The following is a 57,671-nucleotide window of genomic DNA, read 5'->3' on the forward strand; positions in this document are numbered from 1 at the left end:
TGCAAACAGCGCCAAAAATTAACTCTTGACGCCATAGTCTCTTGTTAAAGTGCGCGGTTTAATTTTTCTTCGGGGAAGTCATGAAGTTACTGTATTGGCTCAATGAAGCTTTATCGCTTTCTCGCCCAGCGTTACAAGCTAGATTACCGTTAACAGGCTCGAACCTGATTGATGATGTATTTATACGTTACCAGCTGGTGGATCTTGACCAGCCGTTGCTATTTCTATTTTCACCTTCGGGCAGTAATGTACGTCAGCAAGAGTTGCATGCTGATTATGTCCCTTGGGGTTATGATTTCGCTCAGCAGCAACAGGTTAATGTGATTGCTTTTCAGCACCTAGGAATGACGAACTGGTTTCGTAGTCCGAGTTTAATTGATTTCCTTGAGCAACTTGCGCCATTGCTGACCCCGTTTCCTCTGCGCTTAGGTTATGGCTTAAGCCGGGGTGGGTTTGCGATTGGGGCGTTTGCAAATTTATTGCAGCTTAATCATGTGCTGCTGTTTTACCCAGTAAGTACCAAAAATAAGCATCGGGTGCCCTGGGATACTCGTTCCAGTACCGAGGCGGCCCAAAAATTTGATTGGCAGGGGAAATTCCATGATAAAGACCTAGGTGATGCCCAAGGCTATATTATTTACGACCCCACCGACTCTATTGATGCCCTGCATGCCCAACGTTACCCAGAGTTAGTTCATGTGCCAATTTCAGGAATGGGACATGGTATTCGTTCAGATGATACTGAAAAGTTACGTTTTTATAACTCTATTGCTGAGCAATTCATCAACGAACAAAAGATAGATGTTGATGATTGCCATAAACAATCTCAGCAATGGTTTTTAGAGAGGAAAGAGCCCGAATAAGCGGGGAAATACACGGTATTTTTAAACACAATTGCGTAATGCAATTTAGATGGAGGATAAATGAAGTTACTGTATTGGCTGGATGAATGGGCGTCTCTTTCCAAAGACGAACAACAGGCCAAGTTACCGATGTCTGGTGAGGATTTACTTGACGACATTTTTGTGAAATATCAATTTGTTGATTTAAATAAACCCTTGTTATTTACCTTCTCACCAGCAGGGACGAATTTACAGGAACAGGACTTAGATTCGAATTTTTCGCCTTGGGGCTATCGTCTTGCGCAAAAGCAAGAGGTTAACATTATTGCTTTTCAGCATTTAGGGAAAAGTAATTGGTTTCGTAGTCGCAACTTAATTTTCTTTTTAGAGCAATTGTCCACGTTGTTGAGTCCATTTCAGTCTCGACTAGGCTATGGATTGAGTCGTGGTGGATTTGCGGTGGGCGCGTTCGCCAATTTATTAAGGCTAAATCAAGTTTTGCTTTTTTATCCGGTGAGCACTAAAAACCAACAGATTGTCCCTTGGGATAACCGATCGAGCACCCAACTGGCACAGCAATATGATTGGCAAGGTGATTATCACGATCTTGATTTAGGGGATGCGAAGGGGTACATCATTTACGACCCGACGAATCACATCGACCGATTGCATGCGAAACGCTACGCCCAATTAACTCACTTAAGAGTGTTTGGTATGGGGCACGGAACTCATGCTAATTATCTGAATCAATTTGGCTTTTACAAGCAAGTGGCGGTGGACTTTATTCAGAATCAACATATTGATATTGCTCAGTTTCGACATCAAACCAGGGCTTTGCGCTTTAAAGAGGATTACTATCAGTGCCTGAATAAAGCTAATGCAAATTCTAGGCATCGTTTAGGGTTGCTGAGTACCGCTCATCATGCCTTAATGGCTGAGAAGAAAGCGCATATTAAGGAACATCAAACGAGTATTGATATTCAGCCTTTGCTGGATATTGCCGTCAAGCATCAGGATGAAAACCCACAAGATGCAGTACAGCTATTGGAGCTTGCGCAACAAATCGTGCCCGGCGATCCTATGGTTGAATATAAATTGCAGCAACTGCTTTGCTAAATGCTGGTTTAGTTGACAGAAAAAAGCGCCAACGGCGCTTTTTATGATCTGGATGTCACGAAAGTTAATTTCAGGCTTAAACCGCCATTAAGCCATTCGTTTTTTGAGCGTCAATATTTGCAGCGATTTGGTCGCCCATGGTGATTAATTTATCTAAAATTCGCTCGCCATCGGCGCGAAGTCCGTTGTGCTCATACTCATTGGTGATCCACTCGGTTGAGTTTGCTATTTGCTTCAGGGTCGCGCGGCTAATATCCATATCAACAAACATGTCATCAGCGTAAACCGCGCAAGTGATCGGCACCTTATTTTGCGCTAGCACTTGCGGATGATACAGTGCAGGCCAATCATTTTTGGCGGCCAGTTGCTGTGCTGCCGCTTGCAGTGGTTTTAAGCAAGCGTATTGTTCGAACATCCAAGGGAAAACCATTTCACCGGTAAATAAGAAAGTCTGATTCGGCTGGTAATCAAAGACTTGATACTCTTGGCGAATGCGTTGCGCGGACCAATTTGAAGCGCTGTGCTGACAGTAAATCGACTCATGCAAAATGGCGTAAATAGGGTTAGTTTGAAATGCTTGTTGCATAAGCATCTGATGAAGAAACTCATAGCTCAAGACTTCTTGTCCATCGACCGTGATCAACGCGTTTTCCAGTAGGTAATAAGTGGGCAGAAAACTGTCACTCATACCAAAGTTGATGCCGATCTGCTGAAACTGTTCAACAGTAAATAGTTGGCCATTGGGTAAGTGAACCTGATGGTTAAGCAGATGATTAGCAATACGCTGACATAAGGTTTGCGCTTGGGGGAACTGAGCAAAAAAGGCGTGGTTTTTCTCCAAAGTACGAGCAAACGTCGCGCGGTACACTTCATCAGCATGAGCGGTGAGCGAGGGTACGCCACCGGTAATGTAGGCGCGTTTTAAACTCTCTGGATAGAGAGATAAATAAGTAAGCGAGCAAAAACCACCGAAGCTTTGCCCTAAAATCACCCATTGCTTCACTCCGAGCGCTTCACGAATGGCTTCTGCGTCGCGCACGATATTATCAGCACGGAAATGACATAAATATTCGGCTTGTTGAGCTGCGTTCATGGTGGATAAGGTTTGGTGGGAGATCACCGAGCTATTACCCGTGCCACGCTGGTCAAGAAGCAGTACTTGATAATCTTGCAGCGCCCGTTTTAACCAGCCAGATAAACCATTAGGGCGCGGCGCAGGGAAGCCAGGCCCACCTTGGAAATACACCAACCAAGGTTTTTGTTGCTCGCTATCAGAGACTAAACGAATCGCCCGCGCAAAAACCGAAATCGTGCTTGAATCCGGGTCGCTGTAGTTTAAGGGCAGGGTAAAGGAGTGTGGAGTGTACTGCACGCCATTGTCAATAAAAGCAGTCAGATCTTGCTGCATCACGATTCCTTGTTGATTATGGTTATTTTAAATGACAGGGTCACTTTTAGCGAATGATTCAATTCATCAGCAAGGGTATAGCAGTTTTCTGCTCGGTTCAAAGCCTCTGCGTCCGTCAACCTGATCTTAATCACGTAGAAAATAAAAAAGCCAGTCGCAAGAGGCGGCTGGCTAAAAATGTGAACAAAATCTATTCACTAACAACGTCAGTTGGCTAGGTGATCCTCGGCTTAAAAGGATCATTCTATATAAAGCATTTAGCGTGCCAACTTTTTATGTGGGGTAATGCTCATAAAATCGGTGTTTATTTGAGTTTAATATCGTTTTGTTTCATAGTTTGCTTTGCAAAATGCAATTGATTTTTTGTTTTGCGATTTTTATCTGATGATCAATCGAGTCAGAGTTTAGTCATCAATCTGTAGAGTGTGGGTGACTTCCTTGAATTGATTTTATGATCCGTTTATACCGAGATAGTTGATTTGATAAAGAGAATTCTTGCCTTATGAATGAATTTGAAAAAATGACCTTAGGTTTAGAGCATGATTCAGATAGTCCGGAATTTGCGATACTAAGAAACCAAGCTTTTGATCTACTTAAAGAGATAAATTCTCGTCAGTTTGCTGCGGCTCGGCCCTATCTTGAGAAATTATTCAAGCAGATCGGTGATAATACGGTGGTTTGCCCGCCGTTCTTTTGTGAGTACGGGAAAACCATTTCCATTGGCAGCGAGACTTACATCAATATGGGAGTGACGATGTTGGATAATGCACCGATCACGATTGGTAATAACGTTTTAATTGGTCCTAATAGCCAATTTTATACGCCGACCCATTCGCTCGATTACCAGCAGCGGCGTGGTTGGACTTTTCAGTGCGCGCCAATTGTCATTGAAGATGATGTTTGGATTGGAGGAAATGTTGTTATTTGCCAAGGCGTGACGATTGGCGCTCGTTCAGTGGTAGCAGCGGGAGCTGTTGTCACCAAGGATGTTGCTCCTGACACTTTGGTTGGTGGTGTCCCAGCTAAATGGATCAAGACATTAAAGCAAGTTGAACAATAAAAATAGGGAGACGAAAAGTCTCCCGTTTGGATCTGTCTTTTTCCTGTCGTAAGCGACAGCGGTGTTAGCTACGTTGATTGATTAACCCAAATAACGCGACACTAAATGCGCCTTGAAGTGTATTGGGTTAAGTACCTCGCCTGTGGCTTGTGTCACCAATTCGTCAGTTGTCAGTAGGCTTCCTTTGCTCCAAATATTGTCACTCAACCAGGTAAAGATAGGCCTGAGATCTTTACGAGCAATCGCTGCTTCTACATCAACACCTTGTTTCATCGTCGCCATAAATTGCGCGGCATACATAGCGCCAAGCGTATAAGAAGGGAAGTAGCCAAAGCTGCCGTCTGTCCAGTGAATATCTTGCATACACCCATTTTGATAGTTGCCAACGGTGGAAAGGCCAAGATAGTCGCCCATTTTTTCATTCCATAACTCTGGTACATCCGTGTGCTTGATGTGGCCGTTCATTAGATCACGTTCAATCTCATAACGTAAGATAACGTGAGCTGGGTAAGTCAGCTCATCAGCATCAACGCGAATGAAGCCTTTTTCCACACGGGTGTAGAGTTTTTGGAAGTTATCAGCGGCGAACACGGCACTTTCATTCGCTGAGAAATGTTGCTGAGCTAGAGTGGCTAAATGCTCAATAAATGGCGCGCTACGGCCCAACTGCATTTCAAAAAATAGCGATTGAGATTCGTGAATGCCCATTGAACGAGCGTGACCAACCGGATTGCCCGCAAAGGCTTTGGGTAAGCCTTGCTCATAACGCGCATGGCCGGTTTCATGGACAATGCCCATTAACGATTGAGTAAACTCAGCTTCATTATAGCGGGTGGTGATCCGTACATCACTCGGTACGCCGCCGCAGAATGGATGTGTGCTTTGATCTAATCGGCCATGGTTAAAATCAAATTGCAGCAGTTTCATGACCTCTAAGCCAAGTTTTTTTTGTTCACTGGCTGGGTAATGGGCTTTAGGGAGAATGACTTGCTCACTGCGCTGTTTTTCTAAGACTTGCTCAATTAAGCTTGGTAACCAGCTTTTTACATCGGTAAAGACCTTATCCAGCGCTTGGCTATTGGTTCCCGGTTCATAGAGATCAAGCATGGCATCGTAGCGGCTTAAGTCGGTGATATCTGCTCGAATTTGCGCTTCTTCTTGAGACAGTTTGACTACTTCGGCCCAATTTTTTTCAAAACCAGTCCAGTCGTTATTTTTACGTTGACTGCGCCAAGCGTGCTCACACTGCGAGCCTGCTAGGGATTGCGCTTTAACCAAAGATTCTGGTAGTGCATTGGCCAGTTGCCATTGACGATGCATTTCTCGCCAAGTGGCTTTTTGCTCTGCGGTTTGGAGTTGTTCTTGGCTGCGAGCGAACCACTCGGCCAGTTGCGGCTCGGTCAGTAACTGATGAATATGAACGGATAATTGTGCCATCGCTTCGGAGCGAGCTTGAGCTCCGCCCGCGGGCATAACCGCAGCTTGATCCCAGCCACAAATCGAGCTGAGATGTTGAAAATGGGCAATTTTTTTAAAATGTTCAATCAGAGCGGTAAAAGCCATGTTGATTTCCTTATTCGATGATGCTTTGGCTCACGACGGAGAATACGTGGAGCCTTGATTTGCAGTGCTAGAAAACAGAGTCTATAGAATAGGGGATTCTGACTGTGCTGGCTAATCGTTGTTGTTTAAGCTCAATTAATGAGTCTGATACGCGCTAAATTTCTATCCCTAGTTGATGATCCGTCACTGTCTTCTGTCTGAAGTCTTGATTTACATACGTTATCTATTATTTTCCTTAGCCAGTTCTGTGTAGGTTATATGGAAGAGCTTAATGTCAACGAGAAAAAATTAACTGAGAAGTGGCTCACTAATAGTACAAATAGGTTGCGAAGATGTTCAAATTTGTTGTGTTTTTATTTCTGAGGTGAATGTAAAGGTATTACTATCTTTTCGTGCATAACAATAATGAACGCTACAGTGGAGGTAGACATGAATGCAATATTCCTGATGCTGATGGGCTTAGGTGCCATGGCGCTGGGTTACATTTTTTATTCGAAATTTATTTGTGAAAAAATTTTTAAAGTCGACCCGCATTTTCGAACCCCCGCCCATGAAATGAATGATGGTATCGATTATGTACCAACCAATAAATACGTCTTATGGGGGCATCATTTTACATCGGTTGCTGGGGCTGCACCGATTATTGGTCCTGCCATTGCCGTGATTTGGGGCTGGGTTCCAGCCTTTATCTGGGTCGTTTTTGGCACGATTTTCTTTGCTGGGGTACACGATGCGGGAGCGATTTGGGCCAGTAACCGTAATAAAGCAAAATCGGTCGGTGCGTTAACTGGCGATATTATCGGTCCTCGTGCACGCAGTCTGTTTATGATCGTTATCTTCCTTGTACTACTGATGGTCAATGCGGTATTCGCAGTGGTCATTGCCCGTCAGTTAATCAGCTTTCCCAGTGCGACTATCCCTGTGTGGGGAGCCATTTTGGTTGCGTTGGTGATTGGTCAGTTGATTTATCGTCGTTATATCGGGCTTGCGATGGTCTCACTACTAGGAGTCATTGCTCTATATGCAATGATTTATGTTGGCCCTATGATGCCACTTTCTTTACCTGATACTTTGATGGGTTTGAATCCTACACAGAGCTGGATCATCATTCTGTTTGCCTATGCAGCTATCGCTTCTTTATTACCAGTTTGGATGTTACTGCAGCCAAGGGATTATATTAACGGTATTCAATTATTCATCGGTTTGTTTTTAGTTTACGGGGCGGTTTTATTCGCCGGTCCTGATGTGGTGGCTCCAGCGTTCAACACCAATTTACCAGAGGGGACGCCATCACTGATCCCATTGCTGTTTGTGACCATTGCTTGTGGCGCGATTTCTGGTTTCCACGGTCTAGTGGCAAGTGGCACCACGTCGAAACAGTTAGATAAAGAACCGGATGTCCGTTTTGTTGGTTACTTTGGCGCGATTGGTGAAGGTTCTTTAGCGTTAGCGGCGATCATTGCGGCCACCGCAGGTTTTGCGACTTTAGCTGATTGGCAAGCGGTTTATCATGGCTTTGGTCAAGGTGGCGTGGGCGCGTTTATTAATGGCGGAGCTAATATCTTACAGCAAGGTTTGGGATTAGATACCACGCTGTCACAAACATTATTAACTGTGATGGTGGTTTTGTTTGCTGGCACGACCATGGATACTGGCCTACGTCTGCAGCGCTATATTTTCCAAGAATGGGGCAACATTTATAACATAAGTTGGATGCAAAAAGCCCTGCCAGCAACCTTGCTCGCGGTCGGTTCATGTGTGTTACTCGCCTTTGGTGCTGGTGGTGACGGCTCTGGTGGTCTACTGATTTGGCCGTTATTTGGTACCACTAACCAGTTGTTAGCAGGCTTAACACTATTGGTGATTACCGTGATGTTGGTGCGTTTAGGGCGTCCGATGTACTACACCTTAGTTCCTTTGGTCTTTTTACTGATCATGACCACCTTAGGTTTATTGATCCAATTAAAAAGTTTTTACGATAAGCAAGATTGGTTCTTGTTCACACTCGATATTATCGTACTTATTGCCGCAATCTTGATTACCTTAGAGTGCGCTTCTGCTTTGAACAAATTGATTAAAAGTAAGAAAGAGGCAACGATAAATGAAACTGAGTAAGATCCGTGCTTGTTTTAAGCTCGCTAATCATTACGCAGAAGAAATTTATAATGCGCCGTATCGTTCGGCTATTGCTCGCGCTAAGCGCGAGCAAGACGATTTGTTTATGTTGTTGATTTTCTCGGAAATGATGGGCGTGCCTAATCCCGCCAGTTATTACACACTTGAATTACAACCGTTATTAATGGAGCGTTTTCATGATTGGCATCTGCGCATGGGCATGCCTCATTCGCCCTTAGATCAGTTTCGTTGTTGCTGAGTTCTGGGCCATCATGCAATCACAGATATTTAATCGAGAGGAAAGAGTTGTGTCGTTATTACTCAACACTCAACGGGTGATCTTAGTGGGTGGTAAAGGTGGAGTAGGAAAAACCACTACCTCTGCGACCTTAGCGTTACTTGCGGCAGAAAGAGGGCGCAAAGTCTTAGTCGTCTCAACTGATCCTGCGCACAGCTTAGCCGATGCTTTTGATCGCCCCATTGGCGATAAAATCACTCGTATAGCTCCCAATGTCGATGGGTTAGAAATTGATCCCGATGAAGAGGTGGTTCGTCACCTTGAGCAGGTGATCAGTCAGTTAAAGCGTTTTACCCGCCCCGAGTTGTATGGGGCTGTTGAACGGCAAATTCGTTTAACGGGTCAATCGCCTGGAGCGCAAGAAGCGGCGTTATTGGAATGCATAGCTCGTACATTAGAGCATGGCTTGCAGCACTATGATTTGGTGATTTTTGATACCGCGCCCACTGGCCACACTTTGCGTTTACTGGCTTTACCGGAAGCGATGGCGGCTTGGACACAAGGGCTGCTCAAGAGTAATCAACAATCGGATAAATTTGGCAAGGTGCTTGATCACTTAACACCGAGAGCAGGCAAAGATATTGCTAACCCTTTGGTCAGCCCAGAAGAGCATGCCACCAATGGTCTTGATGAGCGACATAAGGCGATTGCGGAAATTTTACTCAATCGCCAACGTTTATTACAGCGTACACGTGAGACATTTCTCGATAGCAGCATGACTTCGATTCTATTTGTGCTGACGCCAGAAAAACTGCCAATATTAGAAACCGTGCGTGCCGTACAAGCACTCAGTGAGGAAAAACTACCGGTGGCAGGTATCGTTATTAATCGTATTTTACCCATCGAAGCCGATGGCACTTTCTTAGCTCAGCGCCGAGAGCAAGAAAAACAGCATTTACAAGAGATTAATCGCCAGTTTGCTCATCTCAATCGTTATCCGATTCCTTTACAAGCTACTGATATACAAGGGGTTGAGCAGTTACTTGCCTTGAGTGAGCGTTTTAGTGAAGCCGGTTTTTAAATCCCTAAAGTGCGTAAAAAGTAAAAAAATATTACAGACAAGTGATTCACTCTCAGGTATAACGATTTTGTGATCTGAATCGTTCAGCTATTCAGCATCACAATGATGGCTAGGGAAGGCAGAGTATCGGTGATGTTCATCACTGGCTCACTGTCTCTACGCATTTGTTATTGATGACTGGTGTGAGAGATTATGTATATTCAGAATTTTGAAGCGTTTTTAATTGCGATAACCATTTTAACCTTAACGCCGGGTTTAGATACCGCGTTAGTGATCCGTAATACCTCGCGAGCGGGGATGGCGGATGGTTGCGTGACCAGTTTGGGGATCTGCGTCGGTTTATTCGTTCACGCTACGTTTTCCGCGATAGGCATTTCGGCGATTCTGACTCAATCTGCCGAGTTATTTCAATTGATGAAAATGGTTGGTGCGGCTTATTTGATCTGGCTGGGGTTGTCGAGTTTGCGTGCTTTAGCAAAATCACCGAGTGGTGTTGACATTGTGACTTTGCAACATGCACAGTTAAATGTTCGTCGTTCACTACGTGAAGGTTTTCTCTCTAACGTATTAAACCCGAAAACGGCGGTGTTTTACTTGGCTTTTTTGCCGCAGTTTATTAATCCCGAACATTCGCCGCTTTTACAGTCGTTATTAATGGCTGCGATTCATTTTGTGATTGCAATGCTTTGGCAGTGTGGGTTGGCTGGAACGTTGAGTTCGGCAAAAAATTTACTGAAAAATAGTGCATTTATGCGTTGGATGGAAGGGACAACCGGGGTGGTTTTGGTCGGATTAGGCTTTAAATTAATGACGGATGACATTGAGTAGCCATTAATTTTTGAACAACAAAGGGCTTGAGAATATCTCAAGCCCTTTGTTGTTTTATTGTTAAAGTTAATCGTAGCAGTAAAAAGAGTAAACTAGGCTTTGACTTTAATGGTGGTTAACGCTGGTAATTGCGCTTCAAAATAGAGTTTAGTTTCAGCAATCACGACATGACGTAAAGCGATTAAGCCAATCAGGTTAGGGATCGCCATCAAGCCATTAACGATATCGGCAATAATCCAGATTAAATCAAGATGTAAAAAGGCGCCGGAAGCAATTAATCCGATAAAAATCACTTTATAAGGCAGCACAGCCTTGGTTCCCCATAAGAAGACTACGCAGCGCTCACCATAATAATTCCAACCTAAAATCGTTGTAAAAGCGAAAAAGATCAATCCAACAGAAACCAGTAATGGTCCAAGCGTCTGGGCATTAAGCCCCGTGGCAAAGGCATGCGTTGTCATCGCTGCGCCCGAAAAATCGCTTTGCCATGCACCAGTTAAAATCAAGGCTAGACCCGTCATGGTACAAATGATGATCGTATCAAAGAAGGTGCCTGTCATCGAAATCAGACCCTGTTTAACACAAGAGTCTGTTTTTGCTGCCGCTGCCGCCATTGGCGCACTGCCTAAGCCGGATTCGTTGGAAAATACACCACGTGCAATCCCCGACTGAATTGCCAACATAATACTGGCGCCTAAAAATCCGCCGCTCGCTGCGGTTGGCGTAAAGGCGGAAACCAGCACCAGTTGAATCGCTTCTAGTAGTTTGTCACCATTACTGATGATGACACTTAAACACGCAACAACATAAAAAAGCGCCATGATAGGTACGACTTTACCTGCGACCTTAGCGATGGATTGGATACCACCGACAGTGACGAAAGCAACAAGGATGGTCAGTACGACAGCGGGCATCTCTCGTGGCACGCCAAAAGAAATTTGAGTCGCGTCTAAAATGGCATTAACTTGTGGAAAAGTACCGATCCCAAAACAGGCGACACCAAGTGCAAAAACCGCAAATAAAATCGCTAACGTGTTTGACCCAACTCCATCACGCAGATAATACATCGGTCCGCCAACCATCTGTCCTTTGTCATCGACTTTACGGTATTTAACGGCGAGTAGACATTCTGCGTATTTGGTCGCCATACCAAACAAAGCCGCTAACCACATCCAAAAGAGTGCACCAGGCCCCCCTAATTTGATTGCGGTTGCGACGCCAACAATATTACCAGTACCTATGGTGGCAGAAAGTGCTGTACATAGTGCAGCAAAGCTGGATACATCACCTTGTTTATCATCGGGCTCTTTACTGAACACCATTTTGATAGCAGAGGGTAAGTAGCGAAACTGAAGTAAGCCTAGGCGAAACGTAAAATAGATTCCGGTTCCCACTAGGAGGATAAGCAGTGGTGGACCCCAAATAAAGTGGTCAATAGTTTGTAGCAGTGTTTGTAGATTGGTCATTATTTCCCCTTAATAGTGTCAACATAAGGAGAAGAGGAAAGGGGGCTGAATAAATATATTCAGTCAAACTCACAGCGAAAAAGCAACGCACAAGAAAACCATGTCACGATACCCGTGGTAACCGCCATGTTCAGCATTGTATTAAGCAAAATGAGCAAAGCCATAAGGCTTAGAATCATAAAACCTTTCACTCCTCTGTCCTTTTGCCTGAGAGTTTCACTGTACTGATGTATCCAGCACAGCTTGCTCCTTCGGCGACCGATTGAACGGTTCTCTCCAGAGGTTCCTCCAACAACAGTCCTCGCTTTTATCTTCAAAAAAGAATAAAGCACCTGAAAGATTTACTTCTTCGGCGGGTATAGTTAACTAAGTGTTGTAGTTTAGTTAATAACCACTCTCCTGCTGTCTTCAACGGAACAATTATCTAGTGTTACAATAATTTGCTTGGCGATACTAACCAAAATAAAGTGTGATGTCATCTACAAATTTAATGGTAAATGATTTGGGATTGATAAGGTGATTAAGAGCAAAAAGGTCGCGTTGTTCGAAAAAGCGCCGTCGTCAATGTGGATCGAATTAAATTATTGACATAACAGCAGGTTAATTCATTTTTCTTTGACCCATTTAGGCTGATAAATGGTATAAAATAGCAAGCAGCAACTGGCTTGAGAGCTACACTTGTCTTACCGCATATTATTGAAGTAGGCAAAATAAAACCGGAGCATACTATGACCAGATTAATTTTTATTGGGGTATTGATTGTTCTTGCTTTTCTTTTAATCCGCTATGGAACTAATGAGAAGCTTCAAAAGTGGGTGGTGATTGTTTTATTATCGGCTTTTGCTCTTTATACCGCTTCGCTTGTGGTTACTGAATTAATTCGCTGATGCTAAATTGGGAGTCAATGTGAATCAAAAAAAAGCAGATGAGGATCAAGATGTTGTCGTCATCGAACAGCGTGACAAACGCAGTTATCTTTATATCGGGTTAGCGGCAGCACTAGGGTTAGCATTAGGGGGATTAGTCGGTTCGTCAGTGACGGAGACTAAATGGCAGTCGGCTTATGCTGGTTTGCAGGTCAATGTACAAGCATTACAAGACAATGCTAACGCATTAAAAGAACAAAGCGCTCAACAAACAGAGCAACAAGAGCAAGAGTGGCAAGCTAAATTACAAGAGCATCTTGATCAGCAAAAAAGCCAATATCAAGAGCAGCTAGATCAATTAGAAAAACAAATAGCAGAGTTAGAAAAAGTTAACTTATCGTTGGATCAGCAATTAGCAAAGCAAAACCATGCATTGCAAAGTGCTGATGAGCAAAATGCACGTTTACATCGTCAGGCTGATATGCAATCGATACTTTTTGAGCGTTCACGAGAGTTATTTCAAAAAGAGCTAAAGATTAAGCAAGAAGTTGAACAACTACAAAAAGAGCAAAAGCAGTTGCAGGAAGCCTTGCCCATCTTGAAAAAAGAGTGTGATGTTTATTTAAAAGGCCAATCTTGGGATGCAAAATCCGATGCTTGTGATAGGCAAGATGCAGCGAGTTCAAGATTAAGTCAAGTGGAACAAATGCTGCGAGTTCATCAACTGGATTTACAAGAAATCAAATCATTATCGGCTGAAATAGGTTTGTAGCATCATACGGTCAAAGACCGAAAAATCCAGCCTCTATATTGATAGAGGCTGGATTTTTAGTTATTCACGAAAGTTATTATACTGGAAAGGTTGTTCTAGGTTGCTGTCTTTTAAAAAGGCGATCACCGTTTGTAAATCATCGCGTTTTTTACCGCTGACTCGAATTTTATCGCCTTGAATAGAGGCTTGTACCTTGAGCTTGGCGTCTTTGATCATCTTGACCACTTTCTTGGCCAGTAATGATTCGATTCCTTGTTTAAATACAACATCCTTGTACCAGTTTTTACCTGAATGAACTGAGTCTTTTAGCTCCATAGATCGTGCATCAACACCGCGTTTGGCTAAATTGCCGCGCAGGATATCCAACATTTGATTAAGTTGAAAATCATCTTCAGCGGCCAATTTCACTGTTTCGTCTTTAAGTTCGAAACTGGCGTCGACATTACGAAAATCAAAACGCGTGGCGAGTTCACGATTAGAGTTATCTACCGCATTACGTAGTTCTACAGTATCAACTTCTGAAACAATATCAAAAGAAGGCATAATGAAAATTCCTTATCTTATTGAGCACGTCGAGTGGTTATTGCTTGAGCCAGGCGAGTAATCATGGTTGCCGTATCATCCCAGCTTAAACAAGGATCAGTAATCGACTGACCATAAGTTAAATTAGTTAAATCACACATGGACTGATTGCCTTCGATGAGAAAACTTTCAGCCATAATACCCGCTACCTTATGGCTACCGGATTCAATTTGACGACAAATTTCTTCAGCAACCTCAAGCTGCTTACGATGCTGTTTTTGACAATTAGCATGGCTAAAATCAACCACTAATCGTTCAGGTAAATTAAATTCAGCCAACTGAGCACAGGCGCTATTAATTGAATCGATGTCAAAGTTAGGACCACTTTCACCACCACGTAAAATGACGTGTCCATATGGATTACCGCTGGTGCGATAGACGGTCATGCGCCCATTTTTATCGGGCGAATAGAAATAGTGTAAGGCGTGAGCTGCGCGAATCGCATCAATAGCAATTTTGACGTTACCATTAGTGCCATTTTTAAAACCGACAGGGCAGGAAAGAGCGGAGGCCATTTCTCGGTGAATTTGCGATTCTGTTGTGCGCGCTCCAATTGCTCCCCAACTAATAAGGTCGGCGATATATTGCCCCGTGATCATATCGAGAAATTCGGTCGCGGTTGCCAATCCGAGTTTATTGATATCGAGTAATAATTGGCGTGCTTTGTTTAAGCCCGCTTCCAACGCGTAGGAGCCATCTAAATTAGGATCGGTGATCAAACCTTTCCAGCCAACCACGGTGCGTGGTTTTTCAAAATAGGTACGCATGACAATGAACAGTTGTTCACTATACTGTTGTTGTATTGCGCTTAATCGACGTGCGTATTCTAGTGCTGCATGGGTATCATGCACAGAGCAGGGGCCGACTATCACCAATAAACGATCATCTTGACCTGATAGGATTTGTTCAATTTGTTGACGTGAGTGAGCGATGCGCTCGGCAACCTCATCGGTAACCGGATGTGCAAGGCTTAATTCAGCCGGCGTTGGCATTGGGCCAAGGGCTTGAGTTCTTAATTCATCAGTTTTTAATGGCATCATATTGCCTATTTTTTTATTGCGAAGCGCTAAAGATAACGAATTTAACCCAGAGAATAAACCACTTAGCAGAAATGTGGATGATGAAAACTGTAAAGGTGATTTTTTATTCTCTTTTTATGAATTAATATTGATTTTTGCCCTTGTGTTTGGTCAATGAACTCGGTATTTTCGTCCTACAGTAATCAACAACAGATGGAGCCGTTATGAGTGTTGTATCACCTTCTTCAGTAAATAAGCCGTTTGAGCAAGGTAATACCTTACCTCAATGGTCTCAACAAACCTTGAGTTCAACCTTGTTTGTTGCCATTTCGGAGCTGATCGCAGATAGCATTTTTTATTATCCTGGTTTGGTCACGGATCAAGATCAGTTATCCGAGCTAGAGAAAAGTTCTTTACAGGCATTATTAAATGATCAAACGATTGCTGAGCATTTTGTTGATACGTTAGTGGAGCGAATTGAACAAGGTATTCAGCCACATCACCAAAGCATTCGTATTTGTTTAAGTAGTGCTGATAGTGCACAAAGCCGTACTTTACTGGGCGGAGAAAAAGTCGCGGTTGAATCAAATCCGGCGCTTGGAGTTCGAGGTGTCGCTCGATTAACGGCCATTGAATACGCTGATGCATTTGAGTTGGAGTGCAACGTGATCAAAAGGTTGATCAGTAAAGGGCATCCTATTGAAATCGTCGTGCCTTTTGTTCGCTCGTTGAGTGACGCCGCCGCAATTATTGATAGCCTCGCCGAACAAGGTTTACCGCGTGGTTTACATGGGTTAAAGGTATCATTTGTTTGCCAAGTGCCTTCCGCTGCACTATTGGCAGAACGTTTACTGGCTTATTTTGATGGGATGCTATTGGATTGGGACTCCCTTGCCCAATTTACCTTAGCGGTTGATAATAGTGCCGATACTCTTGTTGAACGCTATCAACCCAGCGACAATGACGCCGTGTTTCAGTTAGCCGAAATGGCCGTTAAAATAGCCCATCAAACGCAGAAACCGCTGAGTATATTAGTGAGCGAACAGAATGTATCGAAGAAGATCCAGCGTTTTTTATCTGAAGTCGCTCAGCCAGATTCGGTTTATTATTACTGAGTTTTTTCTTTAAAACATTAAGCTAATCAGAAGCCAAGTAAAAATGACTTGGCTTCTGATTTTTTATAACATTTCGTTGACATTTCCTTGGCTATCGAGTGAACTGGTCTGATGAGATTACAGGGAAGTCTAATTATGTTTTCTGCTTTAACCAAAGCCAATTTCTATCTTAATTATTTCGGTATTTTTAAGGTACCCCTTATTTGGTATTGTCGACCTAAAATCCTGCTGTTAAATGATCAAGCGGTTGAAGTCCGTATTCCGCTGAAAAGAAGGAATAAAAATCATCTAAATAGCATGTATTTTGGCGTACTTGCCGTAGGTGCGGATGTAGCTGGTGGCTTTATGGCCATGCACAAAGCTCAGCAGCGTGGAGAAGTTATTTCTTTAGCATTTAAAGCCGTCAAAGCAGAATTTTTAAAAAGACCGGAAGGGGATGTCCACTTTCATTGCGTCGATGGCGCTGCGATTGATGCCATGTTGGATGAAACCATCGCTACCGGCCAACGCGTAAACCGAGAGGTCAAAATCGTCGCCACTTGCCCATCACAGCATGGTAATGAGCCAATGGCAGAGTTTTGGTTAACGTTGTCTGTTAAAGCGGTGAAATCAAAATAATCAGCGTAAAGAGAGTGACTTAATCTAACTCAATTGCTTCAATGTCGACAATTTTGCTCCGGTTAATCACGATTTTCCAACGATAATAACGGGCGGCTTGCCGATGGTCTTTTTCTTTTACAATTAAGTTAATCAAGTGGCGTTTCTCGACCGCTTCCCGACTGACTTGACCATTGCTGAGTTGATAAATACGAGTCGAGCTTTTATCAATTAAGCGTGTTAACGGACGTAAATCGATCATCATCGCTTCACGGGTTTCTTCATAACCGCTCATAAAGCGTGATGTTGACATATCGACTTCCGAGCGATAGTGAAGAATTTGTTCTTCACGATGGACAATCCGTTTCTTACGAATGGCTTGAATTTTTTCCGGTAACTCAGATAACGATTGGTAATCTAGCCATTCATCTTTTTGCCCAACCTGAGTCCCTGTCGTTGGATCAAAATAACGTCGCCGCCATTTGGGCTTGCCTTTACGGATCCAGCGCCACAGTATATTGCGTAAATCATCTTTAAATATCTCACGCAAGGCATAAATAAACGACATCGCAATGATAAAGGAGGCGGTAATCTCTCCTAGATAATCACGAGCGACGATGGCAGTAAGTGTTACCACGACCATGATTAAGCCTGTGACGACCCCTTTAACCACCCGTTTGACGTTATTGCCCAGAGAGGTCACTTTTTCATTAAGAATGATCGGATGTTCAATAAGACGCCGTAATAAACGCATCTTATTACTCAGGCGGGTTACATCCGTGCCAGCTTTTTCGGAGTTGTAATGATTTAAGGCCCGATGAGCCTGCTCTTTTTCAACTAAGGTGATGAGGCGTTCTTTAATGGTTTTATAGTCATTATCACGAGTAAGGTGAGCGACTATCGACAGAAATTTTTGCTCGGTATACCAAGAAAGATAGTTATCAATATTGGCGTAGTAACGTTTAAGGTTCTCATCGTAAGGAATGGTTCTACGTAATCGTTTTAGAATATCGAGCGATAACTCGATAACCGTATCAACCTCATCTGCGGTGACGGTGTCACTGGTTGCATTAAGCTGATTAACGGCTCTATCTAAGGCGATAACATATTGATAAGCAAATAAACTCAAACTTACCCGATATTGAGTTGATGAGAGTCGGCCGCGTTGTGCTAATCGGCTATGGACAAGTGGCAGCAGAATTTTATCACTGTAATAGGAGCGCTTTTGATGAATGGAGCTATAAAAGAACTCCGACTCTGAAATGATTTCTGGGCTAAGCCCTAATTCCCCAGGAATAAAAAGATAAACATCCAAATCGAGTTTTTTACTGCCTGACATTTGAGTGGCAATCCTCAACGTGACAGCGTCGTATTTATCTACCGTGATCAACGAAAGCTCCTGAAAAATTGCTGAATTTTATCGATACAATTGCGAGAAAGGATAGCAGAGATCACGTATAATCTCTGCAAATTTGCTGTGAGACAATTCTACATGATTAACATTGGCCAAATTAATAGCTTAGAAGTCGTAAAAATCACTGATTTTGGTGTTTTTTTAGATGCGGGAGAGTTCGGTACCACTCTATTACCTAAACGTTATGCACCACAAGGCGTAGAGCTAGGGCAATTTATTGATGTGTTTCTGTTCTTTGATTCAGAGAATCAATTAGCCGCGACAACAGAGACACCTATCGCTCAAGTCGGAGAGTGGGGATTAATGAAAGTCGTCGGTGTGAATAATACCGGAGCATTTGTTGATTGGGGCATTAAAGATAAAGACTTACTGATCCCCTACAGTGAGCAACGTGCGCGCTTTAACGAAGGACAGACGATTTTAGTTTATGTTTATACCGATAAAGCGTCTGGCCGTATTGTGGGTACCACTAAATTTAATAAATGGTTAGATAAAATACCAGCGCATTATAAGGTTAACCAGCCTGTTGATTTGATTATTGCTGAGCGTTCAGAGCTGGGCTTTAAAGCAATCATTAATGGAGCGCATTGGGGGATGATTTTCCCATCGGATGTGTTTGGAAAACTGTTTATCGGTAAAAAAATCAAAGGTTATATCAAAAGTATTCGTCCTGATGGCAAAATCGATCTGGCTCTTCAAAAAGTCGGTGTGGAAAAAATGGATGAGTTAAGTAGCAAAATTTTATCCATGTTAGAGAAAAAACAAGGCTTTTTACCGCTTAGCGATAAATCGACTCCAGAAGAGATTTTTGCCACTTTCCGGACCAGCAAGGGTACGTTTAAAAAAACCATCGGTGGTTTATTTAAGCAAGGAAAGATTGTGATTGAAAAAGACGGTATTCGTCTCGTTTAAGCTAGATTGAGTATTGTTGACCAAAAAAATGGCCCAAAACAGCGTTAGGTTTTGGGCCTTGGGAAACGCGCCAGAAGGGGAGTTAAGCGCGATTTACGGCTATCCCCTTGGTTTGGCTATTATGTGGGGATATTGATAAAGTATAGACCAGTGCCCACTGTTTGATACTTATCATTCCTTAACGCGCAGCAATGCTTTTAAATCCGTCTATTAATATCATCAGTGTGGAATGTTCATTGGCTTTAAAACAGATTTTTATCGCGCACTAAATCTCGTGGTAAGCCATTTTTGATCCGATTACCGACCCATTTCCCTAGACCAATCACATCGCCTTGATAACAAACGATCACTTCACCTTGACCTGTCGTCTCTTCTGGTCGAACATCACGCCCCATAAACCAATCACGAGCTTGATCTTTATCTAATTCAACGGATTGCGATTCTTGTCCGGTTGCCAGTGTTGTAGCGACTTGATGTTGCCAGCGATAGCCCCGTTTATGTTGCTCCGCAATTTTTATCCCCATTCGAGAAAAACGCAGCTCGCCGAGTAGCGATTCTAAAGCCGAGGGAAAGAGCCAGATGTCACCATCACGTGACCACACGTGGCTGTCTTCTGGTAAACGAATGTTCAGTGCATGATATAATTGTTGCTCAATCTCAAGGCGTTGTGCAGGGCTAACTTTAACAAATGGGAATTTACCCAAGCGTTTTTTTACAGCAGGCGTTTCCACTGACGCTAATTTAGTGATTTTAGCGACGAAAAATCCTTCACAGTCATAAACTTGTGGGAAAATATGCAAAAAACCTTCTTCAGTAATGGCCTGTTCAGCACTCGAGAAAAGTTGATCGAGACGAGTGAATGTGACCGCGTCACCATAAGTCTGTTTCAAATGCCAGCAGACGTCTTGGTTCTCTTCACGGCTTAATGTGCAGGTTGAATAGACCAACACGCCGCCAACTTTGAGCGCTTGAAAAGCACTTTCAATTAACGACTTCTGGGTTTGCGCGATACTCATTACCGAAGCTTTGCTCCAGTTTTTCATCGCATCAGGATCTTTGCGTACAGTGCCTTCACCAGAACAGGGAGCATCAAGCAAGATTGCATCAAATTGCTCAGGTAACCAACCACCAAAGATTTGGCCATCGAAATTAGTCAGAGCGCTATTACGAATACCACAACGTTCAATATTGGCGTGTAAAATTTTCACTCGACTGGCCGAATATTCATTTGCTACCAATACGCCTTGATTATCCATTAACGCTGCGATTTGTGTTGTCTTGGATCCCGGCGCTGCTGCCATGTCTAATACATACTCAAAAGGCGTGCCAGATTGCATAAATAGGGCAGAGACGGGCATCATTGAACTGGCTTCTTGGATGTAAAATAGGCCCGCCATATGTTCTGCGGTATTGCCAAGTGGAACCTGTTCTTCATCTGCAGTAATCCAAAATCCACTCTCGCACCAAGGGATAGGTTCTAGGTGCCATCCCTTTCCTGCCGCTCGGGTTTGAAAATCAACCACAGATATTTTTAACGTATTAACACGAATACTTTTTCTGAGTGGCCGTTGGCAGGCGGCGATAAAATCGTTCAGGTTGAGTGTTGAGGGCAATATTTCAGCAATGGTAGAGAGGAACTCTTCGGGTAGCGTAACGGTGGAATGCAAAACAGTGTCTCGATAAGCGGATTCTGGCCGCGATTATATACACATCGCGACCAGACTTGAAGTTTATCTCAAGGTCTAGGTATCGCTGTTCGCCAGCGTTTCCATTCTTCTTGTGGTTTGGCGTGAAGATAAAAAGATTGGCCAGCTTGAGCAGGAGGAGCAAGCTGCTTTTGTTCTGGCGTTGCAAAAGTAATTCCACCGCGAACCATACTTTCTAGGGTGCCTGATTTGATGTTTGCTCCCGTCAGTCCTATCGAAACATCAACGCCTGAGGTATTCCAAAATAGACTATTGCGACGGACTAAGTAAGCATAGTTGGGATCAATATCGATGGTCGAGATAACTCGATCTGCAAACGCACCCAATTGGATGTCAATCACTCGCCCTACTTCTATATCACGGTAAAAAATCGGGGTACCAATATTAATCGATCCGCGATATTCCGTTTGTAGAGTGAACCTAACACCACTTGGCGAGTAAGGTTGGGTAGCAAGGTGAAAAGTATGCTGCGCAGCGCCTTGCCCTGGATAGACTTCGATACTCGGTGAGACTAGATTTTCTAAATTAGTAATACCTTGTAAGCTCACATTAGCTTTAGCCACCCAAAATACGCTCGTTGCGCGAGTAATAAAAGGAGCGTATTCGGGCTGAATGCGAGCAGAAAAGGTGACTTGTGCTTGGCTAAAACTTGGTACAACAGCGATCACTTCACCGACTTGTACTCCCTGATATTTGATTGGAGTACCTTTGACGATACCGTCGCTATTTTCTGCCAGTAATGTGATGGCTTCCCCAAATTGTTGTGCTTTTTGGTAACTCGAATAAAGCTTCCAATGTCCGTCGAGCTTGTTTTCTACTCCTGGCAAGGTATCAAAAGCAATGCCACCTTGAAGTAGCGTTTGTAGCGGAGCTGCTTGAATACGAAGCCCATCGCTTAAAGAGGCATTCACTTCAATACCTGAATGGTTCCAAAATACGGTTTGATCATTAATTAAATGTTGGTACTGGTTATCAATATTAACTTCAACCTCGACGCCTTCTTTTTGTAACTTAAATTGAGTGACATGACCAACGGGGAGATGACGAAATAACAGTGGGCTGCCAATTTGTACCGGAGGCAGGGTTTCTGCATGGAGGCGCAAGGCGCGAGAGCCGGATTGCTGATACGCCGCCAGTTCTGCTAATGATGGGTTAGCATACAGAGAATAGCGTTCAAGTACGGTGTTTTCACCTTCACTAATAAAACTGATAGTACCGCTCAGGAGTTGTTTGACGGGGGGGAGTGAGAGATTAATGCCGGCGCGGCCAAGCTCGGCACGCATTGATCCATCAACATAAAAACGGTTTTTGGAACGAATTAATGATTGGTATTGTTGTTCAATAACGGCATGAAATTCGACTTGATCCGCGCTGAGTTGAACATCCTTGATGATGCCAATTCGTACTCCGCGATACAAAATCTCAGCCCCTGACGTCAAACCATAAGCATGTTCAGCGGTAAGGGTAATGGAGAAAGTATGTGATTGAGATTGTTGATACTCAATTTTTCTTAGCGCTGTAAATTGTCGAGTACGTTCACCTTCACCCGGTTGTAAAGTAAGGTAATTACCTTTGATTAAGTTCGATAAATTTTCTAAGCCAGATAGTGAAACTTTTGCTTCTTGTAAAATGAACTGGCTGCCTGTTGTGAGTAGTTCATTTAATGATGGTTGAATCGCGGCATGAGCAATAATTTGTGTCTTATCCTCATTCAGTTGTAGATGGGTGATCTGTCCTATCTCCAATCCACGGTACATAATGGGCGCTCCCGAAGCGTTAATCCCACTGTCATCAGGCAGTGTAATCGTGATCGGAATGCCGCGTCCGGCTGTTTTGAGATCTCTGTAGAGACGAAATTCGCTGAATTGAGCTGCGGGTTCACCGCCATCGGGGGAATCAACAGCAATCGCTCCGCCAATTAGGGCACTCAAACTTTCTAAACGAACATCGATACCATCAAAGCCTAATGAGGTGCCAATGCCACTCACATTCCAAAAGCGACTTTCTTTGGTGATCAAATGGCGATATTCAGATTCAATTGAGACTTGTAACACGACGGATTGTGCATCTTTGGCAAGTTGATAACTAAATACTTCACCAATCGGAATTTTTTTATAAACAATGGGCGAGCCAATAGAAATTCCGCCAAGATCGTTGGCCCGCAAAGTGATCTGTAGTCCACCATTGGAGACTAAATCGGATGGTGCACGCTCTAGAGCGTGGTATATCTGAGGATGATTTTCTTGCCCAGGACCACCTGGATGTAAGGCGATATAATTACCAGAGACCAAAGCATCCAATCCTGAAACACCAGACAAACTTGCGGTGGGTTTCACTAACCAAAATCGAGTAGTATCAGAAAGCAATTGAGTTGCTTCGGGATAGATATCTGCTTCGACATAGATACTGTCTAATTCGGGAGCAAGTTTTATTTCCCGCACCATACCGACTTCTAAACCCTGATAACGAATGGTGGTTCTGCCTGCGACGAGCCCCTGTGCATCAGAAAAATGAATTTGGATACGTTCACCAGCATCATGTATCGCTTTACCGACCAGCCAACCCGCGAGCAATAAAGTGAGGATCGGTAATATCCACAATGGGGAAATCCCTTTATTGGATTTGATTTGCGGGGAATAAGACGCTTGGGTCATTGGTGGTTTATTCATTACAAGACTCGCTGTGTTTTGTCTCTTGCTGATAATTATCCCACAATAAACGGGGATCAAGGCTTTCGGCTGCTAACATGGTTAAGACGACCACAAAGCCAAAGGCTAGAGCGCCATCACCAGGGATAAAATTAAGTAACTGCCCTCGATCGACCAAGGTCAACATAATGGCAATCACAAATAAGTCGAGAACAGACCATTTTCCTACCCATTTTATCGCATAGAAAATGCTCATTCGCTGACGATGATAACGGCTGCGTCGATATTGAATCGCCAACAATAAATAGATAAGGCCTAAAATTTTAATCACAGGAACGACAATGCTGGCTACAAAGATGATCGCGGCAATGCCATACATTCCTGAATTCATCAGCGAAGCAACACCCGATAAGATAGTATCTTCAAGACGTTGCCCATTGGTGATTAATATGGAGATCGGTAGCAGATTGGCGGGAATGATGGCGATACTCGCGGCGATAACATAGGCCCAAGTCCGTTCGATAGAACGTGGTTTTCGATGATGAAGTGGGTGATGGCAGCGAATACAACGGGCGTTTTCGTGTTGCGATAAGTGGCAATGATGGCAATGAACTTGTTTATCCGTTTGAGCAGGGTAATCTTGCTCGGGTTTCCACGCTTCCCAATAGCGGCGAATGCTAATTCGGCTGAGTAATAAAACAGTGAAAATTTGCAAGAGCACCAAACTAAACAGCGCAGGACCCATAAAAATATCCGCGTAATCGCTTAATTTAAAGCTTGAAACCGCAACGCTGACCAAAAAGACATCAATCATTGCCCATGCTTTTAATTGCTGCATGATCCAGACCGAATAGCGTAAACCAAGAAACCAGTGATAATGTAGCGCAATATGGGCGGTAACGATGGAGGCAAAGACCAGAAATGGGGCTAGGGAGCTGCAAAAAAACACCAGTAGAGCCAGAATCACGTATCCTTCATTCGCTAGAGCGATGATCCCCCCAGATAACGATGCTGGGATCATTACGCCGATCAAACGGATAGTTAAAAAGTCAAAGGCGTGAGCAGGAAAAAACAACAGTAAGCAGGTGACGGCAATCGCTAAATTACCCGATAATGAAGGGCTGCCACCTCGATAAAGTTGGGTTCCACAGCGAGGGCAGTAGGCGCTTTTACCACGAGGCACATCAACAATATCCACCGGTAGCTCACACCCCTGACACAGACGAAGGTTACTGGTGCTCGACGAATGTTGAGAGAGCGGCGTACTAGTCATCAGTCATTACTCGACACTCGGTGACGTTGTCACCGAGTAAGTGGCGGGGAGTATCATAAGCCAAATAGAGTTATGACTGAATAGCGCCATATAATGTTTGATAAAGTCCTTGCTGTTCAAGTAACTCTCCATGTGTACCAATTTGACTCACTCGCCCATCTTCTAATACATAAATCAAATCGGCTTGTTTCACGGCCGACAGACGATGGGCAACAATCAGCGTGGTTCGTCCTTTTAAAAATCCACTTAATGCAAGATGCAGTGCAGCTTCGGTCGCGGTATCGAGTGCTGATGTTGCTTCATCCAAAATCACCAATTTCGGATCACTTAATACCATTCTAGCAATAGCTAAGCGTTGGCGCTGGCCACCAGACAAGCGGATACCGTTACGACCAATAGGAGTATCCAATCCTTGACTGAGTTGATGAGTGATATCTTGCAGTTGCGCTACTTCTAATGCACGCCAAAGCGAGTCGTCGTCATAATCACCACCAAGGGTTAAATTATGCCTTAAAGTGTCGTTGAAAAGTATAGGTTGTTGTAATACCACCGCAATTTGACTGCGGATAATCTCAAAACCAATATCATCACACCGTTCGCCATTAAAATAAATCTCACCTGAATCTGCCCGATATGCTCCAAGCAGTAATTGAATTAAGGTTGATTTGCCACCACCACTTGCTCCGACTAAAGCGACTTTTTTGCCCGCGGGGATGGTTAAAGACAGTTCATCAAGCACCTTTTTCTCGCCATCATAAGAAAAGTTCACTTGTGAGAGTGTGACCGCTACTGGTTGATGCTGAGTAAATGGGTTGACTTTACTGATTGGACGATACTCTTCCTCAAGCTGTAATAACGTATTGATTCTGGCCAGTGCCGCTTTCGCGCTATACCACGAAAATTGGATACCCAGCAGTTCTTGTACGGGTCCTAACATAAACCATAAGTAGCCAAAAACCGCAAAAATTTGTCCGATAGTCAGGTCGCTAAATAGCACCATTAACATCGCGACCGCACGAAACAGTTCAAATCCCAGTAGAAAAAGTAAAAAGGATAGGCGTCCCGCGGCTTCAGCTTGCCAAGCGTATTTATCGGCGTTGGCTCGTACTTCGTCGGCATTGTTTTTAAGTTGAGTTAAAAACTCCCGTTCCTTGTTGGCTGCTCTAAGCTGATAGATACCATCTAAGGTTTCGACTAAACGGTTTTGAAATTTCTCAAATGCTTGGTTCTCGCGTTTTTTGAGATGTTTGACTTGGCTGCCTAGTAGACGGGAAAAATAGATAACAATTGGGTTAACCAATAGGATAAATAATCCTAATCGCCAATCAAGCCATAAGAGTACTAAGGCTGTACCAAATACCGTCAGCAAACTGATTAAAAATTTACTCAATGTTGAGCCAATAAATTGATCGATTGTTTCTATATCGGTTACCAGATGGGCATTAATTCCACCGCTGCCTCGTGTTTCATACTGACGAATACTGATTCGACCTAGTTTATCAATCATTTTACAGCGCATTTGGTAGGTAACCGTTTTTGATACCCGTGTAAACTGCCGACTTTGTATAATATTCAGCAGTTGGCTACCGGTGCGCATGAGCACCACCAGTAATAAAGTGAATAGGATATATCCAGTGGGTGTTTGCCAATCAGAGGGCAAGAGTGTATTCATTAACGCCAAACCACCAGCAGGTTGATTAAGCAAAACTTCATCGACCATCAATGGCATTAACAAGGGGATAGGCACACTGATTAATGTTGCAGCGATAGCAATAAAATTGGCAAAAAGCAGTGGGCGTTGATGTTTTTTTACTTGAGTTATCAACCAAGAACGGCTAATAGTGTCATGATTATTGATCATTATAATGAGAATGCATCCTATTTAGTTTGATAGGCATTGTACGAAGAACAGTAAGTGAAGTCTTTAATTTTATTGGGAATGAATATGAACTTAGCAGATTACCAGCGTTTAACGAAACAAGCGGTGGCTTTACTCGAATCTGAAACTGACTTAGTGGCTAACTTAGCGAACTTAAGTGCTTTATTAAATATGGAACTGAGCGATTTAAACTGGGTTGGTTTTTATCTCTTACAGAATGATGAATTAGTGTTAGGCCCTTTTCAAGGTAAGCCCGCTTGTGTTCGAATTCCAGTAGGGCGTGGAGTTTGTGGGACGGCTGTTGCAACTAATACGGTACAGCGCGTAGATGATGTGCATGCCTTTGTTGGTCATATCGCTTGTGATGCAGCCAGTAACTCAGAATTGGTGATCCCGTTCACTATCTGCGAGCAATTGGCTGGTGTGTTAGATATTGATAGCCCAACTATTGCTCGCTTTTCAGAAATTGACCAGCAAGGACTGGTATTTTTAATGACGGAAGTAGAAAAGGTGCTTAATTCACACGCGAACAAGGCATAAATTCGCCTTTGCCAGTGGTTTTTCGTACTCAGGTCACTATAATACCGAACATATTTTATTATTTATGCCCCGCGGACCAGCCGCATCAACCAGGAATCCTCATGGAAAACACTGAAAAGTTAAAAAACAGCAAAGAAGTGATTGCGTATATTGCTGAATGTTTCCCTAACTGCTTTACTTTAGAAGGTGAGGCTAAGCCTCTTAAAATTGGTATTTTTCAAGATCTTGCTCAGCGTCTTAATGAAGATCCTAAAGTAAGCAAAACTCAACTTCGTGCAGCGCTAAGACAGTACACTTCGTCATGGCGTTATCTGCACGGTGTTAAAGCTGGTGCGGTTCGTGTTGATCTTGATGGTAATGCTTGTGGTGAACTTGAACAGCAACATGTCGATCATGCTCAAGCTGCGTTAGCAGAAAGCAAAGCTCGCGTTGATGCGCGCCGTAAAGAGCAAGCGAAGAAAGTGCGTGAAGAGGCCAATAAAGCCAAGCCAAAAGCGAAAAAACCTCAACCACGTCGTGCACAAACACAAGATGTGACGGCAAAGACAGAGAAAAAACCAGTTGAAACACGCGTGTTACAAGCCGATGAAATGAAAGTTGGCAAAGAAGTAAACGTGAACATGGGCAAAGGCAACATGGCTGCGACCATCGTTGAAATTAATAAGGAAGATGTGCGTGTTCAACTCGGTAACGGCCTACAAATGGTTGTGAAGACGGAGCACTTGCGCGCTTAAAGGAGACATTCCTAAGCATGAAATGCCGTTCAAAATTAACATCAATTGCTGCTGGCCTATGGCTGGCAGCTTTTTCTGTTCAGGCGATAGAAGCCAATCTCAAGATTGAGGATTTACCTCTTCTTACTCCACAAGCTCAACATGAAACCGCCAGTAAGCGGGTAACGTCTCGTTTTACTCGTTCTCACTATAAACACTTCTCTTTAGATGATGCGTTTTCTCAAGCTATTTTCGACCGTTATATTGGCATGTTGGATTACAATCGTAATCTCTTTACTCAGGCCGATATTGACGCTTTTAAGCCTTGGTCAACCCAGTTAGATGATCAGCTAAAAGCAGGTAATAACCAGATAGCATTTGAATTGTATAATCTTTCAATGCGTAAACGTTTTGAGCGTTTCCAATACGCATTGTCGCTTCTTGATCATGAAATGACTTTCGATAGTGATGAGTTTATCGAACGTGATCGCTCTAAAGCGGCATGGCCGAAAGATCAAGCGGAAGTCGATGAGTTATGGCGTCAGCGCGTTAAATTTGACGCATTGAACTTGAAATTAACCGGGAAAACCTGGCCAGAAATTCAAGAAACGCTGGCTAAACGTTATAACAATGCGATCAAGCGGTTAACTCAGACCAACAGCGAAGATGTTTTTCAAGTCTATATGAATGCCTTTGCTCGGCAGATTGATCCTCACACTAGCTATTTATCTCCTCGCAATGCTGCTCAGTTTCAATCAGAGATGAATTTATCTCTTGAAGGGATTGGCGCGGTACTACAGATGACGGACGATTATACAGTGATTCGCTCGTTAGTCGTTGGTGGCCCTGCGGCGACCAGTCGACAGTTGAGTGAAGGAGATCGCATTATCGGTGTTGGTCAAGACAAAGGTGATATTGTTGATGTGATTGGCTGGCGTCTCGATGATGTCGTGCAGTTAATTAAAGGGCCGAAAGGCACTAAAGTGCAACTGCAGGTCTTGCCGGAAGGTAATGACGCAAAAAGTCACATTGTCACTATTGTCCGAGATAAAATTCGTCTTGAAGACCGAGCGGTTAAGTCTAAAGTTATCGAACAAGATGGCAAAAAGATTGGTGTCCTTGAAGTACCTAGCTTTTACGTTGGCTTAGCACAAGATACCGATAAGTTATTGACTGAGCTAAAAGCCAGCGGAATCGATGGTATTATCATCGATTTACGGAATAATGGTGGTGGCGCATTAACGGAAGCTACCGCACTTTCTGGTTTATTTATTACCAGTGGTCCTATTGTGCAGGTACGCGATAGTTATGGTCGAGTAAATGTTAATAGTGATACTGACGGCAAAATTAGTTATCAAGGTCCAATGACGGTTTTGATTAATCGATTTAGTGCCTCCGCATCTGAGATTTTTGCCGCAGCCATGCAAGACTATGGTCGAGCGATTATTCTTGGTGAAAATTCATTTGGTAAGGGTACGGTTCAGCAACATCGCTCTTTAAATCATATCTATGATTTATTTGAACAAGAGCTTGGTTATGTTCAGTATACTATTCAGAAGTTTTATCGAATTGATGGTGGCAGTACTCAAAATCGCGGTGTGATCCCTGATATTGTGTTCCCGAGTGCTATCGATGCTAGCGAAACAGGGGAAAGTGTTGAAGAGAACGCGCTACCTTGGGACCGAATTGATCCTGTCAAATATCAAGTGTTGCATGACTTTAGTGCGACGATCGCTAAACTCGATCAACGCCATCAAGCTCGAATCTTAGCGGATCAAGAGTTTGGCTTTATCTTGCAGGATATTGAAAAATATCAAGCAGAAAAAGACGATAACTTACTGTCTTTAAATGAAAAGCAACGCAAGCAAGAGATGGAACAAGCCGATAAACAGCGATTGGATAGAATTAATCTTCGTCAAGCGTCGCTTGGTAAAGAACCTTTTGCGACCTTGAGTGATGTTCCAAAAGATTATGAAACTCCTGATGCTTATTTGAATGAATCAGTATCGATCATGGTGGATATGCTCAAGATTTGAACTTTTCTATCTTGATGGGTTAAAGCGAGCCAACTGGCTCGCTTTTTTATAACCGTTTGTTTTATCGTTGTTAATTTGAAATAAGTGTGCAGATAAGAAGAATTTATAATGTGATTTTCATCGAAATTTCGCATTATAAATTGAAACCGCCTAAGCTTAAAATAAAAGCATTAGGGGGCACGATGAAATGGATTGCACTATTTATTGCTTGCTTCAGCTTAACGGCAACGAGCCCACAGTTAGAAGCGCGTTATCACTCAAGACAAGATCTGACTCAGTTTGACGTGCCTTTTTTGCTTGGCGATTGGTTTTTGTTTAACTCTGCACCAGAGAAATCTAAAGAAAACTTTCTCGTCGTTCGCTTAACTCTCAAGTCGGATTATTCATTTTTAATCGATATACAAAAGAAAGACTACAGTGTTGATCACTGGCAAGGGCAATATTCGCTCAATCAAGATAGCTTGATTCTTGGTATCGATAGCAGCACACCACAGCACTATTTTTATCAAGCGAATCATAATCAACTAATGCTGAATGGCGTTATTTTTACCAAGATGTTAACTAGCCCGTTAGCGGGAACTTGGTCAGGAGACTCATTGGCTGGCAGTGATCAATCGCTTCTCAATTTACAAAGCCTCGATTTAATTTTACAACCTGATTTCATCTTCTTTTTTCGTGCAACAGGACAAAATGGTAATCAAACCGTGCAACAAGGGGTGTTTTATACCGAAGATGAACAATTGGTCCTGTTGTATCCCCATGGTGAACATAATACGCGCTTTCAACTTAACCAAAATCGCTTAACGTTAGACATTGAACAGGGCATGCTCTACGCCGAATTAAATCGAATTCGTTAGTCGATCTTTTCTCTACAATGTTGCACCAATTGAAGATTTTCTTTTTTAGCAGAGCTATCAACTTGGCGTTTTATCGATTTATTACCTTTATTTTTGACCTTATTGCTAAAACCCAATATCGCGTATTGGTTATACAGCGGATTAAAATCTCTCATTTTTTCGGTCTAGGGGTTGTTATTGGTGAAAACAAGATTAAGATCAGTTGATTAACATCAAGGTTTCTCAACCTTACTCTTCATCTGTTTATGTCAAAAAGGATTCCGACCATGGCGACAAGCCCATTAGCCAAGTATCGTAAAGATTATCTGGCTCCCTCTCATTATATTGATCGTATTGATCTAACCTTTGATTTGCATGATCACGCGACTGTCGTTACGGCGGTTTCTCACGTTGAGCAAAAGGCTGAAAGCTCAACACTATTGCTAGATGGTGAAGGGCTAGTATTAACATCATTAAAAATTAATGGTGAAGAGTGGCAACACTTTACCAAGTCAGAGGCTCATTTAGAAATAACTCAACTACCTCAGCAGTTTGAGTTAACCATTGTGACGGAAATCGATCCTCAAAGTAACACTGCATTAGAGGGGCTCTATAAGTCCGGTGGGGCTTTCTGTACTCAGTGTGAAGCAGAAGGATTTCGTCGCATCACTTATTTCCTTGACCGCCCAGATGTGTTAGCCAAATACACCAGTACAGTGATTGCCGACAAAGCCTTATACCCATATTTGCTAAGTAATGGTAATAAAGTTGCCCAAGGTGAGACCGATAATGGTCGTCACTGGGTAAAATGGCACGATCCTCATCCTAAACCTGCGTATTTATTTGCTTTGGTCGCGGGGGATTTTGATGTCTTGCGTGACCAGTTTGTCACTCGTTCTGGTCGTCATGTTGATTTAGAAATTTTTGTCGATAAAGGCAATTTAGATCGCGCAGGTCATGCGATGACTTCACTAAAAAATTCCATGAAATGGGATGAGCAGCGGTTTGGCTTAGAATACGATCTGGATATTTATATGATCGTAGCTGTCGATTTTTTCAATATGGGGGCGATGGAAAACAAAGGGTTAAATATTTTTAACTCAAAATTTGTTTTAGCCAATGAGAAAACGGCGACGGATACTGATTATCTTGGTATTGAAGCGGTGATTGGCCATGAATATTTCCATAACTGGACGGGCAACCGAGTTACTTGTCGTGACTGGTTTCAATTAAGCTTAAAAGAAGGCTTAACGGTATTCCGCGATCAAGAATTCTCTTCTGATCTTGGTTCGCGAGCGGTGAATCGCATTCATAATGTTCGGATTATTCGTGGCCCGCAATTTGCAGAAGATGCAAGCCCAATGTCGCATCCTATCCGTCCGGATAAAGTGATAGAAATGAATAACTTCTACACCCTGACCGTTTATGAAAAGGGCAGTGAAGTGATTCGGATGATGCATACCTTATTAGGTGAAGAAGCGTTCCAGCAAGGAATGAAGCTCTATTTTGAACGTCATGATGGTACCGCAGCAACCTGTGAAGATTTTGTTTTAGCAATGGAAAAGGCAAGCGGTATTGATTTAACTCAATTCCGTTTATGGTATAGCCAATCGGGTACACCACTACTTAAAGTGACGAGTCATTATGATGAGCAAGCTCAAACATATGCGTTAACGGTTGAACAAAGCACAGAGCCAACACATGATCAGCCAGAAAAATTGCCACTGCATATTCCATTTGATATTGAGCTGTATCATGAAAATGGTGAAATTATTCCGTTACAGTGTAATGGAAAGCCCGTTTCTAATGTCCTCAGTGTGACTCAAGCGAAGCAGACGTTTGTCTTTGAGAAAGTCACCAATCAACCGATCCCATCTTTATTACGTGAGTTTTCTGCTCCGGTAAAACTTGAATATCAATATACCGACCAAGAATTAATCTTTTTAATGATGCATGCGACTAACGCTTTTGCACAATGGGATGCTGGGCAGATGTTGTTGGCAAAATACATTCGAGCGAATGTTGAAGCTGCTCAGCAACAACAAAAAGTCACCTTACCTGAAGCGGTTGTCGATGCTTTTCGTGGTGTGCTGCTCAGTGATAAACTTGAGCCAGCTTTTATCGCTGAAATGCTGGCTTTGCCGAATCATAATGAAGTATCGGGTTGGTATAAGCAGGTGGATGTCGATGCGATTGCCAAAGTACTGCATGAACTGAAAGTGATGTTAGCCACTGAGCTAGAAGATGAACTCAGTGCCACTTATCATTCATTAACTCAGACTGAATATTCTATTGAGCATGCGGCGATTGGCCAGCGAACTTTACGTAATACCTGTTTAGGTTTATTGGCTTTCACTGAGCAAGGCAACCGTTTGGTCCAACGTCAGTATCAGCAAGCCAATAATATGACCGATACGATTGCCACAATGAGCGCAGCAAATAGTGCTCAGCTGGCTTGTCGAGAAACACTGATGGCTGATTATAGTGCGAAATGGCAACACGATGGATTGGTGATGGACAAATGGTTTGCTTTGCAAGGATCGAATCCTGCTGAAGATGCTTTGGATGTTATTCAAGCCACGATGCAACACTCCGCTTTTAGCTTAAAGAATCCTAACCGCATTCGTAGCTTAATTGGTTCATTTTTTACCATGAACCCGGTTAATTTCCATGCGCCTAGTGGTGATGGTTATCGCTTTGCGGGGCAGATATTGCGTGAGTTAAACAGCAGTAATCCTCAAGTGGCCTCTCGTTTAATTGATCCGTTACTCAAGTTTCGACGTTATGACGAGCAGCGACAAGCATTAATGAAACAGGAGTTAGAAGCGTTACAGTCACTGGATGATCTTGCACGTGACTTATTTGAAAAAGTCAGCAAAGCGCTTGAACAAGCCTAACTTGTTCGCTACTTATTGATTGATCGGGTGCTGGAAGGGGAAGTCGCTTCCAGCACTCTATACAGTACAATTATGAACTATTATTTTTTCTCTCTTAATATCTCTTATCAAACTTTCCTAGCTCATTATTCTGGGCTAGCTAGTCACATCCTAGTTACCACCGAACATGGCTTACGTTTACAATTACCAGCTGCAAAATTTCGCCCATTTCTTAGCCAAATTGGAGTAAAAGGTCGATTTCGTCTAACAACTGACCAAAACAATAAGTTTATAAAGTTAGATATGCTGTCCTGAGGTAAATTTGTGGTGATTTGAATCGCTACGCCTGTCACATTATTAAACATTTCACTATCAATTGCGTCCAAATGCGTTAACGAACGGTTAGCAAAGCACTACAATAGGCCTCGCATTACCGTAAGTTACAACTATGCTTAGCGCATACCCTACCAGCCTATAATTCTAATATTTGGAGTCGCATATGACCGCGCGTGAAAGTTTGATGCCGGTTCTACTTGAAAAAGTATACCAGCTAATTCAAGACAAACTTGAGCTTGCTCACCAACCTCTTGTTACTCAACTTGGTCAACACCTATTTAGTAATGTTGCGCAAGACGATCTTAGTAAACGTAATGAATCCGATTTATACGGTGCCGTGGTCAGTCTTTGGCATCATATTAATGAGAAGAAAGCCGACCAACGTTCAGTACGTGTATTTAATCCAACCGTTAGTAAACATGGTTGGCAATCGACTCATACGATCGTTGAAATTGTCGTACCCGATACTCCTTTCCTTGTTGATTCAATCAAAATGACTTTAAGTCGTCTCGATTTAACATCGCACTTAATGCTAAACGGCCCAACGCACATCGAACGAGACAATAACGGTGCGGTGCTGAGCATTGGTCAAGGCGCTGGCGCATTGCAATCACTTTTTCACATTGAAGTGGATAGACTAAGCAGCAAAGAAGAGATGACGGCGCTAAAAGAAGAGCTGTTAGAAATCCTCAGTGATACGGCTTTGGTCGTTCAAGACTGGAAGCCAATGGCGAGTAAGCTTGAGCAAGTGATTGAACAATTGGAAGCGGATAAAAATCATATCCCTGTCGATTCTGAACATTACCAAGAAACCCTTGTTTTCTTACGTTGGCTAGGGGCACATAATTTCACTTTCATGGGCTACAAAGAATTTGATCTGGTCAATCATGATGATGACACCGAGCTTCGCCCTACGCCAGAAGCGGGACTAGGCCTATTCTCGGATCCCAAACGGGTTCGTGGTGTAAAATTATCACAATTTTCCGATTCTGCTCGTTTAGAAGCGAAGAAGCCTTTCTTACTGATCCTGACTAAAGGCAACAAACAGTCGCGCATTCATCGTCCAGCGTATACCGATTACATTGGTATTAAAAAATTTGATGCCAATGGTAAAGTCATCGGTGAGCATCGTTTTACGGGTTTATACACCTCAGCCGTTTATAACCAAACGGTCGAAAGCATTCCACTGGTTCGCGAGAAGGTACAACGGATTCTTAAAGCAAGTGGCTATCGTGCAGGGTCTTATGCTTATAAGGCCCTACATAATATTTTAGAGAACTATCCTCGCGACGAGCTTTTACAAGCGAAAGAAGAAGAGCTACTGGAAGTCGGGATGGGGGTTGTGCAGATGCAAGACCGCGACCTGATCCGTTTATTTGTTCGCAAAGACCCCTTTGGCCGTTTCTTTAGCTGCATGGTTTATGTTACTAAAGAGCGTTACAACACCGAACTACGCCGTCAAACACAGCGCTTATTAAAGCAGTATTTTGGTTGTGAACAAGAAGTAGAATTCACTACCTATTTTTCTGAAAGCCCGCTAGCAAGAACGCACTACATTGTGCGGGTAGAAAATAACAGTGCCAATATTGATGTTAAGAAGATAGAGCAAAATTTAATGGAAGCATCAACCAGCTGGGATGACCGTTTATCCGAAGCAATTATTGCCAATTTTGGCGAAAGTTCAGGTTTATCATTAGCCAAAGAGTATCAACGCGCTTTTCCTCGCTCTTATAAAGAAGATGTCATGCCAGGCTCAGCGGTGTCTGATATTGAACGATTAGAAGCCCTGAACGAAGAAAATAAACTCGGTATGCTATTTTATCGTCCTCAAGAAGAGGCGAAAGATTCTAAAGCAGTCCGCTTAAAACTGTATCATCGCGATGAGCCGATTCATCTGTCCGATGTGATGCCGATGCTTGAAAATCTTGGCTTGCGTGTCATCGGTGAATCACCATACGAAGTGACGAAGACTAATGGACAAGTCTATTGGATTTTAGATTTCTCTATGCTGCATAAGAGCGAGAAGCAAGTTGATTTGCGTGAAGCACGCGATCGTTTCCAACAAGCATTTTCAGCCATTTGGCATGGTGAATTAGAGAGTGATGGCTTTAACCGCTTAGTGCTTGGCGCTTCTTTAACCGGACGCGAGATCTCTATTTTACGCGCTTATGCACGTTACATGCGTCAAGTTGGTTTCCCGTTCAGTCAACACTATATTGAAGATACCTTAAATCATTACCCCGACTTAGCGAAAGGGTTGGTTGATCTGTTTGTGCGTCGTTTTGATCCTAAATTTAAAGGTTCACAGAAAGGTCAAGCGGAGTTGATTGCGCAATTAACCGAGCAATTGGATCATGTTGAAAGTCTCGATGATGATCGTATTCTTCGCCGCTATATGGAAATGATCTGTGCAACGTTACGTACCAACTATTTCCAAGTGGATGAAGAGCAACAACCGAAACCTTGGCTAGCTCTGAAGTTGAAACCACGGGAAATTCCTGATATTCCAGCCCCTGTTCCGGCCTTTGAAATTTTTGTCTATGCGCCGGATATGGAAGGGGTTCATCTACGTGGTGGTAAAGTTGCCCGTGGTGGTTTGCGTTGGTCTGATCGTCAAGAAGATTTCCGGACCGAGATTTTAGGCTTAGTAAAAGCCCAACAAGTCAAAAATACCGTGATTGTTCCTGTTGGAGCGAAAGGCGGTTTTGTTTGTAAGAAACAGCACTTACTAACGGGACGAGATGAAATCTTTGCCGAAGGACAACGTTGTTACAAGCGCTTTATCCAAGCATTATTAGATGTCACCGATAATATTGTTGAAGGTGAAATAGTTCCACCACGTAATGTGATTCGTCATGATGAAGATGATCCTTATTTGGTTGTCGCTGCCGACAAAGGGACAGCGACCTTCTCTGACTTAGCAAACTCAGTATCGGCGGATTACCAATTCTGGTTAGGAGATGCCTTTGCTTCTGGTGGCTCTAATGGTTATGACCATAAAGCCATGGGCATTACCGCTCGTGGTGGTTGGGAATCGGTTAAACGTCATTTCCGTGAACTCGGTATTAACTGTCAAACGACGGATTTTACCGCGGTCGGTATCGGTGATATGGCGGGCGATGTGTTTGGTAATGGTATGTTGTTATCGCAACATATTCGTTTACAAGCCGCTTTTAACCATCTGCATATCTTTATTGATCCAAGTCCAGATGCTCAAAAGAGCTGGCAAGAGCGGCAACGTCTGTTCCAATTACCTCGCTCTAGCTGGGAAGATTATGACCCAAGCTTGATCTCGCAAGGTGGCGGCGTTTTCTCACGCAAAGCGAAATCAATCACGCTCAGCCCTGAAATACAAAAGATGCTTGGTACTAAGAAAGCGTCAGCTGCTCCTAATGAACTGATCAAGATGATCCTGAAAATGCAGGTTGATCTTCTGTGGAATGGTGGGATCGGCACTTATATTAAGTCCTCGAAAGAATCGCATGCCGATGTTGGCGATAGAGCGAATGATGCACTGCGTATTGACGGTCGTGAAGTCAAAGCGAAAATTATTGGTGAAGGCGGCAACTTAGGTATGACTCAGCAAGGGCGGGTAGAATACGCGCTCACTGGTGGGCGAGTGAATACCGATTTCGTTGACAACGTAGGTGGGGTTGATTGCTCGGATAATGAAGTCAATATTAAGATCTTCTTGAATGGTTTAGTTGCCAATGGCGATCTAACCGTAAAACAGCGCAACCAAATCCTAGAATCCATGGAAGAGGAAGTCGGTGAAATTGTTATTGAAGATGCTTACACTCAATCAGAGTCTATTTCGGTGACCGAGCAATTGGGCGTTGAGGTGGTTAAAGAGCAAATTCGTTTTATTCACCACATGGAGAAAACGGGCTATCTTGACCGAGCCTTAGAGCATATTCCTGATGACGAAACGTTGTTAGAAAGAGAGAAACAAGGTTTTGCATTAACTCGACCAGAGCTTGCCGTGCTGGTGGCCTATGGAAAAATGGCCTTAAAAGAGGAGTTGGCTTGTGATGAGATAGCTAATGATCAGTTCCATGCGCAGCAATTGATTCAGTACTTCCCATCAAAGTTACGTGGTGACTATTCGCAGCAGATGCACAACCATCCACTGCGCAAAGAAATCATTGCCACCGCGTTAGCTAACCAAATGGTTAATGAAATGGGCTGCAATTTTGTGACGCGTTTGCAAGAAGAGACTGGAGCTAGCGTCACGGATATAGCTCATTCTTATGCCGCTGCACGTGAAATCTTCGAACTTGGCAACGTATTGCAGCAAGTTCGCTCGTTGGATAATCAAGCCACTGCGAGTGCTCAATATCAAGTGATGTTCCAAGTTCGTCGAACGTTACGTCGACTCTCTCGCTGGTTGCTGCGTAATCGCACTGGAAAACAGTCCGTACAAGCGCTCATTGATCAGTACCAATCGGATGTACGCAGTATTACTCGTCAGTTAGATACTTTGCTGGTGGCTGATGAAGTTGCTGAACATGATCTGCTGGCGAATAGCTGGATAGAGCAAGGCATCAATTCGGATTTAGCGCATTATGTTGCTCGTCTATCCAGTCTTTACTCTGTACTGGATATATCCACAGTCTCTCATGAGAAGGCGATTCCAGTTGAGCATGTCGCTAAATTATACTTTAATTTGGGTGATCGTCTGTCGATTCATTGGTTCTTAAAACAGATTAATAACCAAGCGGTTGAAAATAACTGGCAGGCATTGGCAAGAGCGGCATTTAGAGAAGATCTCGACTGGCAGCAGCGTCAATTAACAGCGCAAGTGCTCAATGCGGTCAATGGTTCAGAGACTGCCGATGTCATTCATGCTCTGCAACGTTGGATGGACAATAACAGCATTTCATTGCAGCGTTGGGAAAACATTCTTAATGAATTTAAAGTGGGCTCGGTTCATGAGTTTGCTAAGTTTTCAGTAGCGATGCGTGAATTGATGTTGCTCAACTTAAATTGTGTGGCGACCGAATAAGCATTGAATTGTGTTACGAATAGGTCAATAATAATGCCCCGTTTATACGGGGCTTTTTTTTCGGAGGCACAATGCTTTACCGCTTAGCCAGAGCTGGCTTTTTTCAATTGGATGCTGAAAGGGCGCATGATCTCGCCATTCAAAATTTCAAACGTTTTACCGGTACACCGCTTGATCTCTTCTATCGTCAACACCTTCCTCATCGTCCTGTCGAATGCATGGGACTCACCTTTAAAAATCCTGTTGGTTTAGCCGCTGGGCTCGACAAAAATGGCGAATGTATCGATGCTTTTGCCGCGATGGGCTTTGGATTTATTGAAGTGGGCACGGTGACACCTAAACCACAACTTGGTAATGATAAGCCACGATTATTTCGCTTAGTTCATGCGGAAGGCATTATCAATCGAATGGGCTTTAATAATCTAGGTGTTGATCATTTAGTCGAGAAAGTAAAGCAAGCGAATTATGATGGCATCATTGGAATTAATATTGGAAAAAATAAAGACACGCCAATTGAAAAGGGAGCTGAAGATTATTTAATCTGCATGGAGAAGGTGTATCCTCATGCAGGTTATATCGCGGTAAATATTTCTTCACCTAATACACCAGGATTACGAACGTTACAATATGGTGAAGCTCTAGATGAGTTGCTCGGTGTCTTAAAGCAGAAGCAGACCGCTCTCGCTGAGTTGCACAATAAATATGTACCTCTCGCATTAAAAATTGCTCCAGATTTAACCGATGATGAATTGCAGCAAATTTGCCAATCTTTACTCAAGTACAATATTGATGGGGTAATCGCCACCAATACCACTTTAGATCGTTCTTTAGTGGAAGGCATGAAGTTTGCCAATGAGGCAGGGGGACTGAGTGGCCGTCCACTGCAATCACGCAGTACTGAAGTTGTAAAACTACTGTATCAACAACTCGGTGAACAAATTCCAATTATTGGTGTGGGTGGCGTGGATAGCTATGTGGCAGCGAAAGAAAAATTACTCGCCGGTGCTAAGTTAGTCCAAGTGTACAGTGGCTTTATTTATCATGGCCCTAAATTGGTCAGTGATATCGTAAAGAACTTATAACGAATTGAATTAGGTTCTGATTTTTTAAAAGTGACAAGGTGACATAAAGAGGAAGTGAGTAACTCATTTCCTCTTTTTTTTTATTCCATGCTTCCTAGAATGCACTAATAGGTAAGAAATTTTTATCTGATTGGTTTGATTATCAGCAAATAGAGAGCCGGAATAATGCTAAAGCCCAGTGATAAATGGAGTTGGTACTATTCAGATAGTGAAGGCTATTTGATGCTGGACCTTGGACAAGAGATGGTCTTTCGTACCAATCTGAGTCGCAACCTATTGGTGGATTCAGCTTTCTCAAATCCTTCATTTACAGTTGATGATGCTTCCGATTACCAAACCTATAAAGAACGAGTCAGTGGCCTTCAACTCACTGAGCCTCGTCAAGTCGAGTTGGCACTGTATTGCGTAGCGGCGAAGCGTTTCCATAAGCCAGTGCAGCCAAAGAGCTGGTTTTTTGATTATCAATCAGCTACTGACATTAAACCTGAAGAGGGTGATATCGTTAGTTTAGTGAACAGCTTTAATCAAGGTTTTTTTATCGTACTTGAGGTTGGAGAGAGTGCGAGTTTATGTGTATTAATAGAGTTAGCGCCATTTACATTAAGCAGTACGAAGCAATTAGAGTTTGGACAAGTGATTAAGGTCATGCATGATCGAATGTCTATCGCCAATCATATCCTTCAGCCAGAGCGAGTTGCTTTGGTTAGTTAATCTCCTCACTATTTCGTTCCTTTGTTTTATTTCCCATCGGCATTCTGCCGATTTTTTTTGCCTCTAGTTTACTAAAAACGCTCACCGAGCATTTTTTATCGACGGAAAGAGCGCGATATTCTGCGCAAAATTGAGCAATTAATTTCCTAAAAGTTACACAAATGAAGGGGGCTAATTAAGCGGTAAGGCCTAAAAACTTCCTTGTTTGCGCCCAAATGGCGTTTTATTACAACCAATAACCAGCTCTGGTATAGTCCAGATTGGCAGTGAATAAATACTCACTTCGTTGTTGGAGCAATAAAAACGTTGCTGATAAATGAGTAATATCAGTCAAGAAAATTATTAACGGATAGCCATCAGTGATGTTGTAGTAAGTTTGTATCAGATAGAGTTGTCTTTACTTGAACAGTTGCCATGCTAAGGGGTTTAGATATCGATAAAGAGTTAAGCCATGAATAGGGATGATTTTTTGTAAAATGCTCTGTTTAACTTTAGGAATGACCTTTAATGTCAGTTATAATCTGAGGCCATTTTTACCAGTTAAAGAACCTTATGAATCAATATCTAGCAGTAACCTCAAACGGCCTTGAAAATCTATTAGCCGAAGAACTCACACAATTAGGCATCACTAATGTAAAACCCGTTCAGGCTGGGGTGAAATTTACCGCTTCCAATGAACAGATTTACCGTTGCTGTTTATGGAGTCGATTAGCTTCTCGATTTGTTCGCGTTGTTGCCGAGTTTGCCTGCCAAAATGATATGGACTTATACCTTTCCGCTAGTGCGATTAACTGGGTTAATCATTTTCATAGTTCGAAGCAGTTTGTCGTCGACTTTAATGGAACTAACCGTGAAATTCGTAATAGCCAGTATGGTGCGATGAAGGTTAAAGATGCGATTGTTGATTGTTTTACTAAGAAAAACTTGCCACGCCCTTCGATCAATAAAGAGCAACCCGATGTAAGAATTCACGTTCGTTTACATAAAGATAAAGCGCTACTTGGTATTGATATGGTAGGAGCGGGTTTACATATTCGTGGTTACCGCCCTGAATCGGGTAGAGCTCCATTGCGAGAAACATTAGCGGCGGCGATAGTATTACGTAGTGGCTGGGAAAGTACCAAACCTTTACTCGATCCAATGTGTGGTTCTGGTACCTTATTGATTGAAGCTGCGATGATGGCGGCGAATATTGCTCCGGGTTTAAAAAGAGCCAAATGGTGTTTTGAAGCATTAGAAGATTTTCAACCAGAGCTGTGGGCAGAAGTGAAAGCTGAAGCAACGGTGCAAGCGAGAAAGGGTGTCAAGAAAACTGACGCAAGGTTTTTCGGCTTTGATAATGACAGCCGTGTTTTACAAATGGCTAAAGACAACGCACGTCGAGCCGGTGTAGAGAGCTTAATTCAATTTGACGTTGGTGATGCTGCGAAGTTGACTCGTCCTGCAGAGTTTACTCAGGGAGTGATCATTTGTAATCCACCTTATGGTGAGCGATTAGGCACTCATCCCGGTCTTATTGCCTTGTACACGGCCTTCGGCGCTCAATTAAAAACAGAGTTTGGCGGCTGCCAAGCCTCTATTTTCTCTGGTTCGGATGAGTTATTAAGCTGTTTGCGCATGCGAGCAGAAAAACAGTTTAAATTAAATAATGGTGCGTTACCTTGTCACCAAAAGAATTACCTGATTGCTGAGCGGGAGCAGGCTCAATTAGAGGGGATGCAGCAAGCTCCGACGCAGCAGATTGCGCCTGATTTTTCCAATCGTTTGAAAAAAAATCTCGCTAAAATTGCCAAATGGGCTAAACGCGAAGGCTTAGACTGCTATCGTATTTATGATGCAGATTTGCCTGAATATAACGTTGCAATTGACGTTTATGTGGATCAATTGGTCATCCAAGAGTATGCACCACCGAAAACCATTCCTGAAGAAACCGCCAAACGTCGTTTAACCGATATTATCCGTGCTGCGATTCAAGTAACGGGCATTGATGCCAACAAGGTCGTATTAAAAGTCCGTGAACGTCAAAAAGGCAGTGCTCAGTATCAAAAGATGGCTCAACAATCTCAAACCTTTGCGGTTAACGAGTATGGTGTCAAATTGTTGGTCAATCTGCATGATTACCTCGATACTGGTTTATTCCTCGACCATAAGCTGACGCGTCGCCGTTTAGGTCAAATGGCGAAAGGATGCGACTTCTTAAATCTCTTTGCTTATACCGGCTCGGCAACCGTACACGCTGCGTGTGGTGGGGCTAAGTCGACCACGACCGTTGATATGTCAAATACCTATCTAGAATGGGCAAAAGAGAACATGAAGCTCAATGGTCAAGTAGGAAGACAGCACCAGTTTGAACAAGCTGACTGTTTACAATGGCTAGATAATGCCAAAGGCCAGTATGATCTTATTTTTATTGATCCACCGACTTTTTCTAATTCGAAGCGAATGGAACAGTCGTTTGATGTGCAAAGAGACCATATTTTATTGATGAAGAATCTTAAGCGTATTCTGCGCCCAGGTGGCACTATAGTTTTCTCAAATAATAAGCGTCATTTCAAAATGGACATGGACTCGCTGCAAGAGCTTGGTTTATTGGCGCAAAATATATCAACTCAAACACTGCCAATGGATTTCGAGCGTAACAAGCAAATCCATAACTGCTGGTTAATCACTCATCAACCGCAGCAACCTGGTTTAGTGTGATTTTAAGTGACAATGTAACCAATGTTCAGCTTACTTGGTGGAGATATTCTCTTCACCTTGTTGTTTTAATCAATTAACTCAGTGGTTTGAAAAAACATGGCATTAATTACCATTCATAATGGGTTACTAGCGTTCGGTGATCATCCTTTGCTCGATCATGCGGATTTTGCGCTGCAAGAAAACGAACGGGTATGTCTTGTGGGTCGCAACGGGGCAGGTAAATCAACGCTGATGAAGGTGTTGGCAAAAGAAGTCTTACTCGATGATGGCAAGATGCAGATCATGCAAGATGTGGTGGTCTCACGTTTAGAACAAGATCCTCCTCGTGATCAAGAAGGTACTGTGTATGATTATGTTGCCGGAGGTCTAGCAGAGGCTGGTGAGCAGCTTAAGATCTATCAAGATCTTTTGGATCTTGTTACCCATTCGCCCACCGATGCCAATATTAAGAAATTATCAGCAGTTCAAGAGCAGCTGGATCACACTGGTGCATGGCGCTTTGAAGATAGAATCAATAATGTATTAACCGCCCTGAAATTGAATGGGCAAACTAAGCTTACCGATTTATCCGGTGGATGGCAGCGTAAAGCCGCTTTAGCTCGCGCCTTGGTTTGCGAGCCAGATGTATTACTGCTCGATGAACCAACCAACCATTTGGACGTGACGACCATCGAATGGTTAGAAGGCTTTTTGAAAGATTTTCGTGGTTCGATTATTTTTATTTCTCACGACCGAACTTTTATTAAATCGATGGCAACACGCATTGTCGATTTAGATCGAGGCAAGTTAAATTCTTTCCCCGGTAACTATGATCAGTATTTAGTTGAGAAAGAAGAGCAATTACGCGTTGAAGAAATGCAAAATGCTGAATTTGATAAAAAATTAGCTCAAGAAGAAGTGTGGATTCGCCAAGGCATTAAAGCACGCCGTACTCGTAATGAAGGACGAGTGCGAGCCCTGAAAAAACTTCGTGAAGAACGCAGTCAGCGACGTGAAGTGCAGGGCAAAGTTAACCTTAAGATTGATGATGGCTCCCGCTCAGGCAAAATTGTCTTTGAAGCGGAACATTTGTGTTATTCGATTGATGGTAAATCGATCGTTAACGATTTCAGCTTTAATATCATGCGTGGCGATAGAATCGCCTTAATCGGCCCAAATGGCTGTGGTAAGAGTACGTTATTAAAGCTGTTACTCGGTGAATTAACCGCTGACAGTGGCCGTTTGCATTGTGGTACGAAACTTGAAGTCGCTTACTTTGATCAATATCGAGAGCTACTCGATCCTGAGAAATCGGTGATTGATAACCTTGCTGATGGTAAACAAGAGGTGATGGTTGCAGGGCGACCACGTCATGCGTTAAGTTACCTGCAAGATTTTCTCTTCGCGCCTAAACGGGCTCGAACGCCGGTGAAAGCTCTGTCTGGTGGTGAGAAAAACCGCTTATTACTGGCGCGGATTTTTCTAAAACCCAATAACTTATTGGTGCTCGATGAACCAACCAACGATTTAGATATAGAAACATTGGAACTTTTAGAAGATTTGCTTGCCAATTACCAGGGTACATTATTATTGGTGAGCCATGATCGTGAGTTTGTCGACAATACCGTGACCACCAGTTGGATTTTTGAGGGTAATGGCGTTATTGAAGAGTTCGTTGGCGGATATCATGATGCGCAGCAGCAGCGACAACAGGCCTTACAGACTCGTCTTGCGGATATTGAGCCGATAAAGCCAGTTAAAGCTGTTGATAAACCAGCTAAAGCCAGCGAAGTAAAACCGAAAATTAAAAAATTATCTTATAAGTTGCAGCGTGAGTTAGAAGAACTGCCTGCCAAACTTGAACAGTTTGAAACTGAGATTGAGACGCTACAGCTGCAAATCAATGACGCTGATTTTTTCAGCCAGCCTGTAGAGCACACACAACCGATATTAGATAAGCTAGCGGCCACTGAGCAGGCGCTCGAAGTAGCTTTTGAGCGTTGGGAAGAGCTTGAAGCGATGCAACAGGAAAGTTAATGAAACCAATAAGTAGTAACATGTTTAAGCTGACAGCGATCAGCGCGATGATTCTGTCAACCACATCGGCCTCAGCGGCACTGTATCAAGTGATTGAGGTTACTCCACCAACTACTTTTGCTTTTGAAAGTGTTTATGGGGTCGCGATTCAACCGGGTAATGTTGCCTATGATAATCCATTAGGTTGCTTTGCCGATGGGACAACAGATTGTGCATCATCGTTTAAACTTGCCGGTGAAACTCGCCTTGTCGCCACCCATGCTGGACAAGCTATCGATGGTCTTAGTTACCGTGAAGAGGCACCATTTGGGATAGATAACGGATTTATCTATGTACAAGATGATGCAAGAGATTTTGAGCGTTATTGTCGTACGGCTCTACGCTATGCCATTTGTGAAACTTGGGCAGACATTCGTTGGAATGTTTGGAAAAAAGAAATTAATGGCGATCAAACGCCAAACTCTATTGCTTTTGTTGAAGATCAAGCGACACCCATTGATGAAAATAATAATGTCGTCGTCAATAGTTTAACTTCAGATGCAAAGCCTATCGGAATTAAAATTACTGTCGGTGATGTTACTGGTTCACGACGTAACTCGGTGAAAGCCTTAGTCGCCAATGAATTGATCGATATCAATGATGGCTTGCAAACTCGCGCTTGGAAAACCGATGAAACTTACACGGTCGGCAGTATTGCTCACGAAAAAACAAATAACCAAGGTAACTTTTACACCTCTAAAGGCGCGATTTGGGACAGATCAGGTAAAATAACGGAAATCCCTTGGCAAACGACAAATCCAGAACGAGATAATCGTTTAGCGCAAGGTAGTCTGCGAGATGTTACGGTCAAAGGCGGTAATATTTACGCGGTAGGTTATAACACCTTCTATGACGACCGTAACTTTATGCAAGCCAGCGTTTCTTCGGTAAAAGTAGGAGAAAGCAATTGGATTACTAAGCCAGTTGCAGGAGCAACCGTGCGAGAAAACGGTACTAGCGGTGATTTTATTCACTCTAATTCGCTGTTAACGGCCGTGAATAAGAATGGCATTGCGATTGGTGAGGCTAAATTATCTCGCGCTGAAAGTGGAGCTTACGCTAATCGGTTATTTGTTGTTCCAGAGATTAACGATCCTAAAGCTAACTTCTTAAATGGCAGTATATTTTTTGCTGGAGCGGGGGGTAAAGCGGGGGCCATCAATAACTTTAATGAAATCGTCGGTCAGATTGATACCGAAGAAACTCGCGAAGTAGGCGGCAAACCGCGTCGTAAGCGAGGATTTATCTATCCTTATGGCACTTTAGAGCAAGGTAGTGTTCCTGAACGCCAGGCTATTTTCAACAACCGTGCGTGGTTATTAGATGATTTAACCAATGGTGGGGCGTTTTCTGGAGACAATAACCAATATCGAATTATTGCGGCTACCGATATTAATGATGCCGGTATAATCGCGGCCACCGCACTAAAATGTACTGGTGGTTATGATTCTACCGCGCACAATGCCCAATGTGGTGCAGGAAAAGGACAAGAGAAAACGGTCGCAGTTAAACTAGTACCAATTGCGGGGCAGACCTATGAGAATATTTCTCCTCGAGGTACGGATGATCCAGTGGCAGAGCGTAATGGTGCTGGACTCGGATTGTGGTCTTTGATTCTTGGTGGCTTACTTTGGTTCCGTAGAAAATAGTTAAAATTTGTCAAACGAGGCATAGGTTCACAATTTTGGACTTATGCCTTTTTTATTGCTTGAGAAAGGAGCGCTTTTGGTCGATTCTTAATGATGTGGTCATAAAAACGCCACATCATTTTAATAGTTGTAAGTTAGAAACAAGTTACTGTATGAGGACTGCACTATGAAGAGACAAAAGCGTGATCGCCTGGAAAGAGCGCAATCTCAAGGGTATAAAGCAGGATTGAACGGCCGTTCTCCTGAGGAGTGCCCTTACCAACAAACAGATGCTCGCTCATATTGGCTAGGTGGTTGGCGTGACGCCAGAGATGATAAACACTCAGGTCTCTACAAATAATTTGCCACATACAACATGGTTCTAAGCCCCGAAAGGGGCTTTTTATTTTATTCCGTATTATATAATACCTAACTAGCGCACTATAACTTATTGTTGATGGCAAAATAAAACAGCCATTAAAGCTGCTTCATTGTTAAGTATTATTTTTAAAAAGCAGAAGTGTCTTGGAAAAGGCCCACTTTTAAATCTTTCGCGACGTAAATTTCTTTGCCATCAACTAAAACTTTACCATCAGCAAGCCCCATCACTAACTTACGGTTAACCACGCGCTTCATGTGGATCTCATAGGTCACTTTTTTGGCGGTAGGTAAAATTTGCCCAGTGAATTTTACCTCACCAACGCCTAGCGCTCTTCCTCTACCTTTGCCGCCAACCCAGCCGAGAAAGAAACCAACCAATTGCCACATAGCATCCAGACCTAAACAACCAGGCATTACAGGGTCACCTGGAAAATGGCAATCAAAAAACCAAAGATCAGGAGAGATATCCAATTCAGCGAGAATCAGTCCGTTACCAAAATCGCCTTCTGTTTCTGACATTTTACTTACCCGATCCATCATTAACATATTAGGCGCGGGCAGTTGAGGATAACCTTCACCAAATAGTTCACCACGGCTTGAGGCTAGAAGATCTTCACGATTATATGAGTCACGTTTATTGTGCATAGTACTACTCCAATTTCAGATAGGAAGCATGTTAGTGAACGCATGTACGCTAAACAACTCCGATCAGTGTTAGATAAACCAATTTTTTATTCTTTCGACTATTCCGGGCGGTTGAATATGTTTTTCAAAAAATTCAATACGTTCAGCAATTTTGCTGATTACGCTTTCTTCATCATCGCCTCTAAACGGCTTATTCATCAAAATTGGAATAGCCTCATCGACTGTGGAGACCGGCCAGATATTAAACTCACCGTTCTTAATACTTTCTACGACTTGAGAATGTAGAGCGAGATGTTTTAAGTTACTGTGCGGAAGAATCACACCTTGCTGGCCAGTAAAACCATGATGCTGACAAACCCGATAAAAGCCTTCAATTTTTTCATTGAGCCCGCCAACGGCTTGAACTCGGCCAAACTGGTCAACGGCGCCGGTAACAGCAATTTGTTGATCAATAGGGTATTCTGATAAGGCGCTGACTAACGAGCACAATTCAGCGAGTGAGGCACTATCTCCATCCACTTCACTATATGATTGTTCAAAGACCACTGAAGCTGAGAAAGGCAAGGGGACATCAAGATGAAGAGCACTACTGACAAACGCTTGCATAATCATCATCCCTTTAGCGTGTAAATTACCACCAAGCTCGACCTTACGCTCGACATCAGCAATATCACCATCACCAAAATGAATAACACAAGATATTCGTGCAGGCTCGCCGTAAGATATTGGGTGACCTGCGACGTCAATAACTGTTAGGCCGTTAACTTGGCCAACTTGTTCACCCTGTGTCTCAATAATCACTTGTCCATCGAGAATGTCATCTAACGCTCGCTCTGGCAGATAAGAAGCTCGGTAGTAGCGTTGATTAATAGCTTGCTCCACATGCTGCTGTTCAATAGTTTGACCTTGAGATTCGATAGCAGATTCTTCGAGTAATGAACGATGCCACATCACGCAAAGTGGAGCGTAATGTTGATCCTCAGTATAACGAGCGCCCGCCGTCATTAGAGCTTTAATCGCATCTGGCGTAAGTAAAGGCAAATCGTAACGCTGAATTAGCCAACGCAAATAACCTAGATAGGTCAGCATGCGATCATTTTCAATTTTAATATCGAGTTCCATTTCACTAAACAAACATAATCCAGCATGAATGTCTGAATCGAGAAAATCGATATCACCGAGTTGATGACGATCACCGACAACAATCAATTTAATGTTATAAGATTGACTGATAGGTGTCTGCAGTAGCGATTTTTTACTCACATTAATCGGAGATACTGGTTCACCGAGCACGGCAGCTTTTAGCATCGGCCAGCAGAGTGGGTTAGCAAGCAGTAAATTCGCTGAAATAATCAAATAGCCATTATCTGCTTGGTCAAGTAATCCATGCGTTTGATGAATAACTTGACCATTTTTTACGGTAACTTGACCAAACAACATGGCCATGTCTAGTGTTTCAGTTCTAATCACTGGCACACAATGGGTGTTTTCAAGATGCTCTTTAATCAAACAACGATAAATGGAGTTATCTGGCGCATTGATCAGCAGAACTCGGCTAAAACCCTGTATATGTATGAAACGTTCAATCGCCTGTAACAGTCTTGGTTGAGTGTCGAAAAACGGCACCGCCGTTAATTGTGCAAACTGAGCCAGTGATTCATTAAAATCATCATACTGGGGCGTTACTAAACGCCAGATATCTTGTGTCATTGAGTCATCGAAGTGATTAAAAGGATTGAAATTATATAGAAAAACCCTGACCGCGAATAGCTTTGCTATCAGGAATGATCATCAGAGTATTTTTTATTGCTGTGATTGAAACTCAGCAAAGCTTGAGTTACCCTGTCACTATGTATTTATATGGACTTGCCGACTATGAAATATCAACAACTCGAAAATTTGGAATGTGGTTGGAAATGGCAGTATTTGATAAAAAAATGGAAAGATGGCGAGTCAATCACTTGCCACATTGATCGTAGTGAAGTGGAAAATGCGATAACAAAACTCAAATCTATCGAGTATGAACCCACATTAGTACTTGATTGGATCGCACAGCATATGGCTCCTGAGCTAGAAAACAAGCTAAAACAAGCTATTCGTGCCAAGCGAAAGCGGCATTTCAATGCTGAGCAATTGCACACTCGTAAAAAATCAATCGATCTCGATTATCGTGTGTGGGAGAAGTTATCTTCAAGAGCTAACGAGTTAGGTTGCACATTATCAGATGCTATTGAATATCTACTTAGTGAAGCATCGCGTAGTGAAAAAGCAAGCCGTGCTGTGAGCAGTTTAAAAGAAGATCTTAATAAATTGTTATCCAATTAGGAGTGAATGAAATGCTGTATGTTATTGTGATTGCGGCAATCGGTATTTTTTGGCTAGTAGCGATTGATAGACCCATTTTAAAAGTCACGTTTAAATCTGGTCATATCGTAGCAAGCAAAGGACATTTTCCCGCAACCTTTAAACACAATGTCTGTGAGATAGCAGAATCAGCACCATTTGATGGTCATATGAAGGTTTATCATCAAAGAACCGGAATGAAACTTATCTTTTCCAAACAAGTGCCGAAGAAGGTCCAACAACGGATTCGCAATGTGTTTCCTCATCAAGGCTTTAAAACCTCAGGACCCAAAGCCAAAAAAGGTCGATAATTTTAGCTATAAAAAATCTGACTAGCGTATGGGAATACCTAATGGGGAAGAGAATCTTAGAGTGGACGATCAGAATCAATTCCATATTCCCTTTTTGCTACCACTCATAGTTCGCATTATGTATATTATGTTAAATGATCCACATGTAGATACACCAGACTTATCCTTACCGCACTTCTATTCTTCCTTTTGCTTATTGCATTAAACATAAGTCTATTTACCATAAAGTATATAATTACCATATTGGTTCATGCTTGCACATTGAACAATATGGTAATTATTAAATATACTGATTGGCCAATTTCTTCATCGTGGTTTTAGATGGTGTTTAATGACTCGCTGTAATTCTTGGCTACGAATGGGTTTTAAGACAACATCATTCATACCCGCTTGTCGAAATATCGCGTGATCATCTTGCATTGCATGTGCTGTAAGCGCGATGATCGGCGTTTGGATATTCTTACAACGCAAAATTTTTGTTGCTTCAATTCCATCCATTACTGGCATCGAGATATCCATTAGAATTAAATCAAAGGTATGGCTGGTTTCTGTTAATGATACCGCTTGCTCTCCATCACTGACCATAGTGACATTGTAACCTAAGCGCGATAAGAGTAACTGAATGACCATTTGGTTCGTTTTGGTATCTTCAACGACCAAGATATGCCTCTGACTATTTTGATGGTTTGAATCCTGTTTTAAAATGGGTTCAAAGGTATTGGTGTCATTCCTGTCTGCTTGTCGTGAATTGACGGGAAGACGAATGGTAAAGTTACTGCCTTTTCCTAAACAACTGGTGACTGAAATTGTTCCTTTCATTAATTCAACAAGATGCTTGGTGATCGCTAAGCCAAGTCCAGTGCCACCGTAATGACGTGTAATTGAGCTATCAGCTTGAATAAATGGAGAAAATAAATGCTCTATTCGCTCCGGTTCAATCCCAATGCCTGTATCTTCGACATGGATGACCAATTCATTTCTTGCTGCACTTAAATGGACATCTACGGAGCCTGCCTCAGTGAATTTAATCGCATTGCCAATGACGTTGAACAGGATTTGAATTAAGCGTACAGGATCAACCCAATACTCATAATGGTCACAAATTGAAGTACGAACATTAAAGCGGATCCCTTTAGTCACACACGCTTTATGATGATAAGACAATGCATGCACAAGCTTTTTATGCAAATGAACCCAGTGACATTGTAACTTGAAATGTCCCGATTCAATTCGACTCAAATCCAGAATATCATTGATGATCACTAACAGCAGCTCGGCTGAATTTTCCATTTGTTCTAATAAGTCGAGTTGAGAGCGATTAGAATCTTCACGCAAAACATCAATGAGACCTAAGACAGCATTGAGCGGTGTTCTCAACTCATGACTCATCATGGCTAAAAATTGTGACTTTGCTTGATTTGCATGCTCAGCTTGCTGCTGTGCAATATAGAGTTCATGAGTTTTGATACGGACTAAGCTTTGTAGCTCTTCTTTATGCTCAATATCATTGATGGCTCGCTCTAGAAGTGGACGAAAGCGTTGCAGTGTTGCTTTGGTCTCCAAACTAAACTGCCCTTTCCTACCGCCTAAAAGCAGCAATACAGAATCGCTGGTTTGGGTTTGAATGCCAGTAATTAATGCTGAGTTAATGGTTTCTTGTAGAAATGGATTTAAATTTTGAAATTCGGCAAGCTTAGTCGGCTCAAAAAGGATAATACACTCGCCTTCTAATACTCGTTGAAATTTATCACCATTAATCCACTGCTTACCTTGAAAAGCAATATTTGAGGACAAAAACGTTGTAAAGAACGAATTTGGCGCATTTTTAGCAATAACAACAAAGTCATCAAAATTAATATATCGATGAAGGACATTTTTAAGTTCTTCAAAAATCTGATATTTATTATCAGCGTGACTAAGCGCCGATATCGCGCTGAGGATAACGCGATTCTCTTCCGCTAAGCGAAGCTCTCTTTCTTTACTTCTCTCTAACTCAAGTAGCACCTCACTCAGCTGCTCATTTTTGTCTTGTTCTATCATCTTTGTCTATTCTGACTCATAGAAGATAACTGATGCTATCATTAGGTTTCCGTGGGCATTCTCGCCACCAATGAATCGTCCCTGTTCACCAAAGGTAAATGGGCAAATAAAAGGTTGGCCATACATTTGTTCGATCAGTTTTTTATGGACAAGCTGTATGTCTTTTCCTAAACGAAGCATTGCACCTGCACAATAGATGATAATTGAACCGAGGGATAATGACGCATGATAGTTTTGTGTATTAGCATCTTGAATCACCCGTGATGCTCGATTCAGCAGCTGTTCTTTTGAACCTGTCATCAGTGTTATTTTTTCGCCTTCATTAACCGTAGCAAATAGTTCAAGCGATCCATCATTCAGCATTCGAATAGGATGACACAATTTATAGTAAGGCTGTTGATTAACATATCCGGCCACCCTCCCCAACGGAAAGCGAGTCACGTGTTCAAATAAATGTAAATCATTAAATTGGATGTTGGAGTGATCGCTGATCCACTCTTTATAAATCGCAGAAGCTGGTTCACCATCAATGCTTTGCACACATCGATGATTAACTTGAGTAATTTCACCTTCAAACTCAGTCGGTGAATAACCAGCACTAAAACCTGAAGTTAGTGGCTTAGATGGAAAAAATAGCTGCAAAGCTATGCCATTAGAGCTCCATCCCTGTTGGGTAATGATCGACCATTGTTTTTGAATATGATTATCAGCGGCACTGCCACCGATAATAGGAACGTGAGTGCCAAAAGTTGCATCAATCGCATCGATAAAAGCTTCTTCATGTCCCGGTGTTGAATGCAACAGAATTAAGCTCGGAACTTCTCCTACTCTATTAGCTTGTTGTAATGCTTGTTGTATTGCTACATAAGCAGCTCGTTGATCATCCTTTTGGCCTAACTCGACTAAACCTGTTCCATAAGCGCTATAAGAGCGGTCATAAATAGCCATTAAAGCGACAACAGGCCCAATATGAACTCCTTTATCTGTCATGATAGCCTGACAGGAAGAACAGCCAATAAATGGAATGCCAGGAAAATTTAGGCGGAGTTCTTGTTGTATTTGTTCAGCGGGATATTCTTGTGAATAATAACAAATGAGGTTAGACAAACCATCCGGCTTCAGTGTTTGTGCTAGCTGCGCTATGGCCTCTTTCGTCGTCGAAACATGAGTAAAAGCAGTAGTAAATTGCATATATCAGGCTAATAAAAATGCATTAATGGTGTGATTTTACCATGATAATTTTTTATTGACTGTTTTTGTATTGTAAGGATTGGTTGTTTTTGTGGTCTATAGTCTGATTTTCAGTCGTTGATTCTTTTTCAACGATGTTTTTTTCTTCGTTTATATGAGTTATAGTGCGCCAGGTAAAGGCTGATAGCAAAATGACCAGCATGATTATTATTTGAATAAGTTTATTTTTGGTGAGCTTTTCTGCAGGCATAAATTACTATCCTAATTAAAAATGATATTTGCGTCATATACCCTTCCTACCTTCAATTCCAAATTGTTTGGGTATAGCGTGTTAAATCAGAAAGAGAGTACTACATCGGCTTTTAAATGTTAACGACCGTGACCATGATATCAATTAACAATACAAACCCCGCTTACGCTCTTTAGTTGTTTATCGATCACTATCCTTTAAAGATAATGAATGCTAGAATTCTTGATGTACATCAATTTAGTGAAAGGTTGTTATGATTTCTGAAAAGCCTGCGGCAAAGCGTATTCAATCTGGTGGCTGCGCCATTCATTGCCAAGACTGTAGCATCAGTCAACTTTGCATTCCGTTTACACTGAACGAATCAGAACTGGACCAGCTTGACCAAATTATTGAGCGAAAAAAGCCGATTCAAAAAGGCCAAGCTCTCTTCAAAGCTGGGGATGAACTTCGCTCTTTGTACGCGATTCGTTCAGGAACCATTAAAAGCTATACCATCACTGAACAAGGTGATGAACAAATTACCGCTTTTCATCTTGCTGGTGATTTGGTTGGCTTCGATGCGATTACTGGCGACTCTCATCCAAGTTTCGCTCAGGCATTAGAAACCTCAATGGTTTGTGAAATACCATATGAAATCTTAGATGACCTTTCTGGTAAGATGCCTAAGTTACGCCAACAAATTATGCGGTTGATGAGTAACGAAATTAAGGGCGATCAAGAGATGATCCTACTACTCTCCAAAAAGAACGCCGAAGAGAGACTAGCCGCCTTCTTGTACAATCTATCAACGCGTTTTTCGCAACGAGGCTTCAGCCCTCGTGAGTTCCGTTTAACCATGACTCGTGGTGACATTGGTAATTATTTAGGTTTAACCGTAGAAACCATCAGTCGTTTACTGGGGCGTTTTCAAAAGTCAGAAATGCTTAGCGTGAAAGGCAAATACATCACAATTTTGGATCATGACGCTCTAATGCAATTAGCCGGCGTATCAAAAGACAGCAAATAATTCTTGATTCATGGCGATGATGCAGCACTATGATGAGCTGCATCATACTTTTCTTAAAAAACTTACTCTCTTCACTAAAACTCTCTCTTCAACTGCGTTAAAGTATCTCTAAGGTCTGTGAGTTATTGACCTCCTCCACAAACAAGGAGTTTGTTATGAGTATCTATAGCAAAATATTAGTTGTTGCAGACATTAATCACGATGAACAACCAGCATTAGCCAGAGCAGTTCAGCTAGCAGCCAAAAGCCAATCTCCTAGCCATATCACTTTCTTCATGTCGATTTACGATTTTTCTTATGACATGACCTCAATGCTGTCTATTGATGAACGAGATGCGATGCGTAGAGGCGTGATTCAACAACGTGAACAATGGATGAGAAGCGTTGCTGAACCTTATGTAGACTCATCTATTCAATTTGAAGTGAAGGTGGTTTGGCACAATCGTCCTTATGAAGCTATCATTGCAGAAGTTTTCTCTGGTCAGCACGACATTCTTATCAAAGGCACTCATAAGCATGATGTCTTAGAGTCGGTAATATTTACGCCTACCGATTGGCATCTACTGCGTAAATGCCCGACTCCTGTTTTACTGGTTAAACACAGCCACTGGCCTGAGAATGCCAACATTATCGCCTCTGTACATGTGGGTTCAGAGGTCGATACCCACATTCAGCTCAACGATATAATGGTAGAACAACTACTCAATTTAACTCAACGTCTTGGCGCTTCGCCCTATTTAGTTAACGCTTATCCAGTCACTCCAGCCAATATCACCATTGAGCTACCAGAGTTTGATCCGACAACTTACACCGATGCGGTGCGTGGTCATCACCTCACATCAATGAAAGCGCTAAGACAAAAACACGGTTTAGATGAAAGCCAAACCATTGTTCAACAAGGTTTACCCGAAGATGTTATTCCGGAAGCTGCCAAAACACTGAATGCGGCGATGGTTATTTTAGGAACCACAGGTAGAACTGGACTCTCCGCGGTATTCATTGGCAACACTGCAGAACAAGTCATTGATAAAATTAACTGTGATGTACTTGCTTTAAAACCCGCCGGTTATGTTAGTCCTCTTGATCCTAACATCGCTAGCTAAATATACTTTGCTCACTCTTTATTAATCCCCGCCCTTTTGGGCTGGGGATTTTTTGTTACAGAGGATGCTTAATACTGGCATCTTGTCAGCAGATCCGTATTATACGCACTTCATTTTGTTTGGAAGATTAAAGAACGAAAGCTAATGACAGAGCAAACTCAAGAGTTGACTAAAGCCCAACATTACAATTTCAATAAGCTACAAAAACGTATTCGTCGTAATACGGGGCAAGCTATTGCTGACTTCAACATGATTGAAGATGGCGATCGAATCATGGTCTGTTTATCAGGAGGCAAAGACAGCTTCACGATGCTCGACATTCTGATGAGTTTGCAAAAAAGCGCACCGATCACCTTCTCACTCATCGCGGTCAATCTTGATCAAAAACAACCCGGATTCCCTGAACATATTCTACCTGAATACCTTCAAGAATTAGGCGTTGAGTATAAGATCATTGAAGAAGACACTTATTCCATCGTCCAAGATAAAGTTCCCGAAGGTAAAACTACGTGTGCTCTTTGTTCACGTCTACGCCGTGGTATTTTATATCGCGCTGCGAAGGAGTTAGGGGCCACTAAAATTGCTTTAGGCCATCACCGTGATGACATTATTGAAACGTTGTTTTTAAATATGTTTTACGGCGGAAAAATGAAAGGGATGCCACCTAAGTTAGTCTCTGACAATGGCGAGCATGTCGTGATCCGCCCTCTTGCTTACTGCAGAGAAAAAGACATTATCAAGTACGCAAACCATCGCGCTTATCCTATCATTCCGTGCAATTTATGTGGTTCGCAGCCTAATATGCAGCGCCAAAATATTAAGCAAATGCTTAATGCTTGGGATAAACAGTTTCCAGGTCGTATAGAAACCATGTTTAGAGCCATGCAAAATGTGGTGCCTAGCCATCTTGCCGACTTTGAATTATTTGATTTTAAATCGATCAATCGTGATTCTGGCATTATTAATGGTGGTGATATTGGTTTTGATAAAGAGCCCGTTCCTCAGCCCATTCTCGATGAAGACGATACGGTGATGCCGTTTGATCCTGCATTAAAATTAGACGTGACTAACTTGTAGCATGTTCTTGATAACAAGTTGCACAGATACCAATAAGGCTGCCACTGGGCAGCCTTATTGGTATTTTCAGGTTAATGATTGATCGGATAAAATTTTTCTTTATTGCTCTACCCAATAGACTTGATTATGGCGGATCATCGCCTGTACATCTTGTACATAATCTGCTCCACGTTCAGAGTAACGCAATAATCCATTACTCAAAGCCAGCGCACTATCCACACTGAATAAATTTTCGTCATTTTTACGCAGCTGTTGGCGAATATTGCGCAAATCACGATAAGCCGCGTTACGATTCACATTCATAAA

At 42.6% G+C, this 57,671-nt stretch carries 46 protein-coding genes and 1 riboswitch (1 of these 47 running past the window's edge); of the genes, 30 read left to right on the forward strand and 16 right to left on the reverse strand.

Translation table 11 applies throughout. The annotated features are described in order from the left end of the window. The first annotated feature begins 80 nt into the window (after positions 1–80). Positions 81–863 (forward strand): cytosolic protein, encoded by a 783-nt coding sequence (locus BSR11_RS03355; RefSeq protein ID WP_072669076.1) that lies wholly within the window; start codon positions 81–83, stop codon positions 861–863. Positions 864–923: 60 nt separating this feature from the next. Further along, positions 924–1,958 carry a cytosolic protein gene (locus BSR11_RS03360; protein ID WP_072669077.1) on the forward strand — a complete coding sequence of 345 codons (1,035 nt, stop codon included), beginning with the start codon at positions 924–926 and terminating at the stop codon, positions 1,956–1,958. 76 nt (positions 1,959–2,034) lie between these two features. Here the strand turns inward: BSR11_RS03360 and BSR11_RS03365 are convergent, their stop codons facing one another. Continuing rightward, the gene (locus tag BSR11_RS03365; RefSeq protein WP_072669078.1) at positions 2,035–3,366 is read right to left on the reverse strand and encodes an alpha/beta fold hydrolase; all 1,332 of its coding nucleotides are present in this window, start codon (positions 3,364–3,366) and stop codon (positions 2,035–2,037) included. A 502-nt stretch (positions 3,367–3,868) separates the two neighbouring features. Here BSR11_RS03365 and BSR11_RS03370 point away from each other — a divergent pair. Then, the gene (locus BSR11_RS03370) at positions 3,869–4,426 is read left to right on the forward strand and encodes a sugar O-acetyltransferase (protein ID WP_072669079.1); all 558 of its coding nucleotides are present in this window, start codon (positions 3,869–3,871) and stop codon (positions 4,424–4,426) included. Positions 4,427–4,507: 81 nt separating this feature from the next. Here BSR11_RS03370 and BSR11_RS03375 read toward each other — a convergent pair whose 3' ends face one another. Then, positions 4,508–5,989 carry a carboxypeptidase M32 gene (locus BSR11_RS03375; protein WP_072669080.1) on the reverse strand — a complete coding sequence of 494 codons (1,482 nt, stop codon included), beginning with the start codon at positions 5,987–5,989 and terminating at the stop codon, positions 4,508–4,510. Between the two features lie 429 nt (positions 5,990–6,418). Between BSR11_RS03375 and BSR11_RS03380 the strand changes: the two genes are divergently transcribed. From BSR11_RS03380 to BSR11_RS03395, 4 genes are all read left to right on the forward strand, one after another. Beyond that, positions 6,419–8,104, forward strand: a complete 1,686-nt coding sequence (locus tag BSR11_RS03380; RefSeq protein ID WP_072669081.1) for a carbon starvation CstA family protein — start codon at positions 6,419–6,421, stop codon at positions 8,102–8,104. Further along, a complete protein-coding gene (locus BSR11_RS03385) occupies positions 8,091–8,363 on the forward strand; it encodes a cory-CC-star protein (protein ID WP_072669082.1) in 273 nt (90 codons plus the stop codon). Before BSR11_RS03380 ends, BSR11_RS03385 begins: the two co-directional genes overlap by 14 nt. Before the next feature lie 49 nt (positions 8,364–8,412). Next, entirely contained in the window at positions 8,413–9,423 is a 1,011-nt protein-coding gene (locus tag BSR11_RS03390) for an ArsA family ATPase (RefSeq protein WP_208604768.1), read from the forward strand. A gap of 192 nt (positions 9,424–9,615) precedes the next feature. Continuing rightward, positions 9,616–10,251, forward strand: a complete 636-nt coding sequence (locus tag BSR11_RS03395) for a LysE family translocator (protein WP_072669084.1) — start codon at positions 9,616–9,618, stop codon at positions 10,249–10,251. Between the two features lie 92 nt (positions 10,252–10,343). On the opposite strand, the gene BSR11_RS03400 is transcribed toward BSR11_RS03395, so the two are convergent. Then, positions 10,344–11,717 (reverse strand): alanine/glycine:cation symporter family protein, encoded by a 1,374-nt coding sequence (locus tag BSR11_RS03400; protein ID WP_072669085.1) that lies wholly within the window; start codon positions 11,715–11,717, stop codon positions 10,344–10,346. 185 nt (positions 11,718–11,902) lie between these two features. Further along, positions 11,903–12,007, reverse strand: a riboswitch (glycine riboswitch). Positions 12,008–12,445: 438 nt separating this feature from the next. On the opposite strand from BSR11_RS03400, the gene BSR11_RS17250 reads away from it, so the two are divergent. Then, positions 12,446–12,604, forward strand: a complete 159-nt coding sequence (locus tag BSR11_RS17250; RefSeq protein ID WP_167363644.1) for a hypothetical protein — start codon at positions 12,446–12,448, stop codon at positions 12,602–12,604. Between the two features lie 19 nt (positions 12,605–12,623). Next, positions 12,624–13,355 carry a chromosome partitioning protein ParA gene (locus tag BSR11_RS03405; protein WP_072669086.1) on the forward strand — a complete coding sequence of 244 codons (732 nt, stop codon included), beginning with the start codon at positions 12,624–12,626 and terminating at the stop codon, positions 13,353–13,355. A gap of 60 nt (positions 13,356–13,415) precedes the next feature. On the opposite strand, the gene BSR11_RS03410 is transcribed toward BSR11_RS03405, so the two are convergent. Both BSR11_RS03410 and BSR11_RS03415 read right to left on the reverse strand, forming a co-directional pair. Next, the gene (locus BSR11_RS03410; protein ID WP_072669087.1) at positions 13,416–13,898 is read right to left on the reverse strand and encodes a YajQ family cyclic di-GMP-binding protein; all 483 of its coding nucleotides are present in this window, start codon (positions 13,896–13,898) and stop codon (positions 13,416–13,418) included. Between the two features lie 17 nt (positions 13,899–13,915). Next, positions 13,916–14,974, reverse strand: a complete 1,059-nt coding sequence (locus tag BSR11_RS03415) for a 3-deoxy-7-phosphoheptulonate synthase (protein ID WP_072669088.1) — start codon at positions 14,972–14,974, stop codon at positions 13,916–13,918. 206 nt (positions 14,975–15,180) lie between these two features. On the opposite strand from BSR11_RS03415, the gene BSR11_RS03420 reads away from it, so the two are divergent. Together BSR11_RS03420 and BSR11_RS03425 are read left to right on the forward strand one after the other, a co-directional pair. After that, on the forward strand, positions 15,181–16,071 hold the full coding sequence (locus BSR11_RS03420; protein WP_072669089.1) for a putative PEP-binding protein: 891 nt from the start codon (positions 15,181–15,183) through the stop codon (positions 16,069–16,071). 135 nt (positions 16,072–16,206) lie between these two features. Next, positions 16,207–16,689, forward strand: coding sequence for a DUF4442 domain-containing protein (locus tag BSR11_RS03425; protein WP_072669090.1), 483 nt, complete (start codon positions 16,207–16,209; stop codon positions 16,687–16,689). Positions 16,690–16,708: 19 nt separating this feature from the next. On the opposite strand, the gene BSR11_RS03430 is transcribed toward BSR11_RS03425, so the two are convergent. Next, positions 16,709–18,058: a hypothetical protein gene (locus BSR11_RS03430; protein WP_072669091.1), complete on the reverse strand. Its 1,350-nt coding sequence runs from the start codon at positions 18,056–18,058 to the stop codon at positions 16,709–16,711. A 102-nt stretch (positions 18,059–18,160) separates the two neighbouring features. Here BSR11_RS03430 and BSR11_RS03435 point away from each other — a divergent pair, with 102 nt between their 5' ends. Beyond that, positions 18,161–18,994 carry a CvfB family protein gene (locus tag BSR11_RS03435; RefSeq protein WP_072669092.1) on the forward strand — a complete coding sequence of 278 codons (834 nt, stop codon included), beginning with the start codon at positions 18,161–18,163 and terminating at the stop codon, positions 18,992–18,994. Positions 18,995–19,236: 242 nt separating this feature from the next. On the opposite strand, the gene rsmF is transcribed toward BSR11_RS03435, so the two are convergent. The 4 genes from rsmF to BSR11_RS03455 form a co-directional block, all read right to left on the reverse strand. After that, complete coding sequence (gene rsmF, locus BSR11_RS03440; protein WP_072669093.1) at positions 19,237–20,661, reverse strand: 16S rRNA (cytosine(1407)-C(5))-methyltransferase RsmF; 1,425 nt, start codon at positions 20,659–20,661, stop codon at positions 19,237–19,239. 68 nt (positions 20,662–20,729) lie between these two features. Next, positions 20,730–23,369 carry a PqiB family protein gene (locus BSR11_RS03445; RefSeq protein ID WP_072669094.1) on the reverse strand — a complete coding sequence of 880 codons (2,640 nt, stop codon included), beginning with the start codon at positions 23,367–23,369 and terminating at the stop codon, positions 20,730–20,732. Continuing rightward, the gene (locus tag BSR11_RS03450) at positions 23,362–24,621 is read right to left on the reverse strand and encodes a paraquat-inducible protein A (RefSeq protein WP_072669095.1); all 1,260 of its coding nucleotides are present in this window, start codon (positions 24,619–24,621) and stop codon (positions 23,362–23,364) included. The genes BSR11_RS03445 and BSR11_RS03450 overlap by 8 nt, the downstream gene beginning before the upstream one ends. 70 nt (positions 24,622–24,691) lie before the next feature. Further along, a complete protein-coding gene (locus BSR11_RS03455; protein ID WP_072669096.1) occupies positions 24,692–26,482 on the reverse strand; it encodes an ABC transporter ATP-binding protein in 1,791 nt (596 codons plus the stop codon). Between the two features lie 84 nt (positions 26,483–26,566). Here BSR11_RS03455 and msrC point away from each other — a divergent pair, with 84 nt between their 5' ends. The 13 genes from msrC to rmf all read left to right on the forward strand — a co-directional run bounded on the left by msrC (position 26,567) and on the right by rmf (position 47,379). Beyond that, positions 26,567–27,040, forward strand: a complete 474-nt coding sequence (msrC, locus tag BSR11_RS03460) for a free L-methionine (R)-S-oxide reductase MsrC (protein WP_072669097.1) — start codon at positions 26,567–26,569, stop codon at positions 27,038–27,040. Positions 27,041–27,141: 101 nt separating this feature from the next. Continuing rightward, positions 27,142–27,774, forward strand: a complete 633-nt coding sequence (proQ, locus tag BSR11_RS03465; RefSeq protein ID WP_004395295.1) for an RNA chaperone ProQ — start codon at positions 27,142–27,144, stop codon at positions 27,772–27,774. A gap of 17 nt (positions 27,775–27,791) precedes the next feature. After that, on the forward strand, positions 27,792–29,789 hold the full coding sequence (gene prc, locus BSR11_RS03470; protein WP_072669098.1) for a carboxy terminal-processing peptidase: 1,998 nt from the start codon (positions 27,792–27,794) through the stop codon (positions 29,787–29,789). Positions 29,790–29,971: 182 nt separating this feature from the next. Beyond that, positions 29,972–30,646: a hypothetical protein gene (locus BSR11_RS03475; protein ID WP_072669099.1), complete on the forward strand. Its 675-nt coding sequence runs from the start codon at positions 29,972–29,974 to the stop codon at positions 30,644–30,646. A gap of 266 nt (positions 30,647–30,912) precedes the next feature. Beyond that, positions 30,913–33,522, forward strand: a complete 2,610-nt coding sequence (gene pepN, locus BSR11_RS03480) for an aminopeptidase N (protein ID WP_072669100.1) — start codon at positions 30,913–30,915, stop codon at positions 33,520–33,522. Positions 33,523–33,594: 72 nt separating this feature from the next. Then, entirely contained in the window at positions 33,595–33,816 is a 222-nt protein-coding gene (locus BSR11_RS03485) for a DUF2835 domain-containing protein (RefSeq protein ID WP_040904316.1), read from the forward strand. A 184-nt stretch (positions 33,817–34,000) separates the two neighbouring features. Beyond that, positions 34,001–38,842 carry an NAD-glutamate dehydrogenase gene (locus BSR11_RS03490; RefSeq protein WP_072669101.1) on the forward strand — a complete coding sequence of 1,614 codons (4,842 nt, stop codon included), beginning with the start codon at positions 34,001–34,003 and terminating at the stop codon, positions 38,840–38,842. A 71-nt stretch (positions 38,843–38,913) separates the two neighbouring features. Then, positions 38,914–39,924, forward strand: a complete 1,011-nt coding sequence (gene pyrD / locus BSR11_RS03495; protein ID WP_072669102.1) for a quinone-dependent dihydroorotate dehydrogenase — start codon at positions 38,914–38,916, stop codon at positions 39,922–39,924. A gap of 165 nt (positions 39,925–40,089) precedes the next feature. Continuing rightward, complete coding sequence (locus BSR11_RS03500; protein ID WP_072669103.1) at positions 40,090–40,635, forward strand: cell division protein ZapC; 546 nt, start codon at positions 40,090–40,092, stop codon at positions 40,633–40,635. A 552-nt stretch (positions 40,636–41,187) separates the two neighbouring features. Continuing rightward, positions 41,188–43,335 carry a bifunctional 23S rRNA (guanine(2069)-N(7))-methyltransferase RlmK/23S rRNA (guanine(2445)-N(2))-methyltransferase RlmL gene (gene rlmKL / locus BSR11_RS03505; RefSeq protein ID WP_072669104.1) on the forward strand — a complete coding sequence of 716 codons (2,148 nt, stop codon included), beginning with the start codon at positions 41,188–41,190 and terminating at the stop codon, positions 43,333–43,335. A gap of 96 nt (positions 43,336–43,431) precedes the next feature. Further along, a complete protein-coding gene (locus BSR11_RS03510; protein ID WP_072669105.1) occupies positions 43,432–45,351 on the forward strand; it encodes an ABC transporter ATP-binding protein in 1,920 nt (639 codons plus the stop codon). An 8-nt stretch (positions 45,352–45,359) separates the two neighbouring features. After that, complete coding sequence (locus tag BSR11_RS03515; protein ID WP_072669357.1) at positions 45,360–47,039, forward strand: DUF3466 family protein; 1,680 nt, start codon at positions 45,360–45,362, stop codon at positions 47,037–47,039. 166 nt (positions 47,040–47,205) lie between these two features. Further along, positions 47,206–47,379, forward strand: a complete 174-nt coding sequence (gene rmf / locus BSR11_RS03520; protein WP_040904313.1) for a ribosome modulation factor — start codon at positions 47,206–47,208, stop codon at positions 47,377–47,379. A 146-nt stretch (positions 47,380–47,525) separates the two neighbouring features. Here the strand turns inward: rmf and fabA are convergent, their stop codons facing one another. Together fabA and BSR11_RS03530 are read right to left on the reverse strand one after the other, a co-directional pair. Continuing rightward, entirely contained in the window at positions 47,526–48,044 is a 519-nt protein-coding gene (fabA, locus tag BSR11_RS03525) for a bifunctional 3-hydroxydecanoyl-ACP dehydratase/trans-2-decenoyl-ACP isomerase (protein ID WP_072669106.1), read from the reverse strand. 69 nt (positions 48,045–48,113) lie between these two features. Continuing rightward, a complete protein-coding gene (locus BSR11_RS03530; RefSeq protein ID WP_072669107.1) occupies positions 48,114–49,754 on the reverse strand; it encodes a S16 family serine protease in 1,641 nt (546 codons plus the stop codon). A gap of 165 nt (positions 49,755–49,919) precedes the next feature. Here BSR11_RS03530 and matP point away from each other — a divergent pair, with 165 nt between their 5' ends. Beyond that, complete coding sequence (matP, locus tag BSR11_RS03535; protein ID WP_072669108.1) at positions 49,920–50,369, forward strand: macrodomain Ter protein MatP; 450 nt, start codon at positions 49,920–49,922, stop codon at positions 50,367–50,369. 11 nt (positions 50,370–50,380) lie between these two features. After that, complete coding sequence (locus tag BSR11_RS03540; protein WP_072669109.1) at positions 50,381–50,698, forward strand: DUF3634 family protein; 318 nt, start codon at positions 50,381–50,383, stop codon at positions 50,696–50,698. Between the two features lie 306 nt (positions 50,699–51,004). Here the strand turns inward: BSR11_RS03540 and BSR11_RS03545 are convergent, their stop codons facing one another. The 3 genes from BSR11_RS03545 to BSR11_RS03555 form a co-directional block, all read right to left on the reverse strand. Then, the gene (locus BSR11_RS03545; protein WP_072669358.1) at positions 51,005–52,735 is read right to left on the reverse strand and encodes an ATP-binding protein; all 1,731 of its coding nucleotides are present in this window, start codon (positions 52,733–52,735) and stop codon (positions 51,005–51,007) included. Between the two features lie 9 nt (positions 52,736–52,744). Then, positions 52,745–53,860, reverse strand: coding sequence for an FIST signal transduction protein (locus BSR11_RS03550; RefSeq protein WP_072669359.1), 1,116 nt, complete (start codon positions 53,858–53,860; stop codon positions 52,745–52,747). Positions 53,861–53,981: 121 nt separating this feature from the next. Then, positions 53,982–54,179, reverse strand: coding sequence for a hypothetical protein (locus BSR11_RS03555; protein ID WP_072669110.1), 198 nt, complete (start codon positions 54,177–54,179; stop codon positions 53,982–53,984). A 253-nt stretch (positions 54,180–54,432) separates the two neighbouring features. Between BSR11_RS03555 and fnr the strand changes: the two genes are divergently transcribed. From fnr to ttcA, 3 genes are all read left to right on the forward strand, one after another. Beyond that, entirely contained in the window at positions 54,433–55,185 is a 753-nt protein-coding gene (gene fnr / locus BSR11_RS03560; protein WP_072669111.1) for a fumarate/nitrate reduction transcriptional regulator Fnr, read from the forward strand. Between the two features lie 155 nt (positions 55,186–55,340). After that, entirely contained in the window at positions 55,341–56,288 is a 948-nt protein-coding gene (uspE, locus tag BSR11_RS03565) for a universal stress protein UspE (protein WP_072669112.1), read from the forward strand. Between the two features lie 144 nt (positions 56,289–56,432). Next, entirely contained in the window at positions 56,433–57,365 is a 933-nt protein-coding gene (ttcA, locus tag BSR11_RS03570; protein ID WP_072669113.1) for a tRNA 2-thiocytidine(32) synthetase TtcA, read from the forward strand. A 99-nt stretch (positions 57,366–57,464) separates the two neighbouring features. Here the strand turns inward: ttcA and BSR11_RS03575 are convergent, their stop codons facing one another. Next, on the reverse strand, positions 57,465–57,671 hold the 3' end of the coding sequence (locus BSR11_RS03575; protein ID WP_072669360.1) for a glucosaminidase domain-containing protein. 588 nt of this gene lie beyond the right edge of the window; 207 of the gene's 795 nt are visible here — the last part of the coding sequence; the start codon falls outside the window, past its right edge — the gene reads right to left on this strand; the stop codon is at positions 57,465–57,467.

Source organism: Vibrio injensis (assembly GCF_001895205.1).
Lineage (GTDB): Bacteria > Pseudomonadota > Gammaproteobacteria > Enterobacterales > Vibrionaceae > Vibrio > Vibrio injensis.

Excerpts from the sequence above, each read along its gene's own strand:
- BSR11_RS03355 (WP_072669076.1), top strand. The coding sequence starts at position 81 with ATGAAGTTACTGTATTGGCTCAATGAAGCTTTATCGCTTTCTCGCCCA.
- BSR11_RS03360 (WP_072669077.1), top strand. The coding sequence starts at position 924 with ATGAAGTTACTGTATTGGCTGGATGAATGGGCGTCTCTTTCCAAAGAC.
- BSR11_RS03365 (WP_072669078.1), bottom strand. The coding sequence starts at position 3,366 with ATGCAGCAAGATCTGACTGCTTTTATTGACAATGGCGTGCAGTACACT.
- BSR11_RS03370 (WP_072669079.1), top strand. The coding sequence starts at position 3,869 with ATGAATGAATTTGAAAAAATGACCTTAGGTTTAGAGCATGATTCAGAT.
- BSR11_RS03375 (WP_072669080.1), bottom strand. The coding sequence starts at position 5,989 with ATGGCTTTTACCGCTCTGATTGAACATTTTAAAAAAATTGCCCATTTT.
- BSR11_RS03380 (WP_072669081.1), top strand. The coding sequence starts at position 6,419 with ATGAATGCAATATTCCTGATGCTGATGGGCTTAGGTGCCATGGCGCTG.
- BSR11_RS03385 (WP_072669082.1), top strand. The coding sequence starts at position 8,091 with ATGAAACTGAGTAAGATCCGTGCTTGTTTTAAGCTCGCTAATCATTAC.
- BSR11_RS03395 (WP_072669084.1), top strand. The coding sequence starts at position 9,616 with ATGTATATTCAGAATTTTGAAGCGTTTTTAATTGCGATAACCATTTTA.
- BSR11_RS03400 (WP_072669085.1), bottom strand. The coding sequence starts at position 11,717 with ATGACCAATCTACAAACACTGCTACAAACTATTGACCACTTTATTTGG.
- BSR11_RS17250 (WP_167363644.1), top strand. The coding sequence starts at position 12,446 with ATGACCAGATTAATTTTTATTGGGGTATTGATTGTTCTTGCTTTTCTT.
- BSR11_RS03410 (WP_072669087.1), bottom strand. The coding sequence starts at position 13,898 with ATGCCTTCTTTTGATATTGTTTCAGAAGTTGATACTGTAGAACTACGT.
- BSR11_RS03415 (WP_072669088.1), bottom strand. The coding sequence starts at position 14,974 with ATGCCATTAAAAACTGATGAATTAAGAACTCAAGCCCTTGGCCCAATG.
- BSR11_RS03420 (WP_072669089.1), top strand. The coding sequence starts at position 15,181 with ATGAGTGTTGTATCACCTTCTTCAGTAAATAAGCCGTTTGAGCAAGGT.
- BSR11_RS03425 (WP_072669090.1), top strand. The coding sequence starts at position 16,207 with ATGTTTTCTGCTTTAACCAAAGCCAATTTCTATCTTAATTATTTCGGT.
- BSR11_RS03435 (WP_072669092.1), top strand. The coding sequence starts at position 18,161 with ATGATTAACATTGGCCAAATTAATAGCTTAGAAGTCGTAAAAATCACT.
- BSR11_RS03445 (WP_072669094.1), bottom strand. The coding sequence starts at position 23,369 with ATGAATAAACCACCAATGACCCAAGCGTCTTATTCCCCGCAAATCAAA.
- BSR11_RS03450 (WP_072669095.1), bottom strand. The coding sequence starts at position 24,621 with ATGACTAGTACGCCGCTCTCTCAACATTCGTCGAGCACCAGTAACCTT.
- BSR11_RS03455 (WP_072669096.1), bottom strand. The coding sequence starts at position 26,482 with ATGATCAATAATCATGACACTATTAGCCGTTCTTGGTTGATAACTCAA.
- msrC (WP_072669097.1), top strand. The coding sequence starts at position 26,567 with ATGAACTTAGCAGATTACCAGCGTTTAACGAAACAAGCGGTGGCTTTA.
- proQ (WP_004395295.1), top strand. The coding sequence starts at position 27,142 with ATGGAAAACACTGAAAAGTTAAAAAACAGCAAAGAAGTGATTGCGTAT.
- prc (WP_072669098.1), top strand. The coding sequence starts at position 27,792 with ATGAAATGCCGTTCAAAATTAACATCAATTGCTGCTGGCCTATGGCTG.
- BSR11_RS03475 (WP_072669099.1), top strand. The coding sequence starts at position 29,972 with ATGAAATGGATTGCACTATTTATTGCTTGCTTCAGCTTAACGGCAACG.
- pepN (WP_072669100.1), top strand. The coding sequence starts at position 30,913 with ATGGCGACAAGCCCATTAGCCAAGTATCGTAAAGATTATCTGGCTCCC.
- BSR11_RS03485 (WP_040904316.1), top strand. The coding sequence starts at position 33,595 with ATGAACTATTATTTTTTCTCTCTTAATATCTCTTATCAAACTTTCCTA.
- BSR11_RS03490 (WP_072669101.1), top strand. The coding sequence starts at position 34,001 with ATGACCGCGCGTGAAAGTTTGATGCCGGTTCTACTTGAAAAAGTATAC.
- pyrD (WP_072669102.1), top strand. The coding sequence starts at position 38,914 with ATGCTTTACCGCTTAGCCAGAGCTGGCTTTTTTCAATTGGATGCTGAA.
- BSR11_RS03500 (WP_072669103.1), top strand. The coding sequence starts at position 40,090 with ATGCTAAAGCCCAGTGATAAATGGAGTTGGTACTATTCAGATAGTGAA.
- rlmKL (WP_072669104.1), top strand. The coding sequence starts at position 41,188 with ATGAATCAATATCTAGCAGTAACCTCAAACGGCCTTGAAAATCTATTA.
- BSR11_RS03510 (WP_072669105.1), top strand. The coding sequence starts at position 43,432 with ATGGCATTAATTACCATTCATAATGGGTTACTAGCGTTCGGTGATCAT.
- rmf (WP_040904313.1), top strand. The coding sequence starts at position 47,206 with ATGAAGAGACAAAAGCGTGATCGCCTGGAAAGAGCGCAATCTCAAGGG.
- fabA (WP_072669106.1), bottom strand. The coding sequence starts at position 48,044 with ATGCACAATAAACGTGACTCATATAATCGTGAAGATCTTCTAGCCTCA.
- BSR11_RS03530 (WP_072669107.1), bottom strand. The coding sequence starts at position 49,754 with ATGACACAAGATATCTGGCGTTTAGTAACGCCCCAGTATGATGATTTT.
- matP (WP_072669108.1), top strand. The coding sequence starts at position 49,920 with ATGAAATATCAACAACTCGAAAATTTGGAATGTGGTTGGAAATGGCAG.
- BSR11_RS03540 (WP_072669109.1), top strand. The coding sequence starts at position 50,381 with ATGCTGTATGTTATTGTGATTGCGGCAATCGGTATTTTTTGGCTAGTA.
- BSR11_RS03555 (WP_072669110.1), bottom strand. The coding sequence starts at position 54,179 with ATGCCTGCAGAAAAGCTCACCAAAAATAAACTTATTCAAATAATAATC.
- fnr (WP_072669111.1), top strand. The coding sequence starts at position 54,433 with ATGATTTCTGAAAAGCCTGCGGCAAAGCGTATTCAATCTGGTGGCTGC.
- uspE (WP_072669112.1), top strand. The coding sequence starts at position 55,341 with ATGAGTATCTATAGCAAAATATTAGTTGTTGCAGACATTAATCACGAT.
- ttcA (WP_072669113.1), top strand. The coding sequence starts at position 56,433 with ATGACAGAGCAAACTCAAGAGTTGACTAAAGCCCAACATTACAATTTC.